Here is a 57671-nt window from a genome sequence, read left to right on the forward strand (position 1 = left end):
CAGCTGTGGCGGGCTGCGGCGGTTGGGTGGGTGGGTGCTGGTCCAGTGGTGGGATTGCGCGCAGCTGTGGCGGGCTGCGGCGGTTGGGTGGGTGGGTGCTGGTCCAGTGGTGGGATTGCGCGCAGCTGTGGCGGGCTGCGGCGGTTGGGTGGGTGGGCGCTGCCCCAGTAGCGGGATTGCCGGTAGCGGGATTGCGCGCAGCTGTGACGGGCTGCGACCGCTGGTGGGTGGGCGGTGCCGCAGCGGCGCGATTGCCCCGTAGCTGCGACGAGTTGCGGCATGGTTGGCCGCGACTGTGGGTGGTGTTGTGGGTGGTCCCCGGCCCGGGGGTGTGGGCCAGGGTGCCGGATGGGGGTGGGTCAGTCGTCGGTTGGGGTGGGGAGCCTTGGGCCGCCCAGTTCTACCGCTGTGCAGCGCCAGCGGTGGTCCGGGCCGGTTTCCAGGCGGAAGGCCATGGCTCGGAGTTGGTCGCCCGCGCCGATGCGGGCGAAGACTTCCAGGGCGCCCGGGGCCGCCACGTAGTAGCCGATGTCGCGGACGACCGGGGTGGTGCCGTGGGTGGTGCGCAGGGGGCCGCGTTCGGCCAGCCGGGCCAGCTCGTCGTAGGCGCGGCCGGCCGTGTGGCGGAGCATGCTGTGCACCGGGCGGCGGCCGCTCAGTACCGCCAGGAGGAGATCGGCGAAGTGGTCGGTGGGGCGAGGGCGGGGAACGTGGGGTGGCTGGGGGGTGGGGCTGGTGCGTGTGCTTGTGCTGCGGCCGCCGCCCGGGGTCGTGCGGGTGGTGGGGCGGCGGGTGTCGTGGCGGACGGGTGGGCGGGTGCCGGGGCGGCGCTTGGTCCTCGTCATGACCTTGTTCATCGAACATCCCCGTTCGTCGTGAGGCTGTTGGGCGCCTCGTCGGTGGGACCGCCGGGTGGTTCGGCGGCCGGGCCGCGGGGTACCAGTCGGTAACTTCGCGGTGGGGATCTTGTACGAGGCCGGAGGGCGCCGTCGCAAGGGGAGGACGGTGTGCTGGGGAGGGTGCGGAATGTTCACCTATCAGGGTGATCGGGAGGGGGGCGGGGCCTGGTGGGGCGTGGGTGGGCCGGGTGAGGTGGTGGGCGTGGGGTGGACGGTGGCCGGGGCTTCGGTGGGGGCTCGAAAGGGGACGTCCGCGCGTATTCTGAAGGCCCTTCGAGATCCCTTCCGGGATGCTGACGGCCGGGGTGCTTCCGGCCGGGACGCTTCCGAGGGCACTTCGAGCATTCCGATGATTCGGATCACTCCGGGGGCCCTTCGAGAGCTCTTCTCTTCGTGAGTTCTCGGTCGGGGCCCATACGACTACGAAAGCGGCCTGCCATGCGCGTCTACGTCCCCCTGACCCTTCCCGGGCTCGCCGAGGCGTACAAGACGGGTGAGCTGGGGGAGGAGGGGCCGCTGGTCGCGTACGCCGTCACGCCGGCGTTGCGGGAGTGGTACCTCTCCGACGACATCGAGGAGCTGGAGTACGCCGCGCTGAACCGGGCCGCGCTCGCCTCGTTGCGGTTGGTGGCGCGGGAGCCGGGGGCGGCTCGGCGGCGGGTGGTGGTGGCCGTGGACGTGGCCGACCGGGATGCCGTCGCCGACCCCGATCGGGGGCTCGATCCGGTGGCGTTGGGTGAGGTGCGGGTGGCCGGGCCGGTGGGGTTGGCCAAGGCCGCGGCCGTGCATGTGGACTCCGTCGAGGCCGAGGGGGAGGTCGGGGAGGCGGCGGATGCGTTGGAGGCGGCGGATCAGGGGGATGACGACGCTCAGTTCATCGTGGACGGGGCCGATGATCACGAGCTGCTGTGGTACGCGACTCAGGAGATCCCGAATCTGGTGGGGCTGGGGGAATAAGGGGCCCGGTGGTGGGCGGGGTGGGTTTCGCTTGCCGGCGCTTGCAGGGTGTTGCAGGGTGCCGCTCTCTTTGGAGTGGGCGCCGCCCCCAGCGGCACGACTGCCCGCGGCTGGGTGGGGTGTGGGCTGTGTGAGCGGGGCGGCTGCCTAGCGGCTACGTACGGTGTGGGCTGCCCCGGCAAGGGGTCGCCCGCCGCTGTCTGCGGCATTAGCAGGCCCGTCGCGCGGGGTACGTTCTTCTGTATGGGGAAGTACGGAGTTGGCCGGGCGCACATCGTTTGGGATTGGAATGGGACTCTGTTCCATGACAACGAGGCGATCATCGGGGCCACGAACGCGGCGTTCGCGGAGTTGGGGATCGAGCCGTTGACGTTGGAGCGGTACCGGGAGCTTTACTGCGTGCCCGTGCCGAAGTTCTATGAGCGGCTCATCGGGCGGCTGCCCACCGATGAGGAGTGGGAGGCCATGGACGAGGTCTTCCACCAGTACTACGCGGAGCATCGGGGCGCCTGCGAGCTGACCGACGGTGTGCGGGAGTTGCTTGTGGACTGGCGGGAGGCGGGGCGCAGTCAGTCGATCCTCAGCATGTATGTGCACGAGGAGCTTGTGCCGTTGGTGCGGGGGTTCGGGATCGAGTCCCATTTTGTGCGGGTCGACGGGCGGACCGGGCCGTCCGGGGGCAGCAAGAGCGAACACATGGTGCGGCATCTGCGGCGGCTCGTGGGGGTCGAGCCGGGGCGTACGGTCGTGATCGGGGACGCCGCCGATGACGCCGTGGCCGCTCGGCATGTGGGGGCGCGGGCCGTGCTCTACACCGGCGGGTCCCACAGTCGGGCCAGCCTGGAGGGGGTCGGGGTGCCTGTTGTGGACACGTTGGAGGAGGCCGTCGCGGAGGCCGAGCGGTTGGCTGCCGCCTGACCGGCGACGGGGTCGAGCGAGCCGTCGGCCGTCCCCGCGGCGGCGAACCTTCGTGTCAGGTCGGCCTTCAGGTCAGTGGTGCCTTTCTCCTCAGTACCGTCAGGAACTCCCGCATCCAGCTCGGGTGGTCCGGCCAGACGCGGGCGGAGACCAGGCTGCCGTCGACCACGGTTTCCGTGTCCTGGAAGGTGGCGCCGGTGGCCTGCATGTCGAGTTCCAGGGCGGGGTACGCGGTGACGCGGCGGCCGTGGAGGGCGTCCGCGGCGGCGGTGAGCAGCGGGCCGTGGCAGATCTGGGCCACCGGTTTGTCGGTGTCGAAGAACGACTTCAGGATCTTGCGCAGCTCGGGGTCGTTGCGGAGGTACTCCGGGGCGCGGCCGCCGGGGATGACGACGGCGGCGTACTGGCCGGGGTCGACCTCGGAGAAGGCCAGGTCGGCGGGCCAGGTGTAGCCGGGCTTCTCGGTGTAGGTGTCGTAGCCGGGCTCGAAGTCGTGGACGACGAAGCGGAGGGTTTTGCGGGTGGGGGCGGCGATGTGGACCTCGTAGCCCTCCTCGCGCAGGCGCTGGTAGGGGTACAGGACCTCCAGTGACTCCGCCGCGTCGCCGGTGACGATGAGGATCTTGGTTGTCATGGTGGGCTCCCCTCGCCCGTGGGGATGGCTTCGTCGGGCGTCGTGGGATGGCGTTGACGAGTCTCACGGGTGTTGTCGGGTCTACTTTCAACGTGCCTCCGGTGTGGCGGTTTGCCAAGGGGAGGAGGTTGGTGCGGTGCGGTGCGGTGTGCTTCGGCCTCGTTCTCTCGCCCCCGCCGCCCCTACCCGTCCCATCCCCGGGGCTCCGCCCCGGACCCCGCTCCTCAAACGCCGGAGGGGCTGGTTGTGGCAGACGTCGGAGGGGCTGGTTGTGGCAGGCGCCGGAGGGGCCAGTCGTGGTGGCGGGGGTGGGGCCGGGGTTGTCCTCGGGTGTCCGTCTGGGCTTCGCTCCTCGGACGTCGGTGGCGCTCAAGGAGCTGTCGGGCGCGCCCAGGGGCCTTGCCGTCAAGCTCTCCTGGGCGGGAGTAAGCTCAAAAGTGCAGCGATGACACTGTGCGGAGTGTCAAAGTTTGGGGGTTGGTTTTGTACATATAAGGCTCATGACGGGGGGCCCGTGTGGGGCGATAGCCTGGTGGCGTGATCAGCGCGATAGTTCGCGGGGGCGCGGTCGTCCCTGCTCTGCGCCCGACGAGCACGGTGGACAGCCGTGGTCGGGCGGCGGTCGCTGGTCCTCGCGGGCGGGATGGGGTCCAGGCGGTCCCCCGGGCGTCGAGTGCGGCCCGTGGACAGGTGGGGCACGGCACGCCGAGAGCAGTGTCACACCCCTGTCGGGCACCGAGAATGGCCGATTACCCCCCGCTCATCTCACCCTGCGGCATAGCGTCGAAGCAGACCGGACACCCCGTGTCGTGGTGGCGCGTCGGAGGGGACGAGTTCGTACTTCCTTCTACGTCACGCAACGGCGCGCGACAGGAGCCAGAGGACAATGCAGACCAAGCTGGACGAAGCCAAGGCCGAGCTGCTCGAAAGGGCCGCCCGGGTAGCTGAGAACAGCCCGGTCGGGGGGCACCTACCGACTGGGACGACGAGCGAGACCACGTCCGGCGTCCCGGACCACGTCCCGGACCACGACACCGTGCTCGCGTTCCTTCAGCGCTACTACCTGCACACCGCCCCGGAGGATCTGTCCGACCGCGACCCGGTCGACATCTTCGGCGCCGCTCTTTCCCACTTCCGGCTGGCCGAGAATCGCCCCCAGGGCACGGCCAACGTACGCGTTCACACGCCGACCGTCGAAGAGAACGGGTGGACGTGCAGCCACTCCGTCGTCGAGGTCGTCACCGATGACATGCCCTTCCTCGTCGACTCCGTGACCAATGAGCTGTCGCGGCAGGGGCGGGGCATTCACGTCGTGGTGCATCCGCAGGTCGTGGTGCGGCGCGATGTGACCGGCAAGCTCGTCGAGTTGGTCACCGAGCCCATGGCCGTGGCGGCCGCTTCCGCCGCCGTCGCCGGCGGCGAGACCCTGCCGCACGACGCGCACATCGAGTCCTGGATTCATGTCGAGATCGACCGGGAGACCGACCGGGGCGATCTCAAGCAGATCAACAACGATCTGCTCCGGGTGCTGTCCGATGTGCGTGAGGCCGTCGAGGACTGGGAGAAGATGCGGGACGCGGCGGTCCGGATCGCCGACGGACTGCCCGGTGAGAACACCGCTGACGATCTGCGTGAGCAGGAGGTCGAGGAGGCCCGCGAGCTGCTGCGCTGGCTCGCCGACGACCACTTCACCTTCCTGGGATACCGCGAGTACGAGCTGCGCGGCGACGACTCCCTGGCCGCCGTCGCCGGGACCGGGCTCGGGATTCTGCGCGCCGACCCGCAGCACGGCGGTGCCGATCAGCATCCGGTCAGCTCGTCGTTCGAGCGGCTGCCCGCCGATGCTCGGGCGAAGGCCCGTGAGCACAAGCTGCTCGTCCTCACCAAGGCCAACAGCCGGGCCACCGTGCACCGGCCGTCCTATCTCGACTACGTGGGCGTGAAGAAGTTCGACTCCGAGGGGAACGTCGTCGGGGAGCGGCGCTTCCTCGGGCTGTTCTCCTCCGCCGCCTACACCGAGTCCGTGCGCCGGGTCCCGGTGATCCGGCGCAAGGTGGACGAGGTCCTGGAGCGGGCCGGGTTCTCGCCCAACAGCCATGACGGACGCGATCTCCTCCAGATCATGGAGACGTATCCGAGGGATGAGCTGTTCCAGACGCCGGCGGACGAGCTGCAGTCCATCGTCACGTCCGTGCTCTACCTCCAGGAGCGGCGTCGGCTGCGGCTGTATCTGCGTCAGGACGAGTACGGGCGCTACTACTCCGCCCTCGTCTACCTCCCCCGCGACCGGTACACCACCGGCGTACGCCTGAGGATCATCGACATCCTCAAGGAGGAACTCGGCGGGATCAGCGTCGACTTCACCGCCTGGAACACCGAGTCGATCCTCTCCCGGCTGCACTTCGTCGTACGCGTCCCGCAGGGCACCGAGCTGCCGCAGCTGACCGACGCCGACAAGGACCGCCTGGAGGCGCGGCTCGTCGAGGCCACCCGCTCCTGGTCCGACGGCTTCGCCGAGGCCCTCAACGCCGAACTGGGCGAGGAGCGCGCCGCCGAGCTGCTGCGCCGCTACTCGGGCGCCTTCCCCGAGGGCTACAAGGCCGACCACACCCCCCGCGCCGCCGTCGCCGACCTCGTCCGGCTCGAACAGCTCGACCAGGACGACGACTTCGAGCTGAGCCTGTACGAGCCCGTGGGCGCGGGCCCCGGTGAGCGCCGGTTCAAGATCTACCGCAAGGGCGGGTCCGTCTCGCTGTCGGCGGTGCTGCCCGTCCTCAACCGGCTCGGCGTCGAGGTCATCGACGAGCGGCCCTACGAGCTGCGCTGCGCCGACCGCACCAACGCGTGGATCTACGACTTCGGTCTGCGGATGCCCAGGTCGCAGGGGCCCGGCGGGGACCACGCCGGGGACGACGCCCGGGAGCGGTTCCAGGAGGCGTTCGCCGCCAGCTGGACCGGGCGGGCCGAGAACGACGGGTTCAACGCGCTGGTGCTGAGCGCCGGGCTGAACTGGCGGCAGGCCATGGTGCTGCGCGCGTACGCCAAGTATCTGCGGCAGGCCGGGTTCACCTTCAGCCAGGACTACATGGAGGACACCCTCCGCAACAACGTTCACACCACCCGGTTGCTCGTGTCGCTTTTCGAGGCGCGGATGTCGCCGGAGCGGCAGCGGGCCGGGCTGGAGATCGTCGACGCGCTCCTCGAAGAGGTCGACGCGGCCCTCGACCAGGTGGCGTCGCTGGACGAGGACCGGATTCTGCGGTCCTTCCTCACCGTCATCAAGGCGACCCTGCGGACCAATTTCTTCCAGGAGGCCGCGGGCGGGAAGCCGCATGAGTACGTCTCCATGAAGTTCGACCCGCAGGCCATCCCCGAACTCCCGGCGCCGCGCCCGGCGTTCGAGATCTGGGTGTACTCGCCGAAGGTCGAGGGCGTGCACCTCAGGTTCGGGAAGGTCGCCCGTGGCGGGCTTCGCTGGTCCGACCGGCGGGAGGACTTCCGCACCGAGATCCTCGGCCTGGTCAAGGCGCAGATGGTGAAGAACACCGTCATCGTGCCCGTCGGCGCCAAGGGAGGCTTCGTCGCCAAGCAGCTGCCCGACCCGTCCGTGGACCGGGACGCCTGGCTCGCCGAGGGGATCAGGAGCTACAAGACCTTCATCTCGGCGCTGCTCGACATCACCGACAACATGGTCGGCGGCGAGGTCGTCCCGCCCGCCGACGTCGTACGGCACGACGAGGACGACACCTATCTCGTCGTCGCCGCCGACAAGGGCACGGCCACCTTCTCCGACATCGCCAACGAGGTCGCCGAGAGCTACAACTTCTGGCTCGGGGACGCCTTCGCCTCCGGCGGCTCGGCCGGCTACGACCACAAGGGCATGGGCATCACCGCCCGCGGCGCCTGGGAGTCCGTCAAGCGGCACTTCCGGGAACTGGGCGTCAACACGCAGGCCGAGGACTTCACCGTGGTGGGCATCGGCGACATGTCCGGTGATGTGTTCGGCAACGGCATGCTGCTCAGCGAGCACATCCGTCTGGTCGCCGCCTTCGACCACCGGCACATCTTCATCGACCCCCACCCGGAGGCGGCCACCTCGTACGCCGAGCGCCGCCGGATCTTCGAACTCCCGCGCTCCAGCTGGGAGGACTACAACGAGGAGCTGATCTCCACCGGCGGAGGCGTCTTCCCGCGCTCCGCCAAGGCGATCCCCGTCAACAGCCACATCCGGGACGCCCTCGGTATCGAGGGCAAGGTCTCCAAGATGACGCCGGCCGAGCTGATGAAGGCGATCCTCAAGGCGCCGGTCGACCTGCTGTGGAACGGCGGCATCGGTACGTACGTCAAGGCCTCCGGGGAGACCCACGCGGACGTCGGCGACAAGGCCAACGACGCCATCCGCGTCGACGGAGGCGACCTCAGGGTCCGGGTCGTCGGCGAGGGCGGCAACCTGGGGCTCACCCAGCTCGGCCGGATCGAGTTCGCGCAGAACGGCGGCAAGGTCAACACCGACGCCATCGACAACAGCGCGGGCGTGGACACCTCCGACCACGAGGTGAACATCAAGATCCTGCTCAACGGCGTGGTCTCCGACGGCGACATGACCGTCAAGCAGCGCAACAAGCTGCTCGCCGAGATGACCGACGAGGTCGGCCGGCTCGTCCTGCGCAACAACTACGCGCAGAACACCGCCATCGCCAACGCCCTCGCCCAGTCCAAGGACATGCTCCACGCCCAGCAGCGCTTCATGCGCCACCTGGTCAGGGAGGGCCACCTCGACCGTGCGCTCGAATTCCTGCCCAGCGAACGGCAGATCCGCGAGCGCCTGAACACCGGGCACGGCCTCACCGGCCCGGAGACCGCCGTCCTCCTCGCCTACACGAAGATCACCGTCGCCGAGGAGCTGCTGGCGACCTCCCTGCCGGACGACCCCTACCTGGTCAAGCTGCTGCACGCGTACTTCCCGGCCGCGCTGCGCGAGCGGTTCCCCGAGCACATCGACGGTCACCCGCTGAGCCGGGAGATCGTCACCACCCTCCTCGTCAACGACACCGTCAACACGGGCGGAACGAGCTTCCTGCACCGGCTGCGCGAGGAGACCGGGGCCTCACTGGAGGAGATCGTCCGGGCGCAGACCGCCTCCCGCGCGATCTTCGGGGCGGGCCTGGTCTGGGACGGCGTCGAGGCACTGGACAACAAGGTCGAGGCGGACGTCCTCACCCGTATCCGGCTGCACTCCCGCCGACTCGTCGAACGCGGTACGCGCTGGCTGCTCAACAACCGGCCCCAGCCGCTCCAGCTCACCGAGACCATCGCGTTCTTCTCCGACGGCGTCGCCCAGGTCTGGGGCGAGCTGCCCAAGCTGCTGCGGGGCGCCGACCAGGAGTGGTACCAGAAGATCTACGACGAGCTGACCGCCGCCGGGGTCCCCGACGAACTGGCCACGCCCGTCGCCGGGTTCTCCTCCGCGTTCCCCGCGCTCGACGTGGTCTCCATCGCCGAGCGCATGGGCAAGGAGCCGTTGGCCGTCGCCGAGGTGTACTACGACCTCGCCGACCGGCTGCGGATCGCCCAGCTCATGGACCGCATCATCGAGCTGCCGCGCGCCGACCGCTGGCAGTCCATGGCCCGCGCGGCGATCCGCGAGGACCTGTACGCGGCCCACGCGGCCCTCACCGCCGACGTCCTCGCCGCCGGGAACGGCACCTCGACGCCGGAGCAGCGGTTCAAGGTGTGGGAGCAGAAGAACGCGGCGATCCTCAGCCGGGCCCGCATCACCCTGGAGGAGATCCAGGGGTCGGACTCGTTCGACCTCGCGAACCTGTCGGTGGCGATGCGGACGATGAGGACGCTGCTGCGCAGTCATTCGTAGGGCGTGGGGCGGTACCCGACGGCACCCGCACATTGCCGCCACTGTATATACAATCCGCTGAGGTCGACGCGGTATGGTGCTTGCGTCTATACAGATGCTCGGCTGAGTTATCGGTGCCCGGACGGTGGCCGACGGGAGCACATGCCGCGCGGAGTGCCGTCTGTGGACCGGGGATTGACGCAGCGGAAGGGGGACCCGTGGCAGTGCCGCCTCAAGGTGATGCTCCACAGCAGGGCGGGCAGGCGCAGGGGCGACGGCCGGTGCCGGCACTGACGGAGGAGATGTTGCTCCGCGACGGCTCGGGATCGGGCGGGCGTTGGCGCAGGTTCGGCCGCCGCAAGAAGCCCGCTCCGCCGGCCCCGTTCGACCCGGGTGCGTCGGCCGCCCGCGCGGCGTATTCCGCCGGTGGCCAGATGCCCCCTGGCCAACTGCCCTCCGGTCAGGCCTCCATGACGGGCGGTCATCCACCGGCGGGCGAACCGCCGCAGCCCGTCGAGCGGGACGGTGCCGGGGGCGGGAAGGGCAAGTCGGCTCAGGCGTCCACGGGCAACGGCTGGTTCCACAATCCCTTCGCCAAGCCCAAGACGTCGTCCTCGGCCGGGGACCGCTCGAACGTCTCCACGGCCCAGATGTGGGCGGGGCCCCGCCGGGGCATCCTGGTGCGGCGTCTGCTGGGGCTGTTCGCCGTCTTCCTGCTGCTCGTCCTGTTCGCCAAGCTGGGCGGCAAGGCGAGCAAGGCCGATGTGGAGGCCGCGGTGGACACGCGCCTGAAGGCATCGGCCACCAACTTCCCCGAGGGCGCCGCCGTGATGTGGGCGGCACCCCTCGTGAAGGCCTTCGCCACGTACGACCCCGAGCACGTCGACGAACGCGTCCGCGCTCTGAAGCCGTACGCCATCAACGGTCTGGACTCCCAACTGGGCTGGAACGGCCAGGGCAAGCAGACCGTCATCGACCTGGTGATGAGCAGCGACGTCCAGGCGAGCGGCAGGAACAACGCCGTCGTGCGCGGCACCGTGCAGATCCAGGACGGTTCCTGGCGCTGTGTGGCGGTCCCCGTGTACACGGTGACCCGTGGCGGCTCGACGGCCTTCGGGCTGACCGCCGCGCCGGTCTATGTGCCGTGCGCCGGGATGACGTCGCCGGCGCAGGACACCTCGACCAAGCAGGCGAGCAACGACTCGGCTCTGGCGCAGACCCTCAAGACCGAGCTGCTGCCGCCGTTCCTCGCCGCCTGGGCGCAGAGCGACACCGTCAACCTCGACCGCTATCTGCTGCCCGGCACCGTCTCGTTCGGGCTCGGCGGCGCGTACACCGGCGGCGCCGAGGGCGGGCGTCCGACGGTCGAGGAGGTCTACGTGCCCGTCGCGGGGAAGGGGCAGGACGCGAATCGCCGTACGGTCACCTTCACCGTGAGGCTGCTGAGCGTCGACGGCGAAGCCGAACAGACGTCGACGTACCGGATCGTGGTGGTGAAGCGGAACGGTCAGTGGTACTTCGCCTCCGACCCCACGCCGGCGGTCGGTTCGTTCGGCGGGGACCAGGTGCCGGACGTCCAACCCTCCGAGGGCACAGGGGAGATGTACTCACAGAGTCCCGCTCCTTACCCCAGTGCAACAACATCGACAGACGTGCAACAGCCCGCACCCAGCGCATCCAAGACCCCCTGAGAACCGTCTATACATAGAGAGTGACTGCGGGGGACGGGCGGTCCCAACGGGGGAATCCGCGTGCCGCATCCAACTTGTGTCTATACGATCAGCTCGCGCGAGTACGTAGTTCCGTGCGCGCCACGCAGAAAAGGAAGCAGGACATCCCATGCTGAGCCAGCAGCTCCTGGCCACCGCGGCCGACATGCACGTGAATCTCGCCGCCGCCGATGACATCACCGACAAGACCAGCACCATCGGCAAGGCCATCCTCGCCGCCACCGTGGTTTTCGCCGTGGTGGCCGCGTTCTTCACCCAGTCGCAGCGTAAGTGGATGGTCGTCGTCACGATCCTGCTGATCGGCAGCTTCACCTTCATGATCGTCGACGATCCGCAGGCGCTGCTGGATGAGGGCGGAACCTTCATCAAGGACAACATCTGGGACCCGATCCTGGACTCGTGATCCGGTGCGCCGGGCGGTCGTGTCGACCGCCCGGCGCCTGTCGTGCACGCTGACATCGGGAGGGGCGAGGTGCCATGAGCGACGAGACCGTGACCCTGCGGGACTACACCGAGGCGTTCAAGGTAAAGAAGGCGCTGCGCAAGGTCGGCAAGGCGAACATCCCCTTGAAGGAAGGGCTGTTCGTCGATGACATCAAGGTCTTCGCCATCACCCTCTTCTTGTGGGTGATGGCCTACAACATGGTCCTGGCCCCGCCGATCAAGGTGGTGGCCGGCCTGTTGGGCACGTCGGCGCCCAGGGGCGTCCCCTATCTCTTCGTCCTCTTCGTGCCGCCGATCCTCGCGGTGGCCGCCTCCCGCCGCCCGATCCGCCACAACCTCGGCATCTTCGGGCTGGTCCGGGCGATCGTGCGGGACTGGATGGACGACCCCGTGCACCGCAAGGGGGTGCCGGTGCGCAAGGGGCACGGCCCGCGGTCCTTCCGCGTAGTGCTGTGGAGTGCCCGGCCCGACCTGCTGCCGGGCCTCGCGCCCAAGGAGCCCCTCCCCAACGGCTGGAAGACCGTGCTCCCGCCGGAGCACGCCCCGGACGGCGGCGGCCGGCCCGAACACGGAAGGCATGAAAGGTGAAGAACGTCGTCTCCCGTCTGCTCCCGGACGGCTACCAGGCGCCGTCCCGCATCGGCTACCAGTACCTGGACGACGTGATCATGCTGGACGCCTTCGGGGCGTACACGCTGGTCCGGGTGCCGACCCGCAGCTGGGAGCTGATGAGTCCGCTCGACAAGCGGGCGGGGCTGGCCCAGATCTACGCGGGGCTGTCCGGTCTGCCCCGCGGCCTGGGCCGCGAGACCCGGCTGATCACCACGGAGTTCCCGTTCAACGCGGACGTGTGGGCGGAGCGGCTGGATGAGCGCACCAAGCGCCAGGGCATCCCGGCGCCGGGCTGGCCCGGCCTGCTCGCCGACACCCGCGAACGCATCAACGCGGCCGTGTGGCCCGTCAAACGGGTCTACCTCGTCGTCCGCCTCGGCGACCGGTCGTCGTACAACGGCACCTGGGGCCGCATCCAGCGCTCCTGGGAGCGGATGCGCAAGCCGCTGGACCTCGACGACGAGATGCCGCCCCTCGACGAGATCGAGGTGTGGCACGACATGGCCCGGGACATCCGCAACACCCTGGAGGGCTCCCCGCTGCGCTGCAAGCCGGTGGGCCGGCAGGAGAGCGAACTGCTGCTCCTGCACCTGACGCACCCCGGCCTGCCCGCCCCCGACCCGTCCGCGGTCGCCCCGCAGCGGTACGGGCCCGGTGAGCTGCAGGCCCTGTGCGGCGGCGAGGTGACCCGCGAGCCCCTCGGCCGGATCGGCAAGTACGACTACAAGTGCCTGCGCCACGAGACGGTCACCGGCACGTCGTACCAGCTCTGGTTCGCCCTCTCGCTCGGCCCCGAGGAGATCAACTTCCCCGGCACCCTGTGGCTGCACCACAAGGACGCGCTGCCGTTCCCGGTCGTCCAGTCGATCGGCTTCGAGATCCAGGAGCTGAACGACACCCGCAAGGACGCGGACAAGGCGCTGCGCAACGTCGAGGAACAGTTCTTCAACGACAAGGAAGCGGGCGTCTCCACCGACCTGACGTACCATCAGAAACGTGAAATGGCCACGCAGATGAAGTATCTGGTGGACCATCACCGCACTCCGTTCGTGCGGATGCGCGCCCTGTTCGGCGTCGCCCACACCGACAAGGACCAACTGCGCGAGAACGCGCGGGATTTCGTGCGGTCCATGCGCGAGGCCGGCTACACGGTGGATGCCCCGCCCACGCACCAGAAGTTCTTCTTCTACGAGTCGCTCCCCGGCGGCCGTCCCGAGGACAACGACTACATCCGGCGCGTCCCGCTCGACTACCTCGCGTCGGGCATGCCGCACATCTCCCCGTCGGTGGGCGACGGCGAGGGGCTGTACCAGGGCTACACCATCGGTGCCGGCGGACAGCCCGCCGAGCCGGTCTTCGTGGACCACATGCTCTACGCGACCCAGTCGCAGCTCGCCCCGACCGAGGGCGTGCCCGGCGACCCGGGTGGCGGCAAGACGGTCAGCCGCGGCCTCAAGCCGGTCTGGGAGGACGCGCTGCGCGGTATCACCCAGGTGGTCTGGGACCCCAAGGGCGACTACCTGGTACTGAAGAAGTACGCCGTCGAACTGGGCCTCAACCCGGACAAGATCACCTGTGTCAATGTCTACGACGCCGAGCCCGGCATGCTCGACCCGGCGGCGCAGGCGGAGACCCCGGAGGACGCCGCGCAGCTGATGCGTGAGACGCTGCTGCGGCTGGTGCCCGACCTGCTGACCGGGCAGAGCGGCAGCGACTTCGGCGACGTGGTCCGGCAGGCGGTCGGCGCGGCCATGAACGAGGGCAACGGGTCCACATACCTGATGCGCGTGGTGGAGATCCTGGAGGCCTGGGAGAAGCTGCCGCCGTCCCCCACGAACATCAACCAGGAGCGCTGCCGGCAGTTCTCCGGACCGCCCGCGCGGCGTTTCCGCGAGGTGTCCCGCACCAGGCTGGGCCAGCTGGTGTTCGGCCGGGCGCCACGGCCGTTCCGTATCCCCGTGGGCTACACGGTGATCTTCTGCACGCTCGGTCTGCAGATGCCGGACCCGGGCAAGCCGCCGGAGATGATGTCCGAGCGTGAGCTGCTGTCGGACGTGATCTCGGGTCTGATGGCCGACAACACCTGGAACATCATGGCCACCCTCGATCCGGCGATCCCCAAGGCGATCACCTGGGACGAGTGGCACACCAGCAAGGACAACCCGCGTGCCCGCACGCTGGTGGACCGCATCAAGCGTCTGGGCCGCTCCCGGAACACCTTCCTGCGGCTCATCTCGCAGTCGGCGGGTGACTTCGACTCCAGCTTCGTCACGGGCGTGTGGGCCTTCGGCACGACGTCGAAGGACGAGGCCGCCAGGACGTGCGAGTTCCTCGGGGTCGAGCCCAACGGCGCCAATGTGGGCACCGTGCTGTCGCTGAGCGGCACCGGCAAGGGTGTCTGTGTGTTCAAGGACCGCACGGGGAAACTGGCCCGGATGAAGGTCGAGTTCATCCATGACTTCGTCCTGGACATCTTCGACACCAACCCGGAGAAGGACCCCGAGAAGATGACCCGCATCATCGCCGAGATCTTCGGCGAGGAGGCGGCGGGAGCGCGTCGCGAGATCGAGGCGAAGAAGGGCGACCGGGCGGAGGGGGAGGATGTTCCGACCGGGGCGGGTGCGCAGGCGGGCGCCGGCGCCGGGGCGGGCCAAGACCTGTTCGACGACGACGATCCGGTGCCGCCCACGGCGATCCTGGGGGTGTAGGGGTGCCGCCCCCGACCGTGGTGGGGGCGGCAGGTACTCCGCTACTGGTTCAGGTCGTAGGTGAGGCGGGTGATGTGGCCGCTGTTCGCCTGGGTGCCCGGACTGCCGATGGCCATACCGGTGAGCCACTGTCCGTCATCGGTCTTGACCTTGAAGGTGAACTTGTACTTGTTGTCGCCCGCCACGGTCTCGTCCCCCGCGTCGAGGACCGTCAGGGTGGACGCGATGACCGTGTTGTCGCGGGTGATCCCGTTGAAGAAGGCCTTCTTCTCGGCGGCGTCCATCTTTCCTGGATAGACGACCGAGAACCCTTCGCTGTTGCGGTTGGACCAGCCGGGTTCCCCCGCGTCGCGCGGGGTGTAGATGAAGTCGTTCGTCCACAGCTCAGGGTCGTCCGACATCCAGTTGTGGTACTTGCCGTCCTCGGGTGTCCGCAGTGCCGTCAGGAGATTGACGACCTGAAGACGCCAGGGTGCCTTCAGGAACGGATCGGTCCGCACGGTCGGCGAGGCGGACGGCGTGCTCTTCTCTCCGTCGTCCCCGCTTCCGCAGCTGGCCAGGGCCAGAGCCGCCACAGCGGCGATGACCACGCCCTTGCTCTGTCTTGCCTTCAGCACGCTTTCTCCGTTTCACGTCCGGGGGTTGGGGGCTCGGGCCGGAGGTCAGTCCGCGGGGGTCGCCGCGGCCTCCCGGTAGACCAGGCGGAGGATGACCGGGGCTCCGGACGAGGTCGTGTAGCCCTCCGCCTCGCCCTTCAGCGGGACGTCCGCGTCGTCTGCCGTGACGGTGAAGCGGAGCGTCCAGGCACTGTCCGTGCCGCTCGACTCCGTGACCTTGAGACTGTCCGGCCGCACCGTGCCGTCGCGGGTGACCGCGGCGAGGACGATTTCCTCCTCGGCCTTCGACAGGTCGTGGTACAGGACGCGGGCCAGGCCGTCCGGGCGGTCCGATCCGGGGGCGTCGGGCGACAGCGGGGTGTAGGTGAGGCCGTCGGACTCGGCCGAGGAGCCGGGGAACCAGCGGGCGCCTTCCCCGCGCACCGCGTCGGTGAGGAAGGCGACCAGGGAAGCGCGCCAGGCGTCGGACGCGGCGGAGGACGAGGAACCGGGAGCGGGGGAGGAAGCCGTGCCCGTGCCGTCCTCGACGCCGGTGGGCACCACGGGCATGCTCCGCCAGGTGAACAGCATGCCCCCGCCGACGAAGAGCGCCATCAGGCCGAACACCACGGCCAGGAAGAGCAGAACGGGCTTGTAGCCGCGCCGCAGATTGTCGAGCGCGCTCTGGTGGATCGACGGTGTTCCGCTCCGTCCGCGGGGGTCGTATCCCATGTACTCCCCCTTCCATCGGGTCGCTCTCCATCCGGGCCTGAATCACCGCCAGTTGCGTCCGACCCGCGTGCTAACGTCTCTAGCGTATATACACTTCGGGTGAAAGTCCTAGGAGCCACGGGGGATCCACATGGCCATCGCCTCGACCGATGAGGCCCGTACCAGGCTGACGTCCTTCCGCGACGTGCCCGCCTCGAAGAACCCCCGGTCCGGGCCGACGCGACGCGCACGGAGACGGGTCGTACGACGGCGTGTCACCGGCGTTTTCCTGGCGTTGATGTCCGCGTTCACCCTGTGGTTCACGATGGCCACGCCCTCGTACGCCATCGCCGACGACATCGCCGCGATGTGCGGCCCCTTCGACGTGCCGTCGCCGCAGATCCGCGGCGGCGGCCTCGAATCGTTCCTGGGCACCAACCAGGTGGACACGAGCGTCCCGGCACAGGAACTCGCGACCTACATCCCGAAGTCCGATGAAGACCCCTACGACGGGCCCAAACCGTCGTTCCATCGCTACGGCATGGCGGGCCTTGAGTGGCATACGTTCGGCTGGAAGCCCGGCTGCTTCTCCATGAACCGCCTGGCCAACTTCCTGCCGAACAGCATCTTCAACCTGTCCAAGATCTTCGCCCTGTTCACCATGGCGCTGGTCGGCTGGTCCTTCGGCGAGGACCCGTTCGCCTTCCTGCAGACCCCCGTCGCCAACGTGGCCGGCGCCATGTCGGACGTGGCCGCTCCCTTCCTGGGGCTGGTCGGCGCGCTGGGCGGCATCTATCTGGGCATGAAGAACCTGGGGCCCAACGGCAGAGTCACGGCGGTGCTCAAGGGCTTCGGATGGATGCTCCTGATCACCGGTCTCTTCTTCTGGTTCGACACCAATCCCACTGCTGCGGGCTCGAAGATCAACAGCATCGTGGGCGAGGTGACGGCCACCGGATACCAGTCCCTCGCCGAACTGCCGTCCACCGGCGGCGCCGACAACACCTCCCTGTGCAACAAGGAGTCCGAGGCCGACGCCGCCTCTTGCGTCCAGGACGCGCTGTGGGTGCCCCTCGTCTACCAGCCATGGCTCTACGGGCAGGTGGGCAACGACGCCGCGGCCGCCGAGAAGTGGGGCCCGGCGATGCTCAACGCGCAGTTCGTGGGGCTGACCGCGGAAGGCAAGATCGACGAGGACGGCACCAAGGTCCTCAACAAGATCGTGGAGTGGAACGGCAACTCCGACGAGGTCGGTGGCGACTCCAAGTCCGGCAGCATGGCCTGGGACGGCGGCTACGTCGATTCGGTGCCGTACCTGAAGCTGTGGGGCAACGACCTGTGCCGTGAGGGCGGTGACAAGAACTTCCGTATCTGCTTCGGCGGCGGGGACAGCAGCAACTGGCCCTGGGGCAAGGACAGTCGGCAGGTCAAGGCCGAGGACGAGCCCGTCATCAACATCGCCAGTGGCAACGACTTCACCGCACGCCTGTCGGCCGCCGCGATGAGCGTCCTGGGCGGCCTCATCATCAACTCGTCCGTCTACTTCATCTGCGCGATGCTGCTGGCGGCCAAGCTCGGCGTCTTCACGCTGATGATCTTCGCGCCGTTCTATCTTCTGCTCGGCATCTTCCCCGGCCCTGCCAGGGTCGCGGCGATCAAGCTGGGCGAGCTGTTCCTCCACAACATCTTCCGGCAGGCCGGCTGGGGCCTCGGCCTGGTGATCGTCACCTATATGGACACCCTGATCCTCGCCCCCGGCGGCGACCAGGGCTGGCTGTTGAAGATCCTCACCTGTGCCCTGATGACGGTCCTGCTCGGTGTCTACGCCAAGCCGGCGATGCGTGCCCTGTCCGGCATGGCGATGGGCGACAAGAGTGCGGGCGACGCCATCGTCGGCGTCGGCTCCAACCTCGCCAAGCAGACCGTGCAGCTGGCCGGTCAGGCCGGTCTCGCCATCGCCACCGGCGGTGCCAGCGCGGTCGCCGGTGCCGCGGGCGCCTCCGCCGCCGCCTCGGCGGCCGGACAGAAGGCCGGCTTCGGCACGGTCATGCGGGGCGCCGGACAGGGCCTGCTCAAGAACGCGCCCAACCTCGGCCGCCGCACCCGCGCGGCGGTGGGCAAGATGGGCGACGCCAAGAGCGCGGGCAAGGACGGCTTCGAGGACCGGCAGGAGCGCCTGGACGAGAGGGAGCGCAGCCGGATCACCGGGGAGAGCGAGGCGGTGCGCCAGGGCATGCGGACGAGGCGGGCCCACGCGGCCATCAAGCCGCAGCACGAGGCCGCGACCTCCGCGATCGCGGAGGAGCGCCGTCTGGGCAACACGGCTCGGGCCGACAGCATGGAACGCGAGTACTTCGACTCGATCCGCGACGAACGCGGCAACCGGCACCCCGACGACCCGCTGCACCCGAACAACCTGCGCCGCAGCGCGACCGGCGGCATCGACGGCATGCGCCGGGTCAGGCCGTCCGAGCGGGGCGAGGACCTGCTGTCCCAAAACGATCTGACCCAGCAACAGGCCGCGGACAACCTCGACCGGGTGCTGGGGATGTACGGCAACAACCCGGCCAACATCGACCGCAGCCATGCGGCGGGCGAGGCCCTGTGGCGGCTGTCCGGCCAGGTCAACTCGGGCAATGCGTTCACCGACACGGAACGGCGCGACGCCGCGACCCTGATCGCCGCACACGGTGTGCCGGACCGGATCGACGCCGTGGGCCAGCCCGCGAATGTGCAGGTCAGCATGAACCAGTTCCTCCAGGTCGCGCACGAGCTGCCCATGAACCAGGCGATGGGACAGGCGGCCACCGCGGACGGTCGTATGCAGTTGCTTCAGAAGGTCGACTCGCTGGCCGCGGAGATTCCGGTGGCCACCGCGTTGAACACGGCCCTCAACGACCTGCGGCGCCAGCTGGGTGAAGTGAACCCGCAGACCCAGCAGATCCAGCAGGCCCTGCAGAGCGTGCACCAGGCGGCCGGTCAGCCGACCGGAGGCGGTGCGCCGTGACCCACCGCGGCCGCAAACTCGCCGCCCTGGTCATCCTGTTGGTCGTCCTGGGCCTGGTGCTGAACAACATCAACTCGCGGACGCGCAAGGCGGAGCGGGAAGCCGCCGCGAAGTCCCAGCCGGCCGCCCAGGCGGCCCGCCCGCTGTCGCCGCTCTACGTCCCCCGACCCGCCTCGATGATCTCCGGCGGGTACGGTCAGTCGCTGAGCAAGGAGTCGTCCCCCCAGCAGGTGGCGCAGGCGTTCGCGGGGACGTACGCCACGTACGACCCCGACGGGACGACGCCGGACGACTTCGTGGCGGGGCTGCCGCGCCTCGCGCAGTCCGCCCGTGCGACGGTGCGCGACCAGCTGCCCGACGACTGGGAGCGGCATCTGTCCGGGGCCGGCGGCGGGGCCGTCGTGGCGTCCGTCAGCGACCCCGATCCGACCACGGTGCAGAACGGGGAGACGGAGGTGACGGCCGTCCTGGACACCCAGGGGGAGAGCGTCGACACATTGCGGATGACCCTCGGGCTGGAGGAGGGTGACATCGGCTGGGAGGTCGTATCAGTGGAGCTGAGCGGGGAGTGAGATGGCCAAAGCAGAGCCGCAGAGGGGCGCGGAGTTCCTGAACAGGTGGCGTGCCCGTGCCCGTGGCGGTCCCTTCCGGCTGTTCGAACACCTCAAGGTGCTCTTCGCGTTCCTGATCTGGATGACCCTCGTACGGCAGCAGTCCGGGATCATCACGGACTGGCGGCTGTACTACGCGCAGGCGCTGGTGGCCACCGCGGCGCTCGCCGTCGGGAGCGTCGTGGTGGTGTACTCCTTCCCGCCTCGGACCGCTCGCTGGCGCACCCTCGCGTGGACGTTCCTGCTCTCCACGATCGGCGGCACCCTGGTCTACGCCGCGCTGGGCGGCCGCGCTGGCCTGCTCGGCGCGCTGGCCAGCGGGGCGCTGGTGCTGTGGGCACGGTCCGAAGAGCGCGGCCGACGCGCCGTACGCCGTCTGCGTGAGCGGCGGGCAGGCCGCGGCTGAGTCTCCGTCAGGCCGCGGCCGAGCCTTGGCTGCGGCTGAGTCCCCGTCAGGCGGGGAAGCGGGCGGCGATGTCCTTGCCACGGGGCGTGTCGGGCTCGGGCGACTGCTGAGCCATCTCGATCAGTTCGTCGAGATTGAGCACCAGGCCGTCGTCGTCCACCGCCACGCGCTCGCGTACCGCGAGGAGGCACGAGGTGCGGTAGTCCTTGGGCCAGGCGCGGTTGATGTTCCGCCACACCGACACCGAGCCCTCCGCCCAAGTGACGCCGGTCGCCGAGGCGTTGGAGGACGGCGCCGGAACCGGAGCGGGGCTGGGAGCGGGGGCCGGGGCGACGGGCTGGGGCGCGGGTGAGGGGGCTTGGCGCACGGCTGCGACGGGTTCGGGAGTGGCCGCGAGGGGTTCCCGCACGGCCGCGACGGGTTCCCGCGTGGCGGTGACGGGTTCCTGCGCGGCGGTGAGGGGTTCCCGCACGGCGGTGACGGGTTGCGCGGGCGCGGCCGTGCGCTGCTCGCCGCGCAGCAGGTCCGGACCCGGTTCCCGCTCCCCCGAGTCGCCTATGTGCAGCACGTGCTGGGTGCCGGAGTCGTCCGTGCTCACCAGCATCCGTACGCCTCTGCCGATGAGCGACTGCGCCCGCTCCAGCACGTCACGGGCCCTGCGCCGCGTCAACTCCTCGGTGTGGTAGCTGTACTCCCGCACCTCGCCGCCGTCCGCACCGGGAGCGCGCAGCAGCAGCCGGGCCCTTGTCCGGCCCCCGTCGACATCGGCCTGGGCCAGCACTCCGGTGACCGGTGTGCAGGACGAGAGCGCCTCCGCGTGGTGTGCGGCGGAGCCCCCGGGAGCGGACATCAGCCAGAGATCCACGGCGGTGCGCTCCACGTCGGCGAGCCAGGCGTCGTAAGGGCGGTCGCCGGTCGGCCCGACGGCATGCACGGCCAGACCGACCCAGGCCGTCATACCTGGTCCGCTTGCGTTGCTCATCTCATCCCCCTAGCTAGTGTCAATACACAGTCTACTTGTCGCAGGGCCGCTTTATCATGGTCGGAGATCGTCGTTCGCCAACCCGTTGCACACCATCAGGCCCGCGCCCGCCGTGCGCGGAGCATGTCCACGAAGGGGGGCCACGATGACCGGTGCGGCCGCGGAACGGGCGGCGTGGCACGGCTCTCCTCAACTGATGATCGTCGTCTACGCGGACGGCCGGGCCAGCGTCGGCGGTGTCCCCGTCACGGTGCCGGCCGGCGGTGATCTGGCCGCCGTGCGCGGGGCCGCGTTGCACAAGGCGATCGGGATGGCGGCGCGGCAGGGCCGGACTCTGCGGGCCCTCGCGTTCGAACCGGACGGCTCCACCTGGCCGTTGCTGATCCACCCCGACGGGCAGGTGGACGAGGAGGTCGAGCCGGACGCACAGGCCGTCGGCCCCGGGCAGGGCACATCCGGCGCCGGCGCCGTACCGCTTCCCTCGGCGCCCGCCTCGCCGCGCGGCCCGCGTACCCAGACCATCGTGCTCAACTCGCAGTGGGTGAGCGCCGTGGAGTCTCCGGAGGCGCCCGAGCGGTTCCGGGAGCGGCTGGCCCGGATAGCGGAGGCCGGCGAGCGCGGGCGGATCGAAGCCGCTCTGACGCTCGCCATGGACCTCGAACGCGAGGTCGCCCTGCTCTACGGCGAGAGACATCCGCACGTCCTGCAGGCCCGTGCGGTGTGGGTGCACGTCGTCACCCTCGCGAACGACTGGGTCCGGGCCGCCGATCTGTATCTGGCCCTGGCCGCGGAGTGGCTCGACCGCTCGGGCGACCGCAGCCACCAGGTCCGCGGGAACGCCACCAACGGCCACTTCTGCTGGCTGCGCGTGACCGGCCTGGAGGAACACGAGCGCATCGGCGAGGCCGTCGTACGGATGTGGCTGAAATTGCCCGGTTCGGAGCGCCAATTGACTGCCGCGCGTCGGCACCGGGAGCGGTTCAGGGCGCCCGGAACCGTGGGCGGCCGGTGAGGCCGCGTTCGGGTCTGCGACGGTCCTCCACGCCTTTCGGGAAGTCGCTGATCAAGTGATGCTCACTTAAGAAAAGGCTGTGTCACAACAGTTACTTCGCGCGTCCGAATCGCTGCCATGATGTTCCGGAGTGGGAAGTTGCAGAGGCGACTTCCGCGCCTTCATCGGTCTCTTCGGGGGAGTCGGTCGTGAAGCGAAAGAACGCTGTGCGTGGAAACACGCGAGGGTCACTCGTGCTCGATGTGCGGAAGCAGGAATGGTCCGCGCGAATGACGGGGGTCTTCGAACAGGCGGGTCCGGCACTGCTGCTGTCCCTGCCACGAGGGCTGTTCCTGGCGCACGACCGGGAGATGAACCGGGCGGGGGCCTGCGCGGGGCCGGAGTTGGAGAGCGACGCCGAGTATCTGTCGGCCGTGTGGGGGTTCACCCGGATCACGAGGGACGAGGTGACCGAGATAGCGGGCACACCGCTGATTTCCGTACGGCCCGCTCAGGACGGGTTGGTCCTGGAACTCGCGGGCTACCCCTGGCTGTTCGTCGACGGACCCATGGTGGTCCCCGAGGAATGGACGCGGCCCCGGGAGGAAAACCTCTGTCTGCTGGGTGTCTGCTTCGGCGTTGATCTGCACATGCCCGACTCGGATCTGTTGTTTCTGTCCGAGCTGGGAGCGGGGCAGGCGGCTCTGGGGCAGGTGAATGTGGTGAAGAGACTGTCATGAACCGATGACATGACTGTGCCCGAAGCTGTGGGGTAGCGTCTGTACACAACACCTCGATCATGTTTATGTGCAGGTGTTCGTCTCAAGTCGTCGGTCAATTACTGGAGGGGCGATGAGCACTTCGGAAATCCCTCGACGGTCGCATCGCCGGCGGATGGTGACGTCCAAAGCGGCGCTCACCCGCCGCCCCGACGGGGTGGACGAGGAGCAGGCGCTGCCCGGTGAGCTCGAACCCCTGGAGTGGACACCCAACCGCGGGCCCATCACGGAGGCCGAGGCGTTGGGAGTGCTACGACGACGCCGACGCAACGAGCTGAGCCAGGCGCCCAAACGGCAGGGCGCCAAACGCCCCGAGATCCCGTCCGAGCTGCCGCCGGGGGACGCCCGCAAGGTGCCGGTGATCAACCGCTTCCCGGCGCGCTACCTGGCGATGGCTCACGCACGCGCCGAGGTGGAGGGGACGAACCTCACCGCCATCCTCGAAGAAATGCTGGTCAAGTACGCAACAGGCAAGCCCACCCGCCCACAGACCGTGAGCCGCCGACTGCTGTCCTTGTACACTCACAAGGACGACTAGTACGGCCGTTCGCCTGACGGTTGGGGGTCCGGGTCGGGCACGGAACGGTGGGGGAGAACAGCGTGACCGAGAACAGCGCCTTCGGCGCGTCGTCGGCCGCCGAGCAGAACGAGGACGAACTGCCCCCGAGCCACGCACGGGTTCTTCCGACACCGGTGGCTCCGGCGTACCGAGGCGAAGTGCCTCCCGCCCCTACGACACCACCGGCCCCGGCCCCGATACCCGCACCGGCTCCTGGGCCGGCTCCCGTCTCATGGACGGACGGCCAGGCCGGCGTGGCGCCGGGTCCCGCGCCCTTGCCGGATGCCGGTATGGCCGTTCCGGCGCCCGCGCCGTTGCCGGACGCGGCCATGGGCGCCGCGCCGCTGCCACAGCAGCCGCCCGGGCCCGTGAACCCGTATGTCACCCGCCCCGCGCAGTCGGCTCCGCACCAGCCCCTGGCGCAGCCGCCGCAGGGTCATGGGGAGGACCCGCGTCGTGGCTTCCTGCGCTGGCCCGGCCGGGGCGGGCGTGCCGCCGACCCTGAGCAGCAGAGGCTCGCCCGGCTCCAGACGCCGGTGGCGCGGCCGTATCGCGTGAGCGTCACCAGCATCAAGGGCGGCGTGGGCAAGACGACCACCTCGGCCATGCTGGGACTGACCTTCGCCCGGTACCGGGCGGACCGCACGGTGGTGATCGACGCCAATCCGCACGCCGGTACGCTCGCCGACCGGCTGCTCGGCGAGCGGATCATGCCCACGGTCCGGGACCTGGTCATCGCGGACCGCCGGCGGCATGAGATGGCCGGGCAGGGACTGGTGGACCCCACACAGATCCACCAGTACCTCGGCCAGACCGAACGGCTGATGGTGGCGGCCAGCGAACAGAACCCGGACATCAGCGAGTTGTTCGGCGAGGAGCAGTACCGCACCGCGCAGTCCATCCTCACCCGGGCCTTCGACATCGTCATCACCGACAGCGGCACCGGCATGAAGCACTCGGCGATGAAGGGCACGCTGGCCACCACCGACCGCCTGGTCGTGGTCGCCGCACCGCGCTACGACGCCGCGCGCCGCGCCGCGAAGACACTGGACGAGGTGTACGCGCAGGGCTACCCGCATCTGGTTCGCGACGCCATCGTGGTGATCACCATGGACGCCCCTAAGGCCGTCGGGATCAACATGAACACGCTGGTGGACTACTTCCAGCAGCTGTGCACCCATGTGGTGCGCATCCCGTACGACCAGCAGCTGTACATGGGCGGCACGATCCACTACGACCGGGTGTCACCGGCCACCCGGGGCGCCTACATGGATCTCGCGGCCCTCCTCGCGGACGGTTTCGGCACCGTGCCGCCGGGCCTCTGAGTCCGTCCGCGCCACCGGGGCCGGTTCCTCCTCGGCCTCACTCGCCCGTGCGCGCGTCCACGAGCCACTTGCCGCCGTTCTTCACGAGCTGGAGGTTCACGGAGACGGGGGTCGAGTCCCCGCCGGAGCCCCAGCTGCTCCGCTCCGTATAGGTGACCTGCACCCACACCTCGGTCGGTGTGCGCGGTGCCTCCCCCGGAATCACCGTTCCGATGTCGTCCGCGCTCACCTTCAGCCCGCCCTTCTTGGCGGCGTCGCACGTCACGTCGCAGCGGTCGCTGCTGCTGTCGCGCAGCTTGCGCACATAGGCGGTGGTGGCGTACGGGGTGATTCGCTTCAGATACGCGCGCGGGCTGTCGACGGCCCAGTCCTGTTCGGCATAGGCGTGGACAAAGGCGGCCGCCACCATCTCGGGGTCGCCGTAGTCGACGGCGGTCGAGGCGCTGGGGCTCGCGGAAGCGTCCTCGGCCGGTGAGTCCGTCGGCTCCCCGGTGCCGGGTGCGGCGCTCACGGACGGAGTGGACGAGGAGGGCGTGGGGCCCGGCTCCTCGTCCTTGGTGCAGCCGCCGAGGACGGCGACGGCCAGGGCCGCGAGGCACAGGGCCGTCGCACGGCGGTGCGTGGTGATCACAGGGTCCTCCTGGTGAGGCTACGGCCGGGCGCGGCCTAGTCGGTTCCGTCGTCGACCGGCTCGGAGGAACTGCCTCCCGAGTCGTTCAGCAGCCGGGAACCACCGATCCACTGGTTCATCCAGTAGTCGTTCTTGCTGACGTTGTCGACGATCTCGACGGTCTTCCCGGTGCGTGGTGCGTGAATCATCTGGTCGTTGCCCAGATACATGCTCACATGGTGGATGCCGGCGACCGAGCCGTCGTCCGTCCAGAACATCAGGTCGCCCGGCTTGAGGGCGCCGTACGAACTCACCCGGGTGCCCGCGTTCCACTGGTCACCGGTGTAGTGGCCCAGGGCGATGCCGACCTGTGCGTATGCGTAGAGGGTGAGTCCCGAGCAGTCGAACCCCTCGGAGACGCCCGAGGGGCAGTCCTTGGTGTAGGTCGGGCCGTTGGCGTCGCCGCCCGCCCAGCAGTAGTCGACGCCGAGCTGGTTCTTCGCGGCCTGGATGACCTTGCCGACGTCGCCGCTCAGGCCGACGTCCTCGCACTTGATGTTCTTGGCGCGGCCGACGATCAGACCGGCGACGCCTTCCCACTTCGAGTAGGCGTCGGGGAAGGCGGAGACCTGGACGGCCTGCGCTGCCGCTCCCTTGTCCATCTGCTGCCAGTTGGGCACACCGAGCAGACCGCGGGGGTTGGGCGGGCTGGGGTGGTTGGGGCCGCCGTAGAACGCCTTGGAGGAGTACTCGGGGTCCATGATCTCTTCGACCGTGCCCCAACCGGCCGCCGGGCGCTGCTGGAAGAGCCCGATGCTGTCCCGGTCGCCGTAGTCGATGTTGCGCAGCTGGCTTTCCTGAAGGGCCGTCATGATGGCGATGACCAGGCCGTCGTCGGGGACCTTGGTCCGTTCCCCGACGTTGACGATGATCGCCGCGTTGCCCATCTGCTCCTCGGTCACCGTGTACGGGCCGACGCCGGGGACATGGGTCTGGATCTTTTCGCCGCCGGGGTCGCACACCGTCCCGCCGGGGAGATCGCTGCTCTCTCCGTCGCCGTCGTCGGCGCCCAGCGCGGAGTTGAGGATGCCGCTGGCGCCGATGACCGCGACTCCGCCCATGAACATCACGCCACAACCGCTGAACATGAACGCGCAGACGGCGAGAATGACTATGAGGGTTTTCTTGTCCACTGGTCGGTGTGCCCCCCGTTGGCCGCACCCCACAGGATGCTTGTGTGTCTATACCCTACGAGTAAGTGTCTATACTGCCAATCGCCTTGGTGCCGACGGCATGTGTAGGGACCTGTACACAGGGAAAAGGGGAACCCGTGACCGAACAGCCGCTTCCCGCTCCCTCCGCGCACGCCCTCGCCGTCGTCATGCGGGACTACCTCTCGTACGGGGAGAGCGGCATGGCCGACCTCAAGGAGGCTGTGCACGCGGTCCGGCGCAAGCCCGTCATCAGCGCGTTCTGCCAGCATCTGAGGCGGGTGCTGGAAGGCGAGGTCCCGGTGCCGACGGACGTCATCAACAAGGAGTTCGAACGCCGCGCCAAGGAGGACGGACCGGCCGAGGACGGCACACCGGTGGAGCCGGTGCGCTACGACGAGCAGCAGGCCTATGAGGCCCTGGCCGACCTGTGGGAGTACCTCGACCTGAACCCCGACGGGGAGCCCGAGGGCGCGGTGACCGAGGCCAAGGCGGCTGTCCGCAGCGGTCGTTCACAGATCCTCTGGGTCGACGGCGACCCCATCCAGGCGCTGAAGACCTGGATGAGCTGGCGCCAACTCGCCCTGTTCCTGGTGGGCGTGGTGCTGTGCACGGTGAGCTGGGCGGTGTACGGGCGCCTGGAGGTCGCGGCTGTCCGAGGCCTCATGCTGCTGCTGACCATCGTCGGCTTCGTCATGGCGAGCATCGGCGGCGGCGCCCTGTGGCTGCGCCGGGTGCGCTACGTGAACCCGGACGCGTTCCTGCCGAAGCAGCCGAAGCCCAAGGAAGGGCGCCGCTGACGGTCGCCACCGCGACCCACCACGCCGGACCGCCCCCGACGCGCCCCCGCCCCCGACGCAACCCCCACCCTCCCAGTGGCCTCTACCTAAGTGGCCCTCTACGGCGTCATGCCCGGCAGAGGGAGTGGAACGGGACGTTTGGGGTGAATGTGGAGCCGCGTCAGCGATCAGCGAAGTCCGGGGCGGCAGCGAAGTCCGGGGCGGCAGCGCTGTCCGAGGCGGCAGCGCTGTCCGGGGCCCGGCGGCCGGCCGTGTCCGTTGTCGTGATCGTCTACAACGACGCGGCCCGGCTGCCCGCGGCGGTGGGTTCGGTGCTGGCGCAGACGTTGCGGAGCGTCGAGGTGGTGATCGTCGACGATCACAGCACGGACGGTTCGTACGAGGTGGCGAGCCGGTTGGCCGCCGAGCATCCCGGGCGGGCGCGGGCGTTCCGGCTGCCCGAGAACAGCGGCGGCTGTGGTGCGCCCCGTAACCACGGCGTCCGCGAGGCGCGCGGCGACTACGTCCTCTTCCTCGACAGCGACGACGTCCTGGAACGCGACGCCTGCCGGAACATGCTGGAGGCCGCCGAGACCACCGGCGCCGATCTGGTCTCCGGCCTGTGTGTACGGGTCTCCGTGGACACCCGGACCCGCAAGGAGGTCAAGTGGTACCCGTGGCTCTACGCCCGCACCCGTACCCTCGACTCGATCTCCGAGCTGCCCGACCTCCTCGTCTACGACACCCTCTCCACCAACAAGTGCTACCGGAGGGAGTTCCTGATCGAGCAGGGGCTCGCGTTCCCCGTGGGGATTCACTACGAGGATCTCCTCTTCTCGGCCCTCGCCTATACCGCCGCCCGCCGGATCACCCTCATCCCCAACCGGGTCTACGACTGGAACGTGGCCGAGAAGGCGTCGGCCGCCTCCCTGTCGATCAGCAATCGGCGGGCCGAGATCGCCAACTTCGCGCATCGGATGGAGATCCATCGGCGGGTTGACCGACTGCTCGCCGACAAGGGGCTGCCGGCGCTGAAGTTCCAGAAGGACGTCAAGTTCCTCAAGCACGACCTGGTGCTGCACCTGCGTGATCTGCCCTTCCGGGACGCCGGCTACCGCCGGGAGTTCGCCGAGCTGGCCCGCACCTACCTCGACTCCGTCGACCCGGCCGCGTACGACGAGGTCGAACCCATCCACGCCATCTGCGCGTTCCTGCTCCGCGAGGGCGACTGGGGCGACCTCCTGCCCGCCGTCGACACCCTCACCAACCGCGACAAGGTCTCCGCCCCGCTCGTCGAGCGCGACGGCCGGGTGTACTGGTGCGATGCCGAGGGACTGGACGATCAGGGGCCAGATGGTGAGTTCGCGCGGCGGGTCCTCGATGTCACCGAACTGGGGTATCACGCACGCCCGTTGCCGAAGCTGTTCCTGCGCAACGAGCTGACGGAGTACCGGCGGTCCCGCGCGTACTGGGCGGGGGAGGGGCCGGGGGTGGTGCGGCTCGCCGGGCGGGTCACCAATCCGCTCGGTGCGGTTCCGGCCGGTGCCCGGCTCTCCGCCGAGCTGGAGTTCTACGCCCGCCGCCCGGGTGTGCGGTTCGGGACGTTCCGGGTGCCGGTGGCGGACGTGCGGCACGAGGGGGCGTATGTCGGGTGGGAGACCGCCGTCGACATCAGCGAGGCCGTGCGCCCGCTGGGGATCGTGGACGCCGTCTGGGACGTACGGTTCCATCTGGACGTCGACGGGGAGCGTACGACCAGTCGGCTCAGCGCCGCCGAACCGGGGCTGGTGGAGGGCGAGTTGCCGGTGCGGCCCCGGCTCACTCGGCTGGTCGCCGACCGCGTCGAGCCGCATGTCTCCGCCCGGGGGCACCTCGCCTTCCGGCTCGTCCCCGACAAGAAGGCGAATGCCCTCGTCACCCGCGGCCTTCACGGCACCCCCGGCCGACTGGCCAAGTCCGGCTACCGCAAGGCGAGGACGCTGCGCAAGAGGGCCACCTCCACGGACGCCGGAATCCGCCTTTATCACGAGGTCTTCCAGCGCCTGCCGAGACAGCGGCGGCTGGTGGTCTTCGAGAGCCATCTCGGCCGGCAGTACAGCGACAGCCCCCGGGCGATCTACGAGGAGATGCGCCGCCAGGGACTGGAGTTCGAGGCCGTGTGGTCGTACGAGGGCAGGCCCGACGGCTTCCCGGCCGATGCCACCCTCGTACGCCGCTGGTCCCTGCCCTATCTCCGGGCCCTGGCGCGCGCCGAGTTCTGGATCGACAACCAGAGCTATCCGCTCAAGCTCACCAAGCGCCCGGGGACGACCTACCTCCAGACCTGGCACGGCTCGGCCCTCAAGCGCATGGGCTTCGACGAGCCGGGCTGGAAGCGCAAGTCCCGTGCCGAGCAGGCCGAACAGCAGCGCACCCTCGACCGCTTCGACCACTTCCTGATCCGCTCGGAGCACGACGTCCGCACACTGGCGCGGGCCTTCCGGCTCAGGGAGGAGACCCTGCTGAGGGTGGGGTACCCGCGCAACGACGAGCTGGTCCGGACGAGGGATTCCGCCGAACGGCCGCCGCTCGCCGCCGAGTTGGGCATCCCGGCCGACAAGAAGGTGCTGCTGTACGCGCCTACGTTCCGGCAGCCCGGCGGGCGGCGCTTCTCACTTCCGTTCGACGTGGAGCGTTTCGCGCGGACGCTTGGCGAGGAGTACGTCCTCCTCGTCCGCGCCCACTACCTCAACCATGTCGTCCTTCCGCCGTCCGTCCGAGGGCGGGTCGTCGACGTATCGGCACACCACGATGTGACCCCTCTCCTCGCCCTCGCCGACGCGCTGATCACGGACTACTCCTCCGTGATGTTCGACTACGCGCTGCTGGACCGGCCGATGGTCTTCTTCGCGTACGACTACGACGAGTACGTGCATGAGGGGAGAGGGACGTACTTCGATCTGCTTGAGCGGGCGCCGGGGCCGGTCGTCCGTTCGGAGGAGGAGTTGCACGCGTTGTTGTCGACATCCTCGCTGGAGGAGCAGTCGGTGAAGTACGCGGCGGCGCGGGAGCGGTTCGTGGCGGACTTCGGGGAGTACGACGAGGGGTCGGCGGCGCGGCGGATCGTGGACGAGTTCTTCGCCGGGTGGAAGAAGCGGGGGCGGGCATGACGGGGCGGGAGACGGACATCTCGGGGCCGGGGCGGGACATCTTCATCGTCGCCAACAGCGTGGACGAGCTGGGCGGGGTGACCAGCTGGGCGCATCAGATGGCCCGGCTGTTCGGCGAGCGGGGCCATCGGCCGCGTCTCATCGGGATCACCCCGTCGACGGACCCGTACGACCTGGGTGAACTGCCGTACCCGGCCACCACGTTGTACGACGGTCAGCCGCCGGCGCCGGGGCGGGCGCGGGAGGCGAGCATCCGGGAGAAGGCGGCCGTGCTCAGCCGGCTGTTCCGGGCGGCCCGGCCCGGTGCGGTGGTGATCGTCGCGCAGGTGTGGGCGATGGAGTGGGTGAAGGTGGCCGACACCGCCGGGCTGACCGTGATCGGGATGAGCCATGAGTCGTACGAGACGTCGAAGGCGAGTTCCCGCTTCCGCCGCGTGCTGCGGCACTACGCGGATGTCGACCGCATGCTGGTGCTGACCAGGGAGGACGCCGATCTGTGGATCGGTGAGGGCCTCAACAACACCTCGTTCATGCCGAACGCCGTGCCCTGGCTGCCGGACGAGCCGTCGCCGCGCACGTCGAAGGCCGTGGTCAGCATCGGGCGCCTGAGTGACGAGAAGGGCGTCGATCTGCTGCTGGACGCGTGGGCGGAGATGGCCGCCCGGCACCCCGACTGGGTCCTGGAGATCTACGGCTCGGGGGCGGACGAGGAACTGCTGAGGAAGCAGTGCGCGGCGCTCGGCCTCGACGACTCGGTGCGGTGGAGGGGGCGTACGGGTGATGTGCGGGGCGCGTTGCGGGGCGGTTCGGTCTTCGCGCTCCCCTCGCGGGGCGAGGGCTTCCCGCTGGCCCTGCTGGAAGCGATGGCCATGGGCGTCCCGTGTGTCGCGTTCGACTGCGCGCCCGGCGTCCACGAGATCGTGACCGACGGCGAGACCGGCCTGCTCGCCCCACCCGGCAACACCGGCGAACTGGCCCGCAAGCTGGACCTGTTGATGTCGGACGGGGCGCTGCGGGACCGGATGGGGGAGAAGGGGAGGGAGAGCGTCCGCCGGTACGGGACGGCGGAGATCGTGGACGGGTGGGAGGCGTTGTTCGCGTTCCTGGAGAGGTAGGACTGAGGGGGACTACTTCTTCCCGTTGGTGAACTTCTCGTACTCCTTCATGACGGCCTCCGTCGGGCCGTCCATACGGAGTTCGCCGCGCTCCAGCCACAGCACCCGGTCGCAGGTGTCGCGGATCGACTTGTTGCTGTGGCTGACGAGGAAGACGGTGCCCGCGTTCTTGCGGAGTTCGCGGATGCGGGCCTCCGAGCGTTTGCGGAAGGAGGCGTCTCCGGTGGCGAGGGCCTCGTCGATGAGGAGGACGTCGTGGTCCTTGGCGGCGGCGATGGAGAAGCGGAGGCGGGCCGCCATGCCGGAGGAGTATGTGCGCATGGGGAGCGTGATGAAGTCGCCCTTCTCGTTGATGCCGGAGAAGTCGACGATCTCCTGGTAGCGCTCACGGATCTGTTCGCGGGACATGCCCATGGCGAGGCCGCCGAGGTGGACGTTGCGTTCACCCGTGAGGTCGTTCATCAGGGCCGCGTTGACGCCGAGGAGGGAGGGCTGGCCGTCGGTGTAGATACGGCCGTTCTCGACGGGGAGGAGTCCGGCTACGGCCTTGAGGAGGGTGGACTTGCCGGAGCCGTTGGTGCCGATCAGGCCGATGGCCTCGCCCCGGTACGCGGTGAAGGAGACGTTCCGCACGGCGTGCACCTTGCGGACGCCGGACGCCTTCTCGGACTTCTTCCGCCGCAGGATGCGGTTGAGCGCGGCGGTCGCGGTGCCCCGTCCGGCGCCGGTGCCGTTGACGCGGTAGACGATGTCGACGCCGTCGACGACGACGGTGGGGACGGGGGCGGGAGCGGGGGCCGCCGCGGTCGGGTGCGCAGCGGTGATGGTCTCGGTCTCAGCCACGGCCGTACGTCTCCTCAGCCTTCCAGAAGTAGATGAACCCACCGACGCCCGCGAGGAGCGCCCAGCCCGTGGCGATCGCCCAGACGTGCGGGGGCAGTTGCTTGTCGAGGAAGCTGTCGATCAGCGCGAAGCGCATGAGGTCGATGTAGACGGCGGCCGGGTTGCACTCCAGGAGGAGGTGCACCCAGGCCGGGATGTTCCGGTCGCGGAGGATGTGGTCCATGCTGAACATCACGCCGGACGCGTACATCCACGTACGCAGCACGAACGGCATCAGCTGCGAGATGTCGGGCGTCTTGGCGCCGATGCGCGCCATCACCATCGCCACGCCCGCGTTGAAGACGAACTGAAGCGTCAGCGCGGGGAAGATCAGCAGCCACGACATCGCGACCGGCACCCCGAAGGCCAGCAGGATCACGACCAGCGCGGCCATGGAGAACAGCAACTGCTGGAGCTGCTGCAGGCAGTACGACAGGGGCAGCGAGGCGCGCGGGAAGTGCAGGGCGCGGACGAGGCCGAGGCTGCCCGATATGGCCCGGGTGCCCGCCATGATCGAGCTCTGTGTGAACGTCCACACGAACACGCCGGTGACGAGGAACGGGACGTAGTCCGGGACGCCCTTCTTCGTGCCCATCAGCAGGCCGAAGATCAGGTAGTAGACGAGCGCGTTGAGCAGCGGGTTCGCGACCTGCCAGATCTGGCCGAGCTTGGCCTGGCTGTACTGGGCGGTCAGTTTGGCCGTGGCGAAGGCGGTGATGAAGTGCCGCCGGGCCCAGAGCTGCCGTACGTACTGGCCGAGGGTGGGCCGTGCGCCGCTGACGCTGAGGCCGTGGCGCGCGGCCAGCTCCGCCGGGGATTCGGCGGTGGCCTCGGGGGCGCCCTGGGAAGCGCCCTGGGGGGAGTCCGCCGTGGTACCCGGCGGTGTGTGGAGGACCTGGCTCACATCCGCTGCTTTCGGTGGTGGGGCCGGTGGGGGTGTCGCTCTTGGGGGTTCTTGCTCTGCTCTTGCCTGGGACTTGCCTGGCTTTTGCCCGGGCCTTGCTCGGGTCTTACGTCGGGACGGGACCGTATCGTCGCAACGCGAGCGTAAGCCGTTATGACGTTGGAACGCAACCGTTTCGTCGTCACGGCCTATGCTGTTGCGCATGACGAGCGACGGGGAGAGCGGGAAGGGTGCCGCGGGGCGGTCGGCGGGAGAGCCGGCCAGGCCGCGCCGCCGGGCGCCCGCCGGGGCGGCGGTGCTGCGTGAGGATGTGACCGAGGCCATCCGGGCGGCCGTCTTCGAGGAACTCGCGGCCGTCGGGTACGCCCGGATGTCCATCGAGGGCATCGCGCGCCGGGCGGGCGTCGGCAAGACGGCGGTCTACCGCCGCTGGCGTTCCAAGCTGCACCTGGTGCTCGACCTGGTCTCCGCGATCGCCGTCCAGGGGCTGCCCCTGCCGAACACCGGTTCGCTGGAGGGCGATCTGCGGCTGCTGTACGAGGTCACGTCGCGGGCGCTGCGCCACCCGGTCGCCGGGCAGATCATCCCCGACCTCCAGGCCGAGGCCGCCCGCAACCCCGAGATCGCCGAGGCCATGCAGAAGGCGTTGCGGGAGGGCCAGCAGAGCGTGGCGACCGGGATCGTGGCGGCGGCGGTGGCGCGGGGCGAGATCCGGGAGGGCGTCGACGAGGACCTGGCCCTGGACCTGATCTCCGGCCCGCTGTACTGGCGCTCGGTGGTCGTCCGCACGCCGAAGCTGCCGAAGGGGTACCTGGAGAGTCTGACGAGGGCTACGGCGGCGGGATTGCGGGTGCTGTAGCGGGTCGTAGCGGGTCCCGTGGCGAGCCCTCCCGGAATACCCCATGGGGGTATATGGTTGGGGTGTGAGTCAAGGCGCGTACCGCCCTTACCACCGTCCGCCGGAAGGGGATGAGGTCCATGGACCACAGCGCCCATGCCGCACACAGTGCTCACGACGCTCATGACGCTCAAGGTGCCGGCGGTGCCTCCTGGGGCATGGCCGTGAAGGCGACGCTGCACTGCCTCACCGGGTGTGCCATCGGCGAGATCCTCGGGATGGTCATCGGTACGGCCCTGCTGTGGGGCAATGTGCCGACCATGGTGCTCGCCATCGCACTGGCGTTCCTCTTCGGCTACTCGTTCACGCTGTTCGCGGTGCTCCGCGCGGGCCTGAGCCTCGCGGCCGCGATCAAGGTCGCACTCGCCGCCGACACCGTCTCGATCGCCGTGATGGAACTGGTCGACAACGTGATCATCGCCCTCACCCCGGGCGCGATGGAGGCACACATCGACGACGGCCTCTTCTGGTCGGCCCTGCTGGGCGGTTTCGCCGTGGCGTTCCTGATCACCACACCGGTGAACAAGTGGATGATCGGCCGGGGCAAGGGGCACGCGGTGGTCCACGCCCATCACTGACGGGCGAGGGTGAGTCGTCGGCACAGCTCGGTGAGTTCGGGGGTGCGGAGGACTCGGCTGCCGAAGCCGGGGAGGGGCACGTGGAGCGCGTCCAGCCAGCGCTCCGGGATGGCGTCGGCGCCGTGGATCGCCCCCGCGAGGCCACCGGTCACCGCGGCGACGGTGTCCGTGTCACCGCCGAGGTCGACGGCCGCGCGTACGGCGTCCTCGTACGAGTCGGTCGTACGCACGGCCCATACGGCGCAGCCGAGGCAGGGCCAGACGGCGCCGTTGAACTCTGTGGCGTCGTCCGGGTGCCAACTCGGGGCGAGGACGGTGGCGTAGCGGGCGCGGTGTTCTTCCGGTACGGCGTCGAGGGTGCGGGGGAGGGCGGCGAGGATTTCTTGGCGCGCGGTGGCGGGGGCGGCCGCGGTCAGGGCGACCCGTACCAGCTCATGGAAGATCGCGGTGCCTTCCCAGGCCGCCGGGTCGCCGTGGGTGAGCGCGGAGAGCCGCCGGGCGGCGTCCATGGTGGCGTCCCTGCCGTGCGGCGCGAAGTACACCGCCGAGGTGGCCGCGCGCATCAACGCGCCGTTGCCCGCTGCCCGTAGGTTCACCTGGAAATGGGCGTCGGCGGCGCGGTCCCAGGGGTGGCCGTTGGTGAGGACGTCCTCGGTCTGGGTGCCGATGTCCTTGGGATCGGCCGTGGCCCACCGCTGGAACCGCCGGAAGACATCGGGCAGTTCAAGACCGCCGAGTTCGACCAGCGACTCCGCGACGAGCACGGCCATCTGTGTGTCGTCGGTCGCCTCGCCGGGGTCCCAGCCGCCACCGCCGCACATTTCGCCCCCATGGCCCGCCTTCGGGAACCGGTCCGAGAACGCCCCTTCGGCGCCGAATTCGAAGGGCGCGCCGAGGGCGTCGCCCACGGCCGAGCCGAGGATCGCGCCAAGGGCCCGCTGCGGGTCAACGAGAGCCAAGGGTGCCTGCTTTGAGGGTGGTGAGGAGGGCGTGGAGGGGGGTGGGGGTGGTGGTGAGGTGGGTGGTGGGGCGGTCGCCCTCGCGTATGAGTATGGCTGTGGGGGTGGGGGCGAGTTCGACGCAGTTGTCGCCGCCGCTGCCACCCCCCGAGAAGGACGATTTCTGCCAAGCGAGAGACTTGAACACGTTGGCGCCTTTCACAGCTCGTGGGCGATGCGGGCGATGAGGTCCCGGGACGCATCCGGGGGGAGGGCCGTTGTCGAGACACGCTCGTAGCGTTGGCGGTACTCCTTCAACCGCGACTCAGCGTCGAAGAAGTCGCCTCCGTGGCCTGTGTCGATCTGCACGGTGTCGAGTTGAGGCACGGGCCCGTGGATGTACAGCATCGAATACCCGGCACCGGCGAAGTCTTCGCTGTCAAAAGGGACTACGCGCACGGTCACGTGGTTCAGTTCCGAGATGGCGAGGATGCGCTCCAACTGGGCCTGCGCCGCTTTGCGGCCGCCCACGCGAAGCCGGAGCGCCGTCTCGTGGATCACCGCTTCATACGGCGTGGCGCGCTCTTCCGAGAGGATCTGCTGTCGACGCGACCGAAACGCCACAAAGGCATCCTGCTCCTGGAGCGGCCAGCTCAGCAACCCGTACTTGAACGCGGCTCGCATGTGGTCCTCGGTCTGCAACAGGCCTGGGATGTGTGCCATTTCAAAGGTCTGGATGCGCACAGCGTGATGCTCCGCCTCCGCCAGGTCGAGACCTGAAGGAGGGATGACCCCCCGGTACTTTTCCCACCAGCCCTTGCCCCGTTCCGTGGCCATGGCGACCAGCGCATCGACGTACGCCTTGTCGTCGCACGCGCAGTGAGCGGCGAGGCGCCGGATGCGATCCGGACTGATTCCGCTGCGGCCGGTCTCAACGTGGCTCTGCTGCATGTGGTTCGAGCCGATGAGCGGGGCGGCGGCTCGGGCGGTGAGTCCGGCGCGTTCACGCATCTTGCGGATCTCGGCACCCAGGCGTTCCTGCCGTCGGGTGGGGTTGCTCCTCTGCGGCATCGGTATCTGCTCCTGGCCTTTCTGCTGCACGAGTAGGCGGGCCAAGCATGGCACGGGTCACTCGACAGGGCTGCATTGTCACGTAGAGGTTGCGACACGTAGACGTTGCGCCCTACCTTCGGTGATGTGCCCGGCACTCGGAGTGCAAACGCACCCTCCTGGTGCCTCAACTCACCCATGCCCCAAGCAAGTTGGAGTTGACGAGCCATGCCCAAGTATCAGCTGAACTGTCCCAACCTCCCCACCACCCCCCGCGTCGCCCGCGAATTCGTCACCACAGTCCTCCGCATCCTCAGACTGGACGCCCTCGTCGACGACGCGGTGCTCTGTACCTCCGAGTTGGTCACCAACTCCTTCGCGCACACCAAGGGCCGGGGCACCCTGTTGCTGCTGGACACCGACGGCTTCCACAACGCCGTGCGCATCACCGTCTACGACGAGTCCCGCAGGCTGCCGCGCCAACTGGAGGGCTACGACCCCGAATCGGGCCGGGGCCTGTGGATCGTCGACACGGTCAGTGAGGGCCGCTGGGGAACGGACTGGCTGGGCGGCTCCGGAAAGGGCGTGTGGTTCGAGGTGGGCGACGAACAGCCCCGGCGCCCACCGAAGATGCGCAAGGGCAGCCCGGCGTCTTCGATCCGTTCTCGGTGAAACGCTCAGTTCCCGTCCCGGGCGCGGAGTTCGCCGTCACGGGTCCAGCCCGCCCACGCGGACGCGATCATCTCCTCCACTCCGTAACGGGCCTTCCAGCCCAGCTCGGTGGTGATGCGGTCGGCGGAGGCGACCACGCGCGCGGGATCGCCGGGGCGGCGGTCCACGATCAGCGGCGCGGTGTCGTGGCCGGTGATCGTGTTGATGCGGTCGATCATCTCGCGGACCGAGACGCCCTCCCCCCGGCCGATGTTGAGGGTGAGATCCGTGCCCGGTGCCCGGCTGAGCCGCCGCGCGGTCGCCACATGGGCCTCGGCCAGGTCGACGACGTGGATGTAGTCGCGTACGCAGGTGCCGTCGGGGGTCGGGTAGTCGGCGCCGAAGATACGGGGCGGGGCGTTCTCGGTGAGCTTCTCGAAGACCATGGGGACGAGGTTGAAGACGCCGGTGTCGGCCAGTTCGGGGCTCGCCGCGCCCGCCACGTTGAAGTAGCGCAGCGAGGCCGTGGACAGGCCCGTCGCCCGGCCCGTGGCCCGCACCAGCCACTCGCCGACCAGCTTCGTCTCGCCGTACGGGCTCATCGGCGCGCAGGGGGTGTCCTCGGTGACGAGGTCGACATCCGGCATGCCGTAGACGGCCGCGGAGGACGAGAACACGAACGAGGGGACGTTCGCGTCCGTAACGGCGGAGAGCAGCGTGCGCAGGCCCTCGACGTTCTCACGGTAGTAGTGCAGCGGGAGTTCGACGGACTCGCCGACCTGCTTCTTCGCGGCGAGATGGACGACGCCGGTGATGTCGTGGTTCCGGACGACCGCCGCCAGCCGCTCGCCGTCCAGCGTCGAACCCACCTCCAACGGCACGCCCTCCGGCACCCGTTCGGCGATCCCGGTGGACAGGTCGTCGTAGACGACGGCCCGTTCACCCGCGTCCAGCATCGCGCGCACCACATGCGCGCCGATGTAGCCGGCACCACCGGTGATCAACCAGGTCATGGACGACGTCTCCTCGTGGATGGTTGCAGCAGGTCTCAGTGAAGCAGGCGTTTCAGGCGGCGGCGTACCACTTCGGTCAATCCTCGCCAACCGGGCGCGAGGCGTAGGGCGAGCGCCCCCGCGTGGGTGGCGTACGGCTGCGCGAGGAGTACGCCGTGGCGTGCGCTCGGTAGTGCGCTCCGGCGCAGGAGGCCGGTGCCCGCTACCGCGTGGGCGGTGGTCTCCCGGTGGCTGCCGTCCCGGAAGCACAGCCGGAGCCTCAGATCCCAGGTGCCGTTGCCCAAGGCCGTCAGATCCAGGGGTATGTCGGCCGCCCAGCTTTCGAACTCGGGCTGCGCGGTCCAGGGGGCCGTGGCGGTGAAGCCCACCCGTCCGTCGTTCCGCTCGGTGAACTCCACCTCCACGGCTTCCGCGCCCGCGTTCGCCACCCGGCCGTACAACTCGTGGAGCCTCAGCCGGAGGACCGTTCCACGCGCGCGTGGGCGCAGTTCCGCGTCGACGGCGATGGGGAGCAGATGGACGGGGCGGACGAGGAGGTGGTCGAGCTCCACGGCGGGGAGGTCCGCCGACCAGATGGGGGAGCCCTCGCCCGCGCGGGCGTACGGCGGGGTCAACCGGGCCGGGCGGGCGGCCAGTTCCTTGAGGCGGGAAAGATCGCGTGGTTCCTCGGAGGCGAGGATCACCCTTGCGAGGACCCGGCCGGGCGCGGGCGACGTCGCGAAGTCGCTCTCGTCGAAGCAGGACAGATACGCCCGCGTGAGCGCCCACCATTCGCGCCGGTGGTCCACGCCGCGCAAGCCCAGCTCGCGTGCGTACATCCGCAGCGAGTGGTCCAGGAAACGGGTCCGCGCCGCCCGAGCCAACCGCTTCTCACCGGCGCCCATCAGGATGTCGTACGACAGTTGGTGCGCGTCTATGCGGGCCCGCCAGTTGGCCATGCCGGAACGGTCCAGGGATATGGACAGCCTGGCCGCCGAGCGGCGTACGTGCCACACGTACACCGGGTCCGGGACGACGGCCACGCGCGGGCCGGCGGCCAGGACGCGCGCGACGAACACGAAGTCCTCGTAGGGGAAGCGGCCTTCGGGGAAGCGGATGCCGTGTTCGCGCAGGAAGGCGGTGCGGTAGAGCTTGTTGACGCAGAGGGTGTCGTCGACGAGGCGTACGCGGCGGTCCGGGTGGGTGAGGAGCGTGCGCTCGGCGTACAGCTCGGGCTGCCACGGGGTTTCGCGCCCCGACGGCATCTCCCTGCGGACGCAGAGGCCGGCCGCGACCGGGGCGTCGTCCGCCTCGGCCGCGCTCAGCAGGGCGTCCACGGCGCCCGGGGGCAGTATGTCGTCGCTGTCCAGGAACATGGCGTACGGCGAACTCGCCGCGTGTAGGCCCTGGTTGCGGGGGGTGCCGCAGCCGCCGCTGTTCGTCGACCGGCGGATCACTCTCAGCCGGGGGTCCTCGGTGGCCAGGTGGGTCAGCAGGTCCACGCTGCCGTCTGCTGAACAGTCGTCGACCGCGATCACTTCGGTGACGGTGGGGCCCTGGGCCAGTGCCGAGCGCACGGCAGCCGTGACGTGGGTGGCGTCGTCGTAGCCGATGACTATGACGGTGACCTTTGGGTTCGCTTGATGGAGAGCCATGCCTGCCCCGGGCCGATGGGTTTTGCTCGGAAATGTGCCGGTACGGGGGCTTCGTGGCCCCCGGGGGGAAGATGGCGTGGGTGGGGGTGGGGTTCCGTTTGGGGGTGGGGATTCCGTGGGAGTGGGTGCGCCTAAGGGGGGAGGGGTGGGGGGATTTTGGCGGGTGCGGGTTTGTGGGGGCTGGTCGCGCCCACGCGGCGGAGCCGCATATCGACACAGCCCCGCGCCCCTTAAAAACGCGCGGCGGCTGTTGTCAGACCTCCGTGTTCAGCTGGACTTGGGTGATGTTCTCGTTCAAGAAGGTGGCCAAGGGCTCGGCCTCGGCTTTGACGGCGGCGGGGAGGCCGGCGAGGCCGCTCCAGGCGCGTAGGTCCGCGCTCGCGGCGGGGCCGTAGGCGGCGAGATAGCGGCGCGGCAGCCGCTGTCCGACGGGATCGCCGTCCTCGGTGGAGGATGAGGGCCGCGACGAGCAGTTCGCCCAGCACCCGGCGCGGCGGGCCGGGCCAGCGGTCCTCAACGGCCTGTACCAGCTCGCTCATGGTGCGGGGCCGCCGGTCGGCCATGACCGCGCGCCCGGCGGCGGCCACCTCGTCGAGGTCGGTGCCGGCCAGTTCCCGCCGGTAGGCGCCCAGCACCCGCTGACGCAGCATCGTGTCGTGGCGCGCTCGCCAGGCGAGCACGTCCTCGGAGGCGACGAGGTGGACGGTGCGGCGCGTCAGATGGGTGGGCACCACGCTGCGGCCGGTCAGCGCGTCGTCCAGGCGTTCGGGCTTGAAGTCGGCCAGACGGGACCACAGCCCGATGAACGGTTCCTGGGGCTCCTGCGCCTGCAGCCCGCACAGACGGACCACCGCCTCGGGCACGGACGCGTCGCCGCGCGTGAGCAGCTGCTGGCGGGCGAGGGTGGCGCGGTTGAGGGCGCGGTTGTCGAGGACGGTCGTGGTCATGGGTGCCACCATGGCCGGGATAGAGGACAGAGGCTGTCCTCTATCTGCTACGGGGCGTTGCGCGCCGCCTCGTCCAGGGCCGCTGTCAGCTGGTTCAAGCGGTCGCGCAGGTCTCGGATCTCGTCGATGTCGAAGGTCGTCGCGGCGACCACGCGACGGGGCACGGCCAGGGCGCGTTCGCGCAGGGCGGTGCCCTCGTCGGTCGGGCGTACGACGACCGAGCGCTCGTCGTGGGCGCTGCGCTCGCGGCGTACGAGACCGGCCGCCTCCAAGCGCTTGAGCAGCGGGGAGAGGGTGCCGGAGTCCAGGCGCAGATGCTCGCCCAGCTTCTTCACGGGCAGTTCGCCCTGCTCCCACAGCACCAGCATCACCAGGTACTGGGGGTAGGTGATGCCGAGGTCCTTGAGGACCACGCGGTAGACGCCGTTGAAGGCGCGCGAGGCGGCGTGCAGGGAGAAGCAGATCTGCCGGTCGAGGCGGAGGAAGTCGTCCCCGGAGATCTCCTCGGATGGGGTGACGGCGCTGGTGGTCATGGCTCCAGGGTACCTCCTGTTCGCCATTTAGTTGTGTGCAATTGAATTGTGTGCTCTACTTGAGGTCGTTACCCCGTGAACTGTTGAAAGGGACGGTTTCCCATGGACGCGCTGTACACCGCTGTCGCCACCGCCACCCACGGCCGCGATGGTCGTGCCTTCACCAACGACGGCAAGATCGACCTCGCGCTGAGCCTGCCGGTGGAGCTGGGCGGCGACGGTCAGGGCACCAACCCGGAGCAGCTGTTCGCCGCCGGGTATGCCGCGTGCTTCGGCAGCGCCCTCGGTCTCGTCAGCCGTGCCGCGAAGGTCGACCTCAGCGACGCCGCCGTGACCGCCGAGGTCGGCATAGGCAAGCAGGGCGAGGGCTTCGCGCTCGCCGTCACCCTCCGCGTCGAACTCCCCGACTCGGTCGACCAGACCACCGGCCGCAAGCTCGTGGAACAGGCCCACCAGGTCTGCCCGTACTCCAACGCGACCCGCAACAACATCCCCGTGGAGCTGGTCGTCGAGTAGGGATCTCTTTCGGGGGAGGGCCAGCTGCGGCGCTTTTTGATGGGGCCGCAGGCCCGATCGATGGGCCGCAGGCCCAAAAGGGGCGCGGGGAACTGCGCGACCAGCCCCCACCCACCGTCAGATCGCGGATCGCTCCGAACCACCCCTCCCGGAGCGATCCGCGTTTCTCACATAGACACAAGCGGCGGCGCCGAAGCCACCACCGAGGCACCCCCCACCCGCCCAACCGCCGGAGGCAGAGGCGCAGACTGACCCAGCATCAACATCCGCACCACCCTCTCCGCAGCCCTCCCGTCATCGAACTCGCAATACCGTTCCCGGAACCCGGCCCGCAGCCGCGCCGACTCCCCGTCCCCCCACTGCCCGGAGTCGAACAACCACGCCAACTCCCGGTAGGACCGCGAGACATGACCGGGCGGATCGGCGGTGATGTCGATGTACATCCCCCGGCTCGCCGCGAAGGCCCCCCAGTCGTCGGCGTGCACGACGATCGGCCGATCGAGGTTGGCGTAGTCGAACATCAACGCCGAGTAGTCGGTCACCAGCACATCCGCCGCCAGCATCACCTGCTCGACATGCGGCTCATCGGTCGCGTCCACGAGGACCCCCCGCCGATGGAGTTCGGCGAGCCCGAAGCCACGGGCCGGCCCGTCCGCGAGGGACGGATGAAGCCGTACGACCAGGGTGTGCCGCTCGCCCAGACTGCGGCGGAGATCCTCGGCGAACCGGGCGAGGTCGAACCGCTCGACATGCCCGCCGCGCCGGTAGTCGCGGGGCGAGGGCGCGTACAGAACCACCGTGTGATCGGCCGGAATGCCGAGCCGCGCCCGGATCTCCGCCCCCCTGTCCTCGGGCCCGGCGTTGACGAGGACGTCATTGCGCGGGCTCCCGGTCCGCAGCGAGGCGAACCCGCACGGGTACGCCCTGCTCCACACCAACTCCGAGTGACGGTTGGCGACGAGGCTGTAGTCCCAGCGGTCGGCACGGCGCAGCAGTCTCGGTACGTCCACACCGAGCCGGGCACCCGGCCTGTGCAGCAGATCGGCGGCCATGAACTTCAGCGGCGTACCCCGGTGGGTGTGGATGTGCACGCTTCCGGGACGCCGGGTCAGGGCGTCGGGCCAGGTCACGTTGTTGACGAAGTACGTGGCCCGCGCGGTCACCCGGAGATAGTCAGGCGAGTCCGGGGTGACGTACTCGATCCCGGTGGGCAGCGCCGCCACCTGCTCCGGGCGCACCACCCACACGCCCCGGATGTGCGGCGCGAGTTCGCGGGCCGCCCGGTACACGGCCGCCGGGTCGCCGAGGACACCCCGGTGCGAGAACGCCGAGTACACCGCGAGGTTCGGGTCGAGTGGCAGCCGTTCCTGGGCGAGGGCCCAGCCCCGCCGCAGGCCCTCGACGCCGGCCGCCCGCACCCGCTCCCCGCCCGTGCCGAGCGCCGCACGCAGCCGCAGCCCCCGCTGCCGGGCCCGATGGGCGGCCCAACTCCCCTCCAGTACCCGGAACTCGGCACCGTCGGCGCCCCCACCGCCGTACTTCCGGAAGAGCCCCGCCGTCCGCCGGAAGAACTCCCCCTTGTCCCGCGCGGGCACCCGGTCCGGAGCGTCGAGGACCTCCAGGCAGTGCGCCGCCATCCGCCGCCGCACATACGGCCGCCAACTCGCCACCGCCTCACAGGACATGGAGGACCCGGACGCCTCGGAGGACTCGGATGCCTCGGAGGACTCGAAGGCGTCCAGGAAGGCGAAGACCCGTTCGTACTGGTCGTGGATGTCGAAGTGCCGGCGGCCGGGGGTGGCGAGGATGCCGCCGTGCCGGCGTTGGCGGTAGGACACGCAGATACGGTCGAGGGTGGCGACGCGATCGGCGCTGAGCAGGACCGGGAACGTCCACGGCGTGTCCTCGTAGCAGCCCGGCGGGAAGCGGAAGCCGTGCTCCTCGACGAACTCCCTCCGGTACGCCTTGTTCCAGACGACGGTCGGCAGATCGAGGATGCGCGGGCGCTCGGCGACCGTGAACAGGCCGTACCCGACCTCCCGCAGCACATGCGCGAGTTCGCTCCGCCGCGTTCCGCCCCACCAGTGGGCGAGGACATGGTCGAAGACCAGGACATCGGGGTCGCCGACCTCGTCCAGCCGGTCGGCCAGCGCGCGCAGGGCGCCGGGGGTGAGGGTGTCGTCGCCGTCGAGGAAGAGCAGGAAGTCCCCGGTGGCGTACGGCAGTCCGGCGTTGCGGGCACGGCCGAGGCCGACGTTCGCCGGGAGGTGCAGCACGCGTACGCGCGGGTCGCGGGCGGCGTACGCGTCGAGGATCTCGCCGCTGCCGTCGGGCGAGCAGTCGTCGACGGCGATCACCTCCAGATCGCGGTACGACTGCTCCAGCACCGAGTCGAGGCATTCGCGCAGAAAGCCCCGGACTTTGAACACCGGGACGATGACACTGAAACGGGGCACGTCCGTCAACTCCTGACCAGGAACGAAGGGCGCCGTGGGGTGGGCGCCGGGGCGGGGGTGCGTTCGGCGAGCGGGATCAGGGGCGGCAGGTTCTCCGGGCGCTCACCGAGGAACACCCGTCGGACGACCCGCTCGGCCGCCCGTCCGTCGTCGAACCGGCAGAACAGCTCACGGAACTCCGCCCGCAGCGCCGCCGACTCCCCGTCCGCGTACGAGCCGTCCCGGAACAGGTCCGCCAACTCCCGTTCCGTCCGCGCCACATGACCGGGCGCGACGGACGGCAGATCCAGACAGACCCCCCGGGTCTCGCGGAAGACCTCCCAGTCCTCCGCGTGCACCACGATCGGCCGGTCCAGATGGGCGTAGTCGAACATCAGGGGCGAGTGGTCGGTGATCAGCGCGTCGGCGGCGAGACAGAGGTCGTGGAGGGAGGGGGAGGGAGAAGGGGAAGGAGAGGCAGAAGGGGAGGGAGAGGGGCGGCGTCCGTGTGACGGGTGCGGTCCGTACGGCGGGTGCGGCCTCCGCAGCACCACGAACTCCTCGCCCACCGCCTCGCGGAACGCCTCCAGGTCCAGCCGGGCCTCGCCGCCGGGGCCGAAGTCGGCGTCGAAGCCGGTGGTGCGGTCGCGGTGGGCGGGGGCGTAGAGCAGCGCCTTGCGGTCCTCCGGGATGCCCAACTCCCGCCGTGCGCGGGCCACATCGGCCTCCGTCGCCGTGTAGAACACGTCGTTGCGCGGGCTGCCGTACTCCAGCGTCTCGTACGTGCCCGGGAACGCGCGCTCCCAGGTCTGGGTCGAGTGCCGGTTGGCGGAGAGGCAGAAGTCCCAGTGGTCGGCGGAGTCGAGGAGCCCGGTGCGGCTGCCGGCCACCGCGGCCGCCGCCAGGGGGTACGGCGCCCGGTCCACGCCCGTCGTCGTCAGGGGTGTGCCGGGAGCCGTCCGGACATGGACGCTGCCGGGCCGCTTGACGACGACGGGCGCGGCCGAGCCGAGTGAATCCACGTTTCCCACCACGTACTTGGCGCGGGCGAGGGCCTTCCAGTAGCGGCGGGTGCCCACGAGGGCGTGGTCGACGCCGACCGGGAGACCGGCCGCCTCCGGCTCGACCAGGAACAACGGGCGGATGTGCGGGGCGAGTTCGCGCGCCCGCGCGTGGAGCGCGGTCGGGTCGCAGGCGAGGTCGTGGGCGCCGTACGGGAGGTGGACGGCGAGGTTCTTGTCCAGGGGGAGGCGGCGTTGGGCCGCGTAGTAGGCGCGGGTGAGGAGGGTGTGGCGGCGGGGGAGCGCGGTGAGGGCGCCGGTCGCCCATCGGTCGACCCCGCTCAGGGCGCGGAAGGCGGTGTACGAGCCCGAGGCGAGCAGACGGTGCTGGAGGGCTCGGCGGCCGGTGGGTGGTCGCAGATCGGTGGGCCGGTAGTGGCCGTGGAGTTGGCCCGCCCGGTGGAAGAAGGCGCGGCGGTGGCTCAGCGGGACGCGGGTGGGGTGCGCGGCGGTGCGCAGGACGATGTCGAAGAGCCGGGTGAACATCTCCGCCGACAGACTGTTCTCGGCGGTGGCGCGGGCCAGGACCAGTTCCACCTGGTCGAGGAGGTCCAGTTGGTGGTCGCCGGGCGCGTCGAGGCGGTTGCCCTGGCGGCGGGTGAGGTGGCGTACGCCGGTGGTGTTCCGCAGCTCGGCGGTGCGGCGGGCGGCCAGGGCGACCAGGCCGCCCCAGGCGAGGTCGGTGTAGTGGCCGCTGGGGAAGGTGAGGTGGTGCTCGGTGAGGAAGTCACGCCGGTACGCGGCGCTCCACGCCGGGGTGTGCGCCCCGTCCGGAGGGACGAGCGTGGCGGAACCCTCCCACCAGGGGGTGCGTTCGTGGGCGAGGTACAGCACGTCCGGGTCGTCGGACTCGGTCAGGGCGTCCGCGATCGACTGGAGCGCGTTCGGGGCGAGGGTGTCGTCGCCGTCCAGGAACAGGATGTAGGTGCCGTGGGCGGTGGTGAGGCCCGCGTTGCGGGCGCCGCTCAGGCCGGCCGATGGGGGGGACTGGGTGAGGGCCACCCGGGTGTCGCGGGTGGCGTAGGTGTGGGTGATCGTCCCTGCCGGGGAGTCCGTGGTGTCGTGGACCGGGATCAGTTCGAAGTCGCCGAAGGGCTGGGCCAGGACTGAGTCCAGGGCGAGGGGGAGGCGGGGTTCGACGGCGTGGGTGGGGACGATGATGCTGAAACGGGGCAATGGTGGCCCTTCTGTGAGTTTGGGTGGGGATTCTCGCCCCCGCCGCCCCTACCCGTTCCCGTCACCAGGGGCTGTGCCCCTTCGACCCCCCCAGCGCCTAATAGCTCGGGGGGCGGGGTTGGTTGGCGGGTGCGGGTGCTGTGTGGTTGTTCGCGCCCACGCGGCGGAGCCGCACATTGATACAGCCCCGCGCCCCTTACGGGGCGTGGGTGGTGTCCGGGAGCGTTGTCAGAGGGGACGGGACCGGGTGGCGGTCTGCTAGCGGGGCGATGGTCTGGGGTGAGGTGTCGCCCAGGACTACCCTCCGTACCACCCTCTCCGCTGCCTGTCCGTCGTCGTACTGGCAGAAGCGGTCTCGGAAGGCCGCGCGGAGTTGGGCCGAGCGGGAACCCCGCCAGTGGCCGGTGGCGAAGATGTCGATCAACTCGTCCTCGCTGCGGGCCACCGCGCCCGGGGGGAAGGCGCGCAGGTCGAAGTAGGTGCCGCGGGCGGCCTGGTAGGCGTCCCAGTCCTCGGTGTGGATGACGATCGGGCGGTCGAGGTTGGCGTAGTCGAACATCAGGGACGAGTAGTCGGTGATCAGGGCGTCGGAGGCCAGGCAGAGGCTTTCGACGCTGGGGTGGTCGGTGACGTCGAGGAGGCGGCCGTGGGCGAGGTCCGTGAGCGGGGAACCGTACGCGTGGTGGGCGCGGGCCAGGATCACGAAACGGGGGCCCAGTTCGCGCAGGACCCGTTCGAGGTCCAGGTGGGTCTGCTGGGAGTGGCGGTAGTCGCGGTGGGTGGGGGCGTAGAGGATGGCGACCGCGCCGTCGGGGATGCCGAGGTTCTCGCGGATACGGGCCACGTCCGTCGAAGTCGCCTTCAGGAAGACGTCGTTGCGGGGCGAGCCGTATGCGAGGGTCGTGTACGCCGAGGGGTACACGCGCTCCCAGACGAGGGTGGAGTGGCGGTTGGCGGACAGGACGTAGTCCCACTGGTCGCTGCCGCGCAGCACGGACGCGAAGTCGGTGCCCCGGGCCGCCGCCGGGCGGTCGCGCAGGTCGAGGCCCATGTACTTGAGCGGGGTGCCGTGCTGGGTCTGGAGGAGGATCTGGCCACGGCGTTTGGCCAGGCGGGGGTCGAAGTCGGTGTTGTTCACCAGGTACTTGGCGCGTGCGAGCGCCGTCCAGTACGCGAACGAGCCGGGCAGGACGCGCCGGGTCGCCACCGGGAGCGTGTGGTGGTACTCGGGGCGCGCGACCCAGAAGGTGCGCATCCCCGGCGCGTACGTCCGGAACGCGTTCTCCAGCGCGGCCGGGCTGCATACGTAGCCCCGCCCGTCGTACGCCGAGAACACCGCCCGGTTCGCGCGGAGGGGGAGGAGGCGTTGGAGACGGTAGTGGACGCGGAGTGCGCCGGAGCGCAGCAGCCCGGCCAGGGCGCGGGTCAGGCGTCCGGCGCCCCGGGCGAGGCGTACGGCCGCTCGCAGGGCGCGGTACGTACGGTGGGCGCCCAGCCGTAGCAGGGTCTGGCGGAGGCGGGCGCGGGCGCGTACGGGGGCGCCCGGGGTGCGGTAGCGGGCGCAGTGTGCGCGGACTGTACGCAGGAACTCGGCGCGCGCCTCGCGTGGGAGCCGGTGGCGCCGGGAGTGGATGGTGATGAGGTGGTCGACCATGCGGCGGAACAGCAGGGGCCGCCACTGCGCCAGCTCCGGGCGCTCGTCGACGTACGCGAAGACCCGGTCGTACTGCTCGAACACGTCGAAGTGCCCCCGTGTCGTCGTGCCGCTGCCACCACCATCGCCGCTGCCGCTGCCGCTGCCGCTGCCGCTGCCGCTGCCGCTGCCGCCGCGCAGGCTGCCGTGGCGGCGCGTGCGGTGGTGGACGCAGATCCGGTCGAGGGTGGCGATCGTCTCGGCGGCCATCAGCACCGGGTACGTCCAGGGTGTGTCCTCGTAGATGCCGGGCGGGAAGCGGAAGTCGTGGTCCTCGACGAACTCCCGCTTGTACGCCTTGTTCCAGACCACCGGGGTGACGCTGAGCAGGCCGGGGCGGTCGTCGAGGCGGAACGGGGCCGGGCCCTGTTCGGTGAGTTGCGGGGCGTGTTCGTTGCGGACGGGCTCGCCGGTCCAGTCGACGCGGGCGAAGTCATGGACGAGGACGTCCGGTTCGCCGGTCTCCTTGATCCGGTCGGCGATCGACTGGAGCGCGCCCGGGGCGAGGGTGTCGTCGCCGTCGAGGAAGAGGAGGTAGTCGCCTCGGGCGAGTTCCATGCCTCGGTTGCGGGCGGCGCCGGGGCCGGTGTTCTCGCGCAGCCGTACGGGGCGGCGGGCGCGGGGGTCGCGGGCGGCGGTCTCTTCGGCGATCTCGCCGCACGCGTCCGGGGAGGCGTCGTCGACGATGATCAGTTCGAGGTCGGTGAAGGACTGGGACAGCACGGAATCCAGGCATTCGTGCAGGTACGCCTGAACCTTGTACGCGGGGACGATGACACTGAACCTGGGCAAGGAGGACATCCATGGGTCGGCGCGGGCATACTGCCCGGAAACTGCCGATGGGATGATTTGGTTACGTTGGGTGTTCCATACGGGGGAATATGCCGGGGAGTTGGGGGCGTGTGGGGGTGAACTGGTGGGCGTGCGCGATGCGTTCGCGCCGAGCGTTTCTCGCCCCCGCCGCCCTTACCCGCCCCATCCCCAGGGGCTGCGCCCCTTCGACCCCCCAGCGCCTGATAGCTCGGGCGGTGGGGGTTGTGTGGCGGGTGCGGCGCGGATGGGGTTGCTCGCGCAGTTCCCCGCGCCCCTCGGCAAAGACGGGGCTGCGCCCCGCTTTGATCGGCCCGCAGGGCTGTCTTTGCCTTGATAGGCCCGCAGGGCCATCGTTTTTAGGGGCGCGGGGAACTGCGCGAGCAACACCCGGACTACTTCACCGCTCCGGCCATCACCCCCGAAACGAACTGCTTCTGGAACGCGAAGAACACCGCCAGTGGGATCACCATCGAGATGAAGGCGCCCGGTGCCAGGATCTCGATGTTGCTGCCGAACTGGCGTACTTGCTGTTGCAGGGCGACCGTCAGCGGCTGCGAGTCGGAGCTGGAGAAGACCAGCGCGACCAGCATGTCGTTCCAGACCCAGAGGAACTGGAAGATGCCCAGGGAGGCCAACGCCGGTGCGGCCAGCGGGAGTACGACCGTCGCGAACAGGCGTATCTCGCCCGCCCCGTCCAGCCGCGCCGCCTCCAGCAACTCCCGGGGGATCTCCGCGAAGAAGTTCCGCAGCAGGAAGATCGCGAACGGGAGGCCGAAGCCGACGTGGAAGAGGACGACACCCGTGATGTCACCGAAGATGCCGAGGTCCCGGAAGAGCCCGGACAGCGGGATCAGCGCCACCTGCACCGGCACCACCAACAGCCCCACCACGACCATGAACCACCAGTCGCGCCCCTTGAAGTCCATCCAGGCGAAGGCGTATCCGGCCATCGCCCCGACGAGGATCACCAGCAGGGTCGAGGGGACCGTGATCCAGACCGTGTTGAGGAGGGCATTGGTGATGTCCTCGTTTTCGAGAAGCGACTCGTAGCTCTTGGCGGTGAGTTGGGCCGGTGCCGAGAACACCTTCCACCACCCGGAGGTGGAGATGTCCGTCGGCTCACGGAACGACGACACCAGCAGCCCGAACGTCGGCACCAGCCAGAACAGCGCCACGAGGAGGAGGAAGATCCGCAGGGCGCCGCCCGCCACACCGCCGGCCAGGCGCGCGGCGAGCGAGCGCCGGGCGCGTACGGGGTATTCGTGCGCCGCCGCCGGGCCGTTCTTCGGGGCCGGCGCGGGCGCGGGCGTTTCGACGGTCGTCACCGTTGGCGCTCCTTCCGCAGTCGCCGGATGTTGACCCACATCACCGGCAGTACGAGCAGCAGCAGGACCACACCGATCGCGCTGCCGAGCCCGAAGTCGCCCCCGCCGCCGTACGACACCAGATAGAGCTGGAGGGCGAGGACGTTGGCCTCGTCCTGGCTGGGCTGGGGCGCGATGATGTAGACGAGGTCGAACACCTTCATCACATTGATCATCAGCGTGACGAGGACGACGACCAGGACGGGGGCGAGGAGCGGGACGGTGATCCGCCGGAACACCTGCCACTCGTTCGCCCCGTCGACGCGGGCCGCCTCCAGCAGATTCCGGTCCACGCCCGCCAGTCCGGCCGCGATCAGCACCATCGCGAAACCGGCCCACATCCATACGTACGCCCCGATCACGGCCGGGGTGACGAGGGTCGGGCCGAGCCAGTCGACCCCGTTGTAAGGCGCGGCGAAGTTCGAGCCGGGGAGCCGGAGTCGGGCGCCGTCGGCGGAGTCGGGCAGGCTGAAGGTGCCGTCGGCCGCGCTGGTCGCCGTGGCGACGACCTTGCCGTCCTTCACCGCCTCCACCTTGACGCCCTTCAGCGCCTTCTCACCCGGGTCGACGGCCCCTTTCTCACCGCCGCCGCCGAGCCGGAAGTCCAGCCAGACCGTGCCGGTGATGCCATCACCGGTGCCATTGCCATTGCCGCTGCCGCTGCCGCTGCCGGTGGCCTGTTCGGCGTCCTGCGGGTCGCCGGGGAGGCGGTTGGGCGCGATGCCCACGAGGGGGAGCAGGGCCGGGGTGCCCGCCCGTACCGTCCCCTCCGTCGTGAACGAACCCCCGCCGGACGGCCGTAGATCGCTCACCTGGGCGTTCGGGCGGGCATTCGGATAGACGGACTCGTCCACGAAGGTGTCGTGCACGGATGTCACGATCGCGTTGGCGACACCCTGGTTCGGGTCCTGCTCGTAGACCAGCCGGAAGATGATGCCCGCGGCCAGCATCGAGATCGCCATCGGCATGAAGACGATCAGCTTGAACGCCGTTCCCCAGCGCACCCGTTCGGTCAGCACCGCGAAGATCAGACCGAGCGCGGTGACGAGGGCCGGGGCCACCGCGACCCAGATCGCGGTGTTCCGTACGGCGACGAGGGTGGAGTCGTCGGTGAAGATGTCGGCGTAGTTGTCGAGGCCGACGAAGCCCGAGCCGTCCGCGTCGAACAGGCTCCGCCAGACCGAGTACCCGATCGGGTAGACCACGAGCGCGCCGAGCAGCGCCAGCGCGGGCAGCAGGAACAGTCCCGCCACCCACCACCGGGTGCCCGTCACGCTCTTGCGCGCTGCGGCGGGGGGCGTCGGCGCGTCGCCGGAGCCCCCCGCCGTCTTCGTCACGGCAGCGGACGACATCGTCGGATCGCCGTCAGCCGTTCCCGTAGGCCTTCGCCGCGTCGGCCTCCAACTGCTTCTGGGCGCCGGCCACGTCGTCGGGGTTCCTCAGGAAGTCCTGCAGATCCTTCCACTCACCCACGCCCTGGGTGCCGCCGAACGCCGCCGGGGCCTGGTCGGACATGTCGAAGCGGAAGTCGTCACCGGCCGCGAGCAGCGCCTTGGCGATCTCCCGGGTGACGTCGTCCTTGTAACTGGCCTGGTCCATCTCCTTGTTGGGGGAGAGGAAGCCGCCCTGCGCGGCCCAGATCTCCGCCGCGTCGGTGGAGGCGAGGAAGGTCAGCAGCGCCTGCGGGCCCTCACCGTCCTTGAGCGCCACGGCCGCGTCACCGCCGGTCACCACCGGGGAGGCGTCGCCCACCGCCGGGAACGGGAAGACCTTGGCGTCCGTGCCGATCTTCGCCTTGGTGTCGCCGTTGATGGTGACGGCCACGAAGTCGCCCTCGAAGACCATGCCCGCCGGCGTCTTCCCACCGAAGGTATTGGTGATCGACTTGGTGTACTCGGTCTGGAGCGCGCCCGAGGCCCCGCCCGCGATCAGCTCGTCCTTGCCCCACAGCTCGGCGAGCGTGCTCAGCGCCTGCTCGACGGACGGGTCGGTCCACTTGATCTCGTGCTGGGCGAGCTGGTCGTACTTCTCGGGTCCGGCCTGGGAGAGATACACGTTCTCGAACCAGTCCGTGAGGGTCCAGCCCTCGCCGCCGCCGATGGACACCGCCGGGGTGCCCGAGTCGGACAGCGTCTGCGCGGTCTGTATGAACTCGTCCCAGGTCTTCGGCTCCTCGGTGATCCCCGCCGCCTCGAACGCCGCCGTGTTGTACCAGATCAGCGACTTGTTGGCCGCCTTCACATACACGCCGTACTGCTTGCCCTCGTAGGCGCCGAGATCCTTCCAGCCCTGCGAGAAGTTCTTGTCCAACTGCGCCTGGGCGTCCGCGCCGAGCGGCTTCACCCAGCCCTTCTGGGCGAACTGGTGCAGTACGCCGACCTGCGGAATGAACGCCACGTCCGGCGGCTTGCCGCCCTCGATCTTCGTCCCCAGGAACGTGGAGGTGTTGTTCCCGGTCGGTACGAACGTCACCTCCGCGCCGGTGCGCTTCTCGAACTCGTCCAGCACCTTCTGGAAGTTCTCCAGCTCCGGGCCGGTGAAGACGGCGGCGATCTCCAGCTTCTGGCCGTCCAGCTTGGGGAGTTGGACGGTGGCCTTGGAGCCGCCGCCGGTGCCGCTGCCGCCGTCGTCGTCGCCGTCACCGCCGCACGCGGTGAGCGAGAGGGCGAGGACGCCTGCGGCTAGGGCGGCGAGGGTTCTGGGGGCTGAGTGGCGAGTGTGGGTTAACTGCGACTTCGGGTTGGGAGTTTGTTTACGTATACGAAGAGTGCGAAGAGTGCTGCGCATCACTGACCCCGTTCTCCGTGCGTCGTCGAACGTTGGAGCGCTGTCCCGTGGGTCTGGTCTACGCCGGGTGCATTCGGGCGGCAAGAGCGCGTAGGGGTTTGAGCGGGTGATCGTGACCGCGTCGTGACCAGGGGGCCGGAGGTGGGGGGCTACTCGCCGTAGGGGAGCTCGTTGTTGCCGGGTGCGGCGCCGTTGTGGTTGCTCGCGCAGTTCCCCGCGCCCCTTGAGGGGCGCGGCTGTTGGGGAGCGGCGTCGGAGAAAGGCGCCGAGGGCTCAGGTGTCCTCCGAGTCCGGCTCGAAAGCGTCTGCGGCGGTCGCGGCGGGGAACAGCTTCCTGGCCATCGGGTGTACCTGGGAGTCGGCGTCCGAGTCGTCGAAGCCCGCAGGGACGGTGAGGCAGAGGTCGGGGTCCGGTTCCATGGACGGTAAGACCCCGACTCGGCCGGAGGAGTTGCCTCGTCACAGCAGGGACGGGACCCCCGCCGAGGAGACCTCCTTCGCCGCTCGGTCCAACGCGCTGGCCAGCAGCGCGAGGTCGGTGGGGCCGTTGCCCAACTCCCTCACCGGGCGCCGGGTCGGGGGATCGCCCATCCGCGACCAGTCGAGCGGCACGACCGTGGGCCGCAGGGTCGCCGTACGCGGGATACGGCCCGTCACCCGGCCCGCCTGGAACGGGGTCGAGTGGCCTCCCGGCGTGACCAGCAACTCGCCACGTCCGGGCGCCGGTTCGTCCGGGCCCGGTACGGGTGCGCTCAGTACGACACGGCCGCCGGCCGCCCGGCCCAGCTCGCCCTCGCCCGTACGACCGCCACCGCCGGTCGCGGCGACCAGATGCACGCCGAGCCGCTCGCCCTCCCGGGCCACGGCCTCCAGGGCCCGTACGACCGAACCGGCGGCGGGGCGTCCCGTGGAGCCCAGCGGTGGGGACAGCAGGGCGTCGAGGTCGTCGACGATCAGGACGAGGCGGGGGAGTTCGGCGGAGGAGTGCTTCCGGCCCGTCCCTGTCCCCGTACCCGTGCCGCCGCCCCGGTCGGGGGACGGCCTGTCGGAGGACATGTCGGGGGACTTGCGACCGCCCGCCGCCGGGCGCAGGCGAAGCGTGGAGCTGGAGGGGGAGTCGAGGTCGGCGGCCCCGCCGGAGGCGGTGTGCGGGGGCATGCCGGAGGGGGCGTGCGGGGAGGTGCCGGAGGCGGACGTGGCAGCCGAGCGCTGGGGGACGATACGGCCCGAGACCTCGCGGCGGGTGTGCCACTCCACGAAGCCCAGGCCGCCGAGGAGTTCGGCCCGGCGTTTCAGCTCGGTGACGAGTGACTGGGCGAACTCCCGCATCCGGACGGGGTCGTTGGCGACGAGGTGCGTGCCGACGTGGGGGAGGTCGGTACAGACGCCCAGCCCTTCCCCGGCGCGGCCTCCGCCGCCCCCGGCACCGACGCCCGTGCCCGCGCTGCCGCCACCGTCCCGGCCGTCGACGAGGGCGATGCCCAGACGGTCGGGACGTTCCGCGGCGGCCAGCGACGCGGCGATGGACCGCAGCAGTTCCGTACGACCGCTGCCGGGCGGGCCCTCGATCAGCAGATGCGGGCCCTCGGCGACGAGGTCCACGGAGACGGGGCCGCGCGGACCGGCGCCGAGCACGGCCCAGGCGCGACCGCCGAGCGCCGTCGTGTCGTCGGCGGCGTCCGCCCAACGGGCCATCAGCGACGCCGGGGTGGCCCTCGCCAGCCCCAACTCGTCCAGCAGCCGGGCCGACTGCGGCAACGGCGCCGACACCCGGGCCGGCCGGTCCCCGGCCGTACCGTCCGGCCGCAACGGCGCGAGCGCCCGCGCGAACCGCTCCGCCCACGCCGCCGACACGGCGTCCACGGTGGCGACGGTGCCCTGATTCAACAGACCGGGAGCGCTCGCGGCGAGCTGGGCGAGGTCCTGCGTACCGGGATGCGTCCGCTCGTCACCACCGGCCCGTCCGGCCTCGGCGAAGTCGAGGTTGGTGTGCGTACGGTCGCCACCGCCGGTGCCGTCGGCTTCGGAGTACGCCGCCCTCGCGCGCCCCGACCGGGAGTGGTCGAGGGGGGTGTCACCCGAACGCGGGTGCGCCGAGGAGGAGGGGGCGCCGGGGGCGTACGCCGGGGCGGAGGGGGAGCGATCGGAGGCGTTTGGCTGAGGGGAGGGGCGAGTGGGGGTTTGCGCCGGGGTGGCGGAATGGCCGAGGGGTGTCCCTGTGGTGGTCCTTGTGGTGGGCGAATGGCCGGGGGCGGTTCCCAGGGTGGGGGAATGGCCGAGGGCGTGGCCCGGGGTGGTGGGGTGACCGGGGGCGTCGGTCTGTCGGGGGTGGGCGCCGGGGGCGTGCGCTCCCGGCGTCGGGGCCGCGGCTCCGCTTTCGGCCGCGTACCCGGGAGCGACGCGCAGCAGTCGTAGCGCCGTCGCCACATCACCGCTCAACAGCGCGACCGCCCCGCACGCGCGGAACGCGGGCGAGCCGCCGCACGCCTCCGCGTACGTCTCCGTCACCGGCGAGGTGGGCGACGCGGCGTCCGCCTCCGCGAGGCACACCACATGGATTCCGGCGGCGGGCCCGTCCTGCGCCAGCCGCACCACGGCCTCACGCACATCGGCACCCCCGGGATCGCCGTCCACGATCACCACGGTGTACGGCCCCTCGAAGCCCCCGCCGACGGCAACGTCATCCTTGGCCCACGACGGCCGCCGCCCACCCCGGCGCCCCACGGCACCGCCGACCCCGTGGCCCGCCACGATCCCGGCATCCGCCGTACGACGGGTGTCGGCACCGGAGGGGCTTTTGGCGGCATGGCTTCCAGCGCCGTGCCCGGCGACGCCTCCGGCGCCCAGTGTGTCTGCGGCCCCGTGGCTCCTGGCCGCACGGCTTCCGGTGCCGTGGCCGGGGACGTCCGCAGCGTCGGCCGTACGGGCGTCGCCGCCGGCCTCCGCCGGGCGACGGTATCCGGCGTCGGGTGCGTCTCCGATCCGGTGGCTCGCGGCCCCATGGCTTCCCGTCCCGTGACCCGCGACGCCTCCGGCTTCTGCCGTCCGGCTGCCGCTTCCGGCCTCTGCCGGGCGGCGGGTCCCGGCGCCGGGTGCGTCCGCGGCCCTGTGGCTCGCGGCCCCATGGCTTCCAGCCCCGTGACCAGCGCCGCTCCCGGAGTCCGCCGTACGGCTGCCGCCCCCGGTCGCTGCCGTACGGCGGACGTCGGCACCCGGTGTCTCCGCGGCCCCATGGCCTCCGGCCCCGTGGCCCCAGGACCCGGCGCCCCCGGCACCGTGGGCTCCACGCCCATCGCCCGTGCCCCCTCGGCCGGCGGCTTCGGCATGGCCGGGCTCGGCCGAAGGCGCGACGGCCCCGGGCCCCTTCGGCTCTCCGGAACCTCGCCCGGCGCTGTCCGCCCTGTGGTCCTCCACCCTGCGGAGCAACTCCTCGACCCGGGCGGTGGCCTGTTCGCGGTCGTAGGCGAGGAGGAGGCGGCAGTCCTGGCCGTGGGCGGGGCGGAGATGGGGGAGCCAGCCCAGCCAGGACCAGTCGGCGGTGCGTTCCTCGGCGGGGCGGTGGCGGTCCGCGCTGATGAGGACGACTTCGAGCGTGTCGGGGGCGTGCAGCGCGGTCAGTTGGGCCACGACCGCGCGGGCCAGGCCCATCAGCCGGGGGCGCGGACCGGCCAGCCCCAACGAGCCGACCTCTCGCAGCGCCGCCGTCACCGGCACCGCCGGAACCAGCCCCGAACCGTCCGGCGCCGCCCGGTCCGCCGTCCCCAGCCGCACCGTCAACGCCTCCGGATGCCCCGGCCCCCGCTCCCACAACCGGGGCCCGGGCCCGAGCGCGGCCAGCAACAGCGCGGCCGGGTCCGGCCAGATCTCCGGCAACCGCTCCCCGGCGGTGGGCACGACCAGAGCCCCCGCACCGCGCTCGTCCTCGTCGTACGCGGAGTCGTACTCATAGGGATCGTGCTCGGCCGCCGACTGCCCCCGGCCCCCGGCCAACCGCCGTGCCCAGGCCCCGATCCCACCCCGTTTACGCACCCCACGGGGTACGTCGGTGCCCCGGAGGGGGGTGCTTTTACGGGTACCGGTGTCGGCGGAGCCGCCGTCATCGCCGGCGGCGTCGGCGCCGGCCGGAGCGGCGGTACCCACGCGGTCGGCAGCGGCGCCGGACCCGTGGGAGGCCGAGGGGCGCACGCCGGAGCCACCCGAACCCCCAAAAGCGC

Annotated in this window: 45 protein-coding genes (1 of these 45 only partly in view); 21 read left to right on the plus strand and 24 right to left on the minus strand. The window is 70.3% G+C overall.

All coding sequences use genetic code 11. The features are described 5' to 3' along the window. Nucleotides 1–359 precede the first annotated feature (359 nt). Nucleotides 360–857 (minus strand): Rv3235 family protein, encoded by a 498-nt coding sequence (locus tag ACWD4G_RS02655; protein ID WP_451290308.1) that lies wholly within the window; start codon nt 855–857, stop codon nt 360–362. A gap of 480 nt (nt 858–1337) precedes the next feature. On the opposite strand from ACWD4G_RS02655, the gene ACWD4G_RS02660 reads away from it, so the two are divergent. Together ACWD4G_RS02660 and ACWD4G_RS02665 are read left to right on the plus strand one after the other, a co-directional pair. Next, nucleotides 1338–1856, plus strand: a complete 519-nt coding sequence (locus tag ACWD4G_RS02660) for a DUF6912 family protein (RefSeq protein ID WP_451290309.1) — start codon at nt 1338–1340, stop codon at nt 1854–1856. Between the two features lie 243 nt (nt 1857–2099). Further along, nucleotides 2100–2774, plus strand: a complete 675-nt coding sequence (locus ACWD4G_RS02665; protein WP_451290311.1) for an HAD family hydrolase — start codon at nt 2100–2102, stop codon at nt 2772–2774. 67 nt (nt 2775–2841) lie between these two features. Here the strand turns inward: ACWD4G_RS02665 and ACWD4G_RS02670 are convergent, their stop codons facing one another. Then, complete coding sequence (locus ACWD4G_RS02670; RefSeq protein ID WP_451290312.1) at nt 2842–3408, minus strand: DJ-1/PfpI family protein; 567 nt, start codon at nt 3406–3408, stop codon at nt 2842–2844. Nucleotides 3409–4294: 886 nt separating this feature from the next. Here ACWD4G_RS02670 and ACWD4G_RS02675 point away from each other — a divergent pair. The 5 genes from ACWD4G_RS02675 (at nt 4295) to ACWD4G_RS02695 (ending at nt 14753) form a co-directional block, all read left to right on the plus strand. After that, on the plus strand, nt 4295–9280 hold the full coding sequence (locus tag ACWD4G_RS02675; protein WP_451290313.1) for an NAD-glutamate dehydrogenase: 4986 nt from the start codon (nt 4295–4297) through the stop codon (nt 9278–9280). A gap of 260 nt (nt 9281–9540) precedes the next feature. Further along, on the plus strand, nt 9541–10950 hold the full coding sequence (locus tag ACWD4G_RS02680) for a conjugal transfer protein (RefSeq protein WP_451290314.1): 1410 nt from the start codon (nt 9541–9543) through the stop codon (nt 10948–10950). Nucleotides 10951–11098: 148 nt separating this feature from the next. Next, a complete protein-coding gene (locus ACWD4G_RS02685; RefSeq protein ID WP_451290315.1) occupies nt 11099–11392 on the plus strand; it encodes a TcpD family membrane protein in 294 nt (97 codons plus the stop codon). Between the two features lie 74 nt (nt 11393–11466). Further along, a complete protein-coding gene (locus tag ACWD4G_RS02690) occupies nt 11467–12021 on the plus strand; it encodes a hypothetical protein (protein WP_451290317.1) in 555 nt (184 codons plus the stop codon). Further along, the gene (locus ACWD4G_RS02695; protein WP_451290318.1) at nt 12018–14753 is read left to right on the plus strand and encodes an ATP-binding protein; all 2736 of its coding nucleotides are present in this window, start codon (nt 12018–12020) and stop codon (nt 14751–14753) included. The genes ACWD4G_RS02690 and ACWD4G_RS02695 overlap by 4 nt, the downstream gene beginning before the upstream one ends. A gap of 41 nt (nt 14754–14794) precedes the next feature. Here the strand turns inward: ACWD4G_RS02695 and ACWD4G_RS02700 are convergent, their stop codons facing one another. Both ACWD4G_RS02700 and ACWD4G_RS02705 read right to left on the minus strand, forming a co-directional pair. Beyond that, nucleotides 14795–15370 (minus strand): hypothetical protein, encoded by a 576-nt coding sequence (locus ACWD4G_RS02700; protein WP_451290319.1) that lies wholly within the window; start codon nt 15368–15370, stop codon nt 14795–14797. 45 nt (nt 15371–15415) lie between these two features. Next, nucleotides 15416–16081, minus strand: a complete 666-nt coding sequence (locus ACWD4G_RS02705; protein ID WP_451290320.1) for a hypothetical protein — start codon at nt 16079–16081, stop codon at nt 15416–15418. Nucleotides 16082–16211: 130 nt separating this feature from the next. Here ACWD4G_RS02705 and ACWD4G_RS02710 point away from each other — a divergent pair, with 130 nt between their 5' ends. From ACWD4G_RS02710 to ACWD4G_RS02720, 3 genes are read left to right on the plus strand one after another with little or no spacing between them, the layout of a single operon-like run. Beyond that, nucleotides 16212–19067, plus strand: coding sequence for a hypothetical protein (locus ACWD4G_RS02710; protein WP_451290322.1), 2856 nt, complete (start codon nt 16212–16214; stop codon nt 19065–19067). Beyond that, nucleotides 19064–19639: a hypothetical protein gene (locus tag ACWD4G_RS02715; protein ID WP_451290323.1), complete on the plus strand. Its 576-nt coding sequence runs from the start codon at nt 19064–19066 to the stop codon at nt 19637–19639. The genes ACWD4G_RS02710 and ACWD4G_RS02715 overlap by 4 nt, the downstream gene beginning before the upstream one ends. 1 nt (nt 19640) lies before the next feature. Then, entirely contained in the window at nt 19641–20084 is a 444-nt protein-coding gene (locus ACWD4G_RS02720) for a hypothetical protein (protein ID WP_451290324.1), read from the plus strand. A 46-nt stretch (nt 20085–20130) separates the two neighbouring features. On the opposite strand, the gene ACWD4G_RS02725 is transcribed toward ACWD4G_RS02720, so the two are convergent. Next, complete coding sequence (locus tag ACWD4G_RS02725; RefSeq protein WP_451290325.1) at nt 20131–21066, minus strand: hypothetical protein; 936 nt, start codon at nt 21064–21066, stop codon at nt 20131–20133. 145 nt (nt 21067–21211) lie between these two features. Between ACWD4G_RS02725 and ACWD4G_RS02730 the strand changes: the two genes are divergently transcribed. The 4 genes from ACWD4G_RS02730 (at nt 21212) to ACWD4G_RS02745 (ending at nt 24720) form a co-directional block, all read left to right on the plus strand. Further along, nucleotides 21212–22078, plus strand: coding sequence for a hypothetical protein (locus ACWD4G_RS02730; RefSeq protein WP_451290326.1), 867 nt, complete (start codon nt 21212–21214; stop codon nt 22076–22078). A 269-nt stretch (nt 22079–22347) separates the two neighbouring features. After that, nucleotides 22348–22797: a hypothetical protein gene (locus tag ACWD4G_RS02735; protein ID WP_451290327.1), complete on the plus strand. Its 450-nt coding sequence runs from the start codon at nt 22348–22350 to the stop codon at nt 22795–22797. 154 nt (nt 22798–22951) lie between these two features. Further along, the gene (locus ACWD4G_RS02740) at nt 22952–23374 is read left to right on the plus strand and encodes a hypothetical protein (protein ID WP_451290328.1); all 423 of its coding nucleotides are present in this window, start codon (nt 22952–22954) and stop codon (nt 23372–23374) included. 62 nt (nt 23375–23436) lie between these two features. Continuing rightward, entirely contained in the window at nt 23437–24720 is a 1284-nt protein-coding gene (locus ACWD4G_RS02745; RefSeq protein ID WP_451290329.1) for a nucleotide-binding protein, read from the plus strand. Nucleotides 24721–24757: 37 nt separating this feature from the next. Here the strand turns inward: ACWD4G_RS02745 and ACWD4G_RS02750 are convergent, their stop codons facing one another. Both ACWD4G_RS02750 and ACWD4G_RS02755 read right to left on the minus strand, forming a co-directional pair. After that, nucleotides 24758–25351: a hypothetical protein gene (locus ACWD4G_RS02750; protein ID WP_451290330.1), complete on the minus strand. Its 594-nt coding sequence runs from the start codon at nt 25349–25351 to the stop codon at nt 24758–24760. Nucleotides 25352–25386: 35 nt separating this feature from the next. Further along, on the minus strand, nt 25387–26523 hold the full coding sequence (locus ACWD4G_RS02755; RefSeq protein WP_451290331.1) for a C40 family peptidase: 1137 nt from the start codon (nt 26521–26523) through the stop codon (nt 25387–25389). Between the two features lie 137 nt (nt 26524–26660). Here ACWD4G_RS02755 and ACWD4G_RS02760 point away from each other — a divergent pair, with 137 nt between their 5' ends. The 3 genes from ACWD4G_RS02760 (at nt 26661) to ACWD4G_RS02770 (ending at nt 31584) form a co-directional block, all read left to right on the plus strand. After that, nucleotides 26661–27341, plus strand: coding sequence for a hypothetical protein (locus ACWD4G_RS02760; RefSeq protein WP_451290332.1), 681 nt, complete (start codon nt 26661–26663; stop codon nt 27339–27341). A 251-nt stretch (nt 27342–27592) separates the two neighbouring features. After that, nucleotides 27593–30469 carry a bifunctional glycosyltransferase/CDP-glycerol:glycerophosphate glycerophosphotransferase gene (locus ACWD4G_RS02765; RefSeq protein WP_451290334.1) on the plus strand — a complete coding sequence of 959 codons (2877 nt, stop codon included), beginning with the start codon at nt 27593–27595 and terminating at the stop codon, nt 30467–30469. Beyond that, complete coding sequence (locus tag ACWD4G_RS02770) at nt 30466–31584, plus strand: glycosyltransferase (protein ID WP_451290335.1); 1119 nt, start codon at nt 30466–30468, stop codon at nt 31582–31584. The genes ACWD4G_RS02765 and ACWD4G_RS02770 overlap by 4 nt, the downstream gene beginning before the upstream one ends. 12 nt (nt 31585–31596) lie before the next feature. Here ACWD4G_RS02770 and ACWD4G_RS02775 read toward each other — a convergent pair whose 3' ends face one another. Both ACWD4G_RS02775 and ACWD4G_RS02780 read right to left on the minus strand, forming a co-directional pair. Continuing rightward, nucleotides 31597–32427: an ABC transporter ATP-binding protein gene (locus ACWD4G_RS02775; protein WP_451290337.1), complete on the minus strand. Its 831-nt coding sequence runs from the start codon at nt 32425–32427 to the stop codon at nt 31597–31599. After that, the gene (locus tag ACWD4G_RS02780; protein WP_451290338.1) at nt 32420–33370 is read right to left on the minus strand and encodes an ABC transporter permease; all 951 of its coding nucleotides are present in this window, start codon (nt 33368–33370) and stop codon (nt 32420–32422) included. The genes ACWD4G_RS02775 and ACWD4G_RS02780 overlap by 8 nt, the downstream gene beginning before the upstream one ends. Nucleotides 33371–33572: 202 nt before the next feature. Here ACWD4G_RS02780 and ACWD4G_RS02785 point away from each other — a divergent pair, with 202 nt between their 5' ends. Beyond that, nucleotides 33573–34229: a TetR/AcrR family transcriptional regulator gene (locus ACWD4G_RS02785; RefSeq protein WP_451290339.1), complete on the plus strand. Its 657-nt coding sequence runs from the start codon at nt 33573–33575 to the stop codon at nt 34227–34229. Nucleotides 34230–34348: 119 nt separating this feature from the next. Then, nucleotides 34349–34846 (plus strand): DUF4396 domain-containing protein, encoded by a 498-nt coding sequence (locus ACWD4G_RS02790; protein WP_451290340.1) that lies wholly within the window; start codon nt 34349–34351, stop codon nt 34844–34846. On the opposite strand, the gene ACWD4G_RS02795 is transcribed toward ACWD4G_RS02790, so the two are convergent. The 3 genes from ACWD4G_RS02795 to ACWD4G_RS02805 are packed head-to-tail and all read right to left on the minus strand — an operon-like array spanning nt 34840 to nt 36855. Further along, the gene (locus ACWD4G_RS02795; RefSeq protein WP_451290341.1) at nt 34840–35805 is read right to left on the minus strand and encodes an ADP-ribosylglycohydrolase family protein; all 966 of its coding nucleotides are present in this window, start codon (nt 35803–35805) and stop codon (nt 34840–34842) included. The two genes, ACWD4G_RS02790 and ACWD4G_RS02795, sit on opposite strands and share 7 nt — an antisense overlap. Further along, entirely contained in the window at nt 35792–35992 is a 201-nt protein-coding gene (locus tag ACWD4G_RS02800; protein WP_451290343.1) for a DUF397 domain-containing protein, read from the minus strand. The genes ACWD4G_RS02795 and ACWD4G_RS02800 overlap by 14 nt, the downstream gene beginning before the upstream one ends. Before the next feature lie 11 nt (nt 35993–36003). Continuing rightward, complete coding sequence (locus ACWD4G_RS02805; RefSeq protein ID WP_451290344.1) at nt 36004–36855, minus strand: helix-turn-helix domain-containing protein; 852 nt, start codon at nt 36853–36855, stop codon at nt 36004–36006. A gap of 207 nt (nt 36856–37062) precedes the next feature. Here ACWD4G_RS02805 and ACWD4G_RS02810 point away from each other — a divergent pair, with 207 nt between their 5' ends. Beyond that, nucleotides 37063–37506 carry an ATP-binding protein gene (locus tag ACWD4G_RS02810; RefSeq protein ID WP_451290345.1) on the plus strand — a complete coding sequence of 148 codons (444 nt, stop codon included), beginning with the start codon at nt 37063–37065 and terminating at the stop codon, nt 37504–37506. Nucleotides 37507–37511: 5 nt separating this feature from the next. On the opposite strand, the gene galE is transcribed toward ACWD4G_RS02810, so the two are convergent. The 4 genes from galE to ACWD4G_RS02830 form a co-directional block, all read right to left on the minus strand. Continuing rightward, the gene (galE, locus tag ACWD4G_RS02815) at nt 37512–38498 is read right to left on the minus strand and encodes a UDP-glucose 4-epimerase GalE (protein ID WP_451290346.1); all 987 of its coding nucleotides are present in this window, start codon (nt 38496–38498) and stop codon (nt 37512–37514) included. A gap of 35 nt (nt 38499–38533) precedes the next feature. Beyond that, a complete protein-coding gene (locus tag ACWD4G_RS02820; RefSeq protein WP_451290347.1) occupies nt 38534–40132 on the minus strand; it encodes a glycosyltransferase in 1599 nt (532 codons plus the stop codon). A gap of 230 nt (nt 40133–40362) precedes the next feature. Beyond that, the gene (locus ACWD4G_RS02825) at nt 40363–41079 is read right to left on the minus strand and encodes a DNA glycosylase AlkZ-like family protein (RefSeq protein ID WP_451290348.1); all 717 of its coding nucleotides are present in this window, start codon (nt 41077–41079) and stop codon (nt 40363–40365) included. 47 nt (nt 41080–41126) lie between these two features. Next, nucleotides 41127–41612, minus strand: a complete 486-nt coding sequence (locus ACWD4G_RS02830; RefSeq protein WP_451290349.1) for a MarR family winged helix-turn-helix transcriptional regulator — start codon at nt 41610–41612, stop codon at nt 41127–41129. A gap of 102 nt (nt 41613–41714) precedes the next feature. Here ACWD4G_RS02830 and ACWD4G_RS02835 point away from each other — a divergent pair, with 102 nt between their 5' ends. Continuing rightward, the gene (locus ACWD4G_RS02835) at nt 41715–42128 is read left to right on the plus strand and encodes an organic hydroperoxide resistance protein (protein WP_451290350.1); all 414 of its coding nucleotides are present in this window, start codon (nt 41715–41717) and stop codon (nt 42126–42128) included. Between the two features lie 167 nt (nt 42129–42295). Here the strand turns inward: ACWD4G_RS02835 and ACWD4G_RS02840 are convergent, their stop codons facing one another. The 8 genes from ACWD4G_RS02840 to ACWD4G_RS02875 form a co-directional block, all read right to left on the minus strand. Next, nucleotides 42296–44584, minus strand: coding sequence for a bifunctional glycosyltransferase/CDP-glycerol:glycerophosphate glycerophosphotransferase (locus ACWD4G_RS02840; protein WP_451290351.1), 2289 nt, complete (start codon nt 44582–44584; stop codon nt 42296–42298). 5 nt (nt 44585–44589) lie between these two features. Continuing rightward, on the minus strand, nt 44590–46800 hold the full coding sequence (locus ACWD4G_RS02845) for a bifunctional glycosyltransferase/CDP-glycerol:glycerophosphate glycerophosphotransferase (RefSeq protein WP_451290353.1): 2211 nt from the start codon (nt 46798–46800) through the stop codon (nt 44590–44592). Nucleotides 46801–46996: 196 nt separating this feature from the next. After that, nucleotides 46997–49294, minus strand: a complete 2298-nt coding sequence (locus ACWD4G_RS02850; RefSeq protein ID WP_451290355.1) for a bifunctional glycosyltransferase/CDP-glycerol:glycerophosphate glycerophosphotransferase — start codon at nt 49292–49294, stop codon at nt 46997–46999. A 404-nt stretch (nt 49295–49698) separates the two neighbouring features. Next, nucleotides 49699–50631, minus strand: coding sequence for a carbohydrate ABC transporter permease (locus ACWD4G_RS02855; protein WP_451290356.1), 933 nt, complete (start codon nt 50629–50631; stop codon nt 49699–49701). Then, nucleotides 50628–52022 (minus strand): carbohydrate ABC transporter permease, encoded by a 1395-nt coding sequence (locus tag ACWD4G_RS02860; protein ID WP_451290357.1) that lies wholly within the window; start codon nt 52020–52022, stop codon nt 50628–50630. The genes ACWD4G_RS02855 and ACWD4G_RS02860 overlap by 4 nt, the downstream gene beginning before the upstream one ends. Before the next feature lie 13 nt (nt 52023–52035). Next, nucleotides 52036–53457, minus strand: coding sequence for an ABC transporter substrate-binding protein (locus ACWD4G_RS02865; RefSeq protein WP_451290358.1), 1422 nt, complete (start codon nt 53455–53457; stop codon nt 52036–52038). Nucleotides 53458–53730: 273 nt separating this feature from the next. Continuing rightward, on the minus strand, nt 53731–53877 hold the full coding sequence (locus ACWD4G_RS02870) for a hypothetical protein (protein ID WP_451290359.1): 147 nt from the start codon (nt 53875–53877) through the stop codon (nt 53731–53733). 39 nt (nt 53878–53916) lie between these two features. Next, on the minus strand, nt 53917–57671 hold the 3' portion of the coding sequence (locus tag ACWD4G_RS02875) for an FHA domain-containing protein (RefSeq protein ID WP_451290360.1). It continues 1207 nt past the right edge of the window; 3755 of the gene's 4962 nt are visible here — the last part of the coding sequence; its start codon lies beyond the right edge, outside the window; its stop codon occupies nt 53917–53919.

The sequence above is a fragment of the Streptomyces sp. NPDC002643 genome (assembly GCF_053592555.1).

Bases quoted from the DNA above. Each gene is read 5' to 3' on its own strand.
- ACWD4G_RS02655 (WP_451290308.1), bottom strand. From the start codon at position 857: ATGAACAAGGTCATGACGAGGACCAAGCGCCGCCCCGGCACCCGCCCA.
- ACWD4G_RS02660 (WP_451290309.1), top strand. From the start codon at position 1,338: ATGCGCGTCTACGTCCCCCTGACCCTTCCCGGGCTCGCCGAGGCGTAC.
- ACWD4G_RS02665 (WP_451290311.1), top strand. From the start codon at position 2,100: ATGGGGAAGTACGGAGTTGGCCGGGCGCACATCGTTTGGGATTGGAAT.
- ACWD4G_RS02670 (WP_451290312.1), bottom strand. From the start codon at position 3,408: ATGACAACCAAGATCCTCATCGTCACCGGCGACGCGGCGGAGTCACTG.
- ACWD4G_RS02675 (WP_451290313.1), top strand. From the start codon at position 4,295: ATGCAGACCAAGCTGGACGAAGCCAAGGCCGAGCTGCTCGAAAGGGCC.
- ACWD4G_RS02685 (WP_451290315.1), top strand. From the start codon at position 11,099: ATGCTGAGCCAGCAGCTCCTGGCCACCGCGGCCGACATGCACGTGAAT.
- ACWD4G_RS02690 (WP_451290317.1), top strand. From the start codon at position 11,467: ATGAGCGACGAGACCGTGACCCTGCGGGACTACACCGAGGCGTTCAAG.
- ACWD4G_RS02705 (WP_451290320.1), bottom strand. From the start codon at position 16,081: ATGGGATACGACCCCCGCGGACGGAGCGGAACACCGTCGATCCACCAG.
- ACWD4G_RS02710 (WP_451290322.1), top strand. From the start codon at position 16,212: ATGGCCATCGCCTCGACCGATGAGGCCCGTACCAGGCTGACGTCCTTC.
- ACWD4G_RS02720 (WP_451290324.1), top strand. From the start codon at position 19,641: ATGGCCAAAGCAGAGCCGCAGAGGGGCGCGGAGTTCCTGAACAGGTGG.
- ACWD4G_RS02725 (WP_451290325.1), bottom strand. From the start codon at position 21,066: ATGAGCAACGCAAGCGGACCAGGTATGACGGCCTGGGTCGGTCTGGCC.
- ACWD4G_RS02730 (WP_451290326.1), top strand. From the start codon at position 21,212: ATGACCGGTGCGGCCGCGGAACGGGCGGCGTGGCACGGCTCTCCTCAA.
- ACWD4G_RS02735 (WP_451290327.1), top strand. From the start codon at position 22,348: ATGACGGGGGTCTTCGAACAGGCGGGTCCGGCACTGCTGCTGTCCCTG.
- ACWD4G_RS02740 (WP_451290328.1), top strand. From the start codon at position 22,952: ATGGTGACGTCCAAAGCGGCGCTCACCCGCCGCCCCGACGGGGTGGAC.
- ACWD4G_RS02770 (WP_451290335.1), top strand. From the start codon at position 30,466: ATGACGGGGCGGGAGACGGACATCTCGGGGCCGGGGCGGGACATCTTC.
- ACWD4G_RS02785 (WP_451290339.1), top strand. From the start codon at position 33,573: ATGACGAGCGACGGGGAGAGCGGGAAGGGTGCCGCGGGGCGGTCGGCG.
- ACWD4G_RS02790 (WP_451290340.1), top strand. From the start codon at position 34,349: ATGGACCACAGCGCCCATGCCGCACACAGTGCTCACGACGCTCATGAC.
- ACWD4G_RS02805 (WP_451290344.1), bottom strand. From the start codon at position 36,855: ATGCCGCAGAGGAGCAACCCCACCCGACGGCAGGAACGCCTGGGTGCC.
- ACWD4G_RS02810 (WP_451290345.1), top strand. From the start codon at position 37,063: ATGCCCAAGTATCAGCTGAACTGTCCCAACCTCCCCACCACCCCCCGC.
- galE (WP_451290346.1), bottom strand. From the start codon at position 38,498: ATGACCTGGTTGATCACCGGTGGTGCCGGCTACATCGGCGCGCATGTG.
- ACWD4G_RS02820 (WP_451290347.1), bottom strand. From the start codon at position 40,132: ATGGCTCTCCATCAAGCGAACCCAAAGGTCACCGTCATAGTCATCGGC.
- ACWD4G_RS02825 (WP_451290348.1), bottom strand. From the start codon at position 41,079: ATGACCACGACCGTCCTCGACAACCGCGCCCTCAACCGCGCCACCCTC.
- ACWD4G_RS02830 (WP_451290349.1), bottom strand. From the start codon at position 41,612: ATGACCACCAGCGCCGTCACCCCATCCGAGGAGATCTCCGGGGACGAC.
- ACWD4G_RS02835 (WP_451290350.1), top strand. From the start codon at position 41,715: ATGGACGCGCTGTACACCGCTGTCGCCACCGCCACCCACGGCCGCGAT.
- ACWD4G_RS02850 (WP_451290355.1), bottom strand. From the start codon at position 49,294: ATGTCCTCCTTGCCCAGGTTCAGTGTCATCGTCCCCGCGTACAAGGTT.
- ACWD4G_RS02860 (WP_451290357.1), bottom strand. From the start codon at position 52,022: ATGTCGTCCGCTGCCGTGACGAAGACGGCGGGGGGCTCCGGCGACGCG.
- ACWD4G_RS02865 (WP_451290358.1), bottom strand. From the start codon at position 53,457: ATGCGCAGCACTCTTCGCACTCTTCGTATACGTAAACAAACTCCCAAC.
- ACWD4G_RS02870 (WP_451290359.1), bottom strand. From the start codon at position 53,877: ATGGAACCGGACCCCGACCTCTGCCTCACCGTCCCTGCGGGCTTCGAC.